Source organism: Alsobacter sp. P4_H11, assembly GCF_056400925.1.
In genome coordinates this window covers 110,502-165,747 of sequence record NZ_JBFUKI010000008.1, presented here as the reverse complement: position 1 = coordinate 165,747, position 55,246 = coordinate 110,502, and the positions used below count along the sequence as shown (strand labels likewise).

54 protein-coding genes (2 of these 54 only partly in view) are annotated in these 55,246 nt (G+C 67.6%); 29 read left to right on the top strand and 25 right to left on the bottom strand.

Annotated features, from left to right (window positions below):
* Window positions 1–469, top strand: partial view of a glycosyltransferase gene (locus AC1DSZ_RS15915; RefSeq protein WP_476839319.1) — the 3' portion only. The gene continues 644 nt to the left of window position 1, outside the view; 469 of the gene's 1,113 nt are visible here — the last part of the coding sequence; the start codon falls outside the window, past its left edge; the stop codon is at window positions 467–469.
* A 171-nt stretch (window positions 470–640) separates the two neighbouring features.
* Here AC1DSZ_RS15915 and AC1DSZ_RS15910 read toward each other — a convergent pair whose 3' ends face one another.
* Window positions 641–2,092: a porin gene (locus AC1DSZ_RS15910; protein ID WP_476839318.1), complete on the bottom strand. Its 1,452-nt coding sequence runs from the start codon at window positions 2,090–2,092 to the stop codon at window positions 641–643.
* A 536-nt stretch (window positions 2,093–2,628) separates the two neighbouring features.
* Here AC1DSZ_RS15910 and AC1DSZ_RS15905 point away from each other — a divergent pair.
* Both AC1DSZ_RS15905 and AC1DSZ_RS15900 read left to right on the top strand, forming a co-directional pair.
* Window positions 2,629–3,321 carry a cyclic nucleotide-binding domain-containing protein gene (locus tag AC1DSZ_RS15905; RefSeq protein WP_476839317.1) on the top strand — a complete coding sequence of 231 codons (693 nt, stop codon included), beginning with the start codon at window positions 2,629–2,631 and terminating at the stop codon, window positions 3,319–3,321.
* Window positions 3,322–3,467: 146 nt separating this feature from the next.
* The gene (locus AC1DSZ_RS15900) at window positions 3,468–3,746 is read left to right on the top strand and encodes a hypothetical protein (protein WP_476839316.1); all 279 of its coding nucleotides are present in this window, start codon (window positions 3,468–3,470) and stop codon (window positions 3,744–3,746) included.
* 18 nt (window positions 3,747–3,764) lie between these two features.
* Here the strand turns inward: AC1DSZ_RS15900 and AC1DSZ_RS15895 are convergent, their stop codons facing one another.
* Complete coding sequence (locus AC1DSZ_RS15895) at window positions 3,765–4,472, bottom strand: metallophosphoesterase family protein (RefSeq protein WP_476839315.1); 708 nt, start codon at window positions 4,470–4,472, stop codon at window positions 3,765–3,767.
* Between the two features lie 214 nt (window positions 4,473–4,686).
* Here AC1DSZ_RS15895 and glgX point away from each other — a divergent pair, with 214 nt between their 5' ends.
* Window positions 4,687–6,870 carry a glycogen debranching protein GlgX gene (gene glgX, locus AC1DSZ_RS15890; RefSeq protein ID WP_476839446.1) on the top strand — a complete coding sequence of 728 codons (2,184 nt, stop codon included), beginning with the start codon at window positions 4,687–4,689 and terminating at the stop codon, window positions 6,868–6,870.
* 58 nt (window positions 6,871–6,928) lie between these two features.
* Here glgX and AC1DSZ_RS15885 read toward each other — a convergent pair whose 3' ends face one another.
* Together AC1DSZ_RS15885 and AC1DSZ_RS15880 are read right to left on the bottom strand one after the other, a co-directional pair.
* Complete coding sequence (locus AC1DSZ_RS15885) at window positions 6,929–7,078, bottom strand: hypothetical protein (RefSeq protein ID WP_476839314.1); 150 nt, start codon at window positions 7,076–7,078, stop codon at window positions 6,929–6,931.
* A 9-nt stretch (window positions 7,079–7,087) separates the two neighbouring features.
* Window positions 7,088–8,026 (bottom strand): ring-cleaving dioxygenase, encoded by a 939-nt coding sequence (locus AC1DSZ_RS15880; protein WP_476839445.1) that lies wholly within the window; start codon window positions 8,024–8,026, stop codon window positions 7,088–7,090.
* A 183-nt stretch (window positions 8,027–8,209) separates the two neighbouring features.
* Between AC1DSZ_RS15880 and AC1DSZ_RS15875 the strand changes: the two genes are divergently transcribed.
* The 5 genes from AC1DSZ_RS15875 (at window position 8,210) to AC1DSZ_RS15855 (ending at window position 11,610) form a co-directional block, all read left to right on the top strand.
* Window positions 8,210–8,908, top strand: coding sequence for a phosphatidylserine decarboxylase (locus AC1DSZ_RS15875; protein ID WP_476839313.1), 699 nt, complete (start codon window positions 8,210–8,212; stop codon window positions 8,906–8,908).
* Window positions 8,909–8,974: 66 nt separating this feature from the next.
* Entirely contained in the window at window positions 8,975–9,820 is an 846-nt protein-coding gene (gene pssA, locus AC1DSZ_RS15870) for a CDP-diacylglycerol--serine O-phosphatidyltransferase (protein WP_476839312.1), read from the top strand.
* A 46-nt stretch (window positions 9,821–9,866) separates the two neighbouring features.
* Complete coding sequence (locus AC1DSZ_RS15865; protein ID WP_476839311.1) at window positions 9,867–10,565, top strand: Maf-like protein; 699 nt, start codon at window positions 9,867–9,869, stop codon at window positions 10,563–10,565.
* 15 nt (window positions 10,566–10,580) lie between these two features.
* The gene (locus AC1DSZ_RS15860) at window positions 10,581–11,384 is read left to right on the top strand and encodes an SDR family NAD(P)-dependent oxidoreductase (RefSeq protein WP_476839444.1); all 804 of its coding nucleotides are present in this window, start codon (window positions 10,581–10,583) and stop codon (window positions 11,382–11,384) included.
* A complete protein-coding gene (locus tag AC1DSZ_RS15855; protein ID WP_476839310.1) occupies window positions 11,377–11,610 on the top strand; it encodes a DNA gyrase inhibitor YacG in 234 nt (77 codons plus the stop codon). The genes AC1DSZ_RS15860 and AC1DSZ_RS15855 overlap by 8 nt, the downstream gene beginning before the upstream one ends.
* Window positions 11,611–11,622: 12 nt before the next feature.
* Here AC1DSZ_RS15855 and AC1DSZ_RS15850 read toward each other — a convergent pair whose 3' ends face one another.
* The 4 genes from AC1DSZ_RS15850 to AC1DSZ_RS15835 form a co-directional block, all read right to left on the bottom strand.
* Complete coding sequence (locus tag AC1DSZ_RS15850) at window positions 11,623–12,000, bottom strand: HEPN domain-containing protein (protein ID WP_476839309.1); 378 nt, start codon at window positions 11,998–12,000, stop codon at window positions 11,623–11,625.
* Between the two features lie 14 nt (window positions 12,001–12,014).
* The gene (locus tag AC1DSZ_RS15845) at window positions 12,015–12,353 is read right to left on the bottom strand and encodes a nucleotidyltransferase domain-containing protein (protein ID WP_476839308.1); all 339 of its coding nucleotides are present in this window, start codon (window positions 12,351–12,353) and stop codon (window positions 12,015–12,017) included.
* Between the two features lie 62 nt (window positions 12,354–12,415).
* Window positions 12,416–14,347 (bottom strand): ABCB family ABC transporter ATP-binding protein/permease, encoded by a 1,932-nt coding sequence (locus tag AC1DSZ_RS15840; RefSeq protein WP_476839443.1) that lies wholly within the window; start codon window positions 14,345–14,347, stop codon window positions 12,416–12,418.
* Window positions 14,348–14,470: 123 nt separating this feature from the next.
* Complete coding sequence (locus AC1DSZ_RS15835) at window positions 14,471–15,826, bottom strand: LysM peptidoglycan-binding domain-containing protein (RefSeq protein ID WP_476839307.1); 1,356 nt, start codon at window positions 15,824–15,826, stop codon at window positions 14,471–14,473.
* 134 nt (window positions 15,827–15,960) lie between these two features.
* Here AC1DSZ_RS15835 and AC1DSZ_RS15830 point away from each other — a divergent pair, with 134 nt between their 5' ends.
* Entirely contained in the window at window positions 15,961–16,563 is a 603-nt protein-coding gene (locus AC1DSZ_RS15830; RefSeq protein WP_476839306.1) for an LOG family protein, read from the top strand.
* Between the two features lie 90 nt (window positions 16,564–16,653).
* Here AC1DSZ_RS15830 and AC1DSZ_RS15825 read toward each other — a convergent pair whose 3' ends face one another.
* On the bottom strand, window positions 16,654–16,950 hold the full coding sequence (locus AC1DSZ_RS15825; RefSeq protein ID WP_476839305.1) for a hypothetical protein: 297 nt from the start codon (window positions 16,948–16,950) through the stop codon (window positions 16,654–16,656).
* A gap of 210 nt (window positions 16,951–17,160) precedes the next feature.
* Between AC1DSZ_RS15825 and AC1DSZ_RS15820 the strand changes: the two genes are divergently transcribed.
* Window positions 17,161–17,508 (top strand): hypothetical protein, encoded by a 348-nt coding sequence (locus AC1DSZ_RS15820; RefSeq protein WP_476839304.1) that lies wholly within the window; start codon window positions 17,161–17,163, stop codon window positions 17,506–17,508.
* A 16-nt stretch (window positions 17,509–17,524) separates the two neighbouring features.
* Here the strand turns inward: AC1DSZ_RS15820 and cimA are convergent, their stop codons facing one another.
* Both cimA and cysS read right to left on the bottom strand, forming a co-directional pair.
* On the bottom strand, window positions 17,525–19,126 hold the full coding sequence (gene cimA / locus AC1DSZ_RS15815) for a citramalate synthase (protein ID WP_476839303.1): 1,602 nt from the start codon (window positions 19,124–19,126) through the stop codon (window positions 17,525–17,527).
* Window positions 19,127–19,749: 623 nt separating this feature from the next.
* Window positions 19,750–21,222 (bottom strand): cysteine--tRNA ligase, encoded by a 1,473-nt coding sequence (gene cysS / locus AC1DSZ_RS15810; RefSeq protein WP_476839302.1) that lies wholly within the window; start codon window positions 21,220–21,222, stop codon window positions 19,750–19,752.
* A gap of 463 nt (window positions 21,223–21,685) precedes the next feature.
* On the opposite strand from cysS, the gene AC1DSZ_RS15805 reads away from it, so the two are divergent.
* A complete protein-coding gene (locus tag AC1DSZ_RS15805) occupies window positions 21,686–22,015 on the top strand; it encodes a hypothetical protein (RefSeq protein ID WP_476839301.1) in 330 nt (109 codons plus the stop codon).
* Window positions 22,016–22,058: 43 nt separating this feature from the next.
* Here the strand turns inward: AC1DSZ_RS15805 and AC1DSZ_RS15800 are convergent, their stop codons facing one another.
* Window positions 22,059–22,244: a DapH/DapD/GlmU-related protein gene (locus AC1DSZ_RS15800; protein ID WP_476839442.1), complete on the bottom strand. Its 186-nt coding sequence runs from the start codon at window positions 22,242–22,244 to the stop codon at window positions 22,059–22,061.
* Window positions 22,245–22,740: 496 nt separating this feature from the next.
* Window positions 22,741–23,319, bottom strand: a complete 579-nt coding sequence (locus tag AC1DSZ_RS15795) for a CreA family protein (protein WP_476839300.1) — start codon at window positions 23,317–23,319, stop codon at window positions 22,741–22,743.
* 190 nt (window positions 23,320–23,509) lie between these two features.
* Here AC1DSZ_RS15795 and AC1DSZ_RS15790 point away from each other — a divergent pair, with 190 nt between their 5' ends.
* The 3 genes from AC1DSZ_RS15790 (at window position 23,510) to AC1DSZ_RS15780 (ending at window position 29,034) form a co-directional block, all read left to right on the top strand.
* Entirely contained in the window at window positions 23,510–26,455 is a 2,946-nt protein-coding gene (locus tag AC1DSZ_RS15790) for an ATP-binding protein (protein WP_476839299.1), read from the top strand.
* A gap of 6 nt (window positions 26,456–26,461) precedes the next feature.
* The gene (locus AC1DSZ_RS15785; RefSeq protein WP_476839298.1) at window positions 26,462–27,712 is read left to right on the top strand and encodes an EAL domain-containing response regulator; all 1,251 of its coding nucleotides are present in this window, start codon (window positions 26,462–26,464) and stop codon (window positions 27,710–27,712) included.
* A 74-nt stretch (window positions 27,713–27,786) separates the two neighbouring features.
* Window positions 27,787–29,034 carry a DUF2865 domain-containing protein gene (locus AC1DSZ_RS15780; protein WP_476839297.1) on the top strand — a complete coding sequence of 416 codons (1,248 nt, stop codon included), beginning with the start codon at window positions 27,787–27,789 and terminating at the stop codon, window positions 29,032–29,034.
* A gap of 351 nt (window positions 29,035–29,385) precedes the next feature.
* On the opposite strand, the gene gltX is transcribed toward AC1DSZ_RS15780, so the two are convergent.
* Window positions 29,386–30,732, bottom strand: a complete 1,347-nt coding sequence (gene gltX, locus AC1DSZ_RS15775; protein WP_476839296.1) for a glutamate--tRNA ligase — start codon at window positions 30,730–30,732, stop codon at window positions 29,386–29,388.
* Between the two features lie 208 nt (window positions 30,733–30,940).
* On the opposite strand from gltX, the gene AC1DSZ_RS15770 reads away from it, so the two are divergent.
* Entirely contained in the window at window positions 30,941–31,708 is a 768-nt protein-coding gene (locus tag AC1DSZ_RS15770; RefSeq protein ID WP_476839295.1) for an outer membrane protein, read from the top strand.
* Window positions 31,709–31,775: 67 nt separating this feature from the next.
* Here AC1DSZ_RS15770 and AC1DSZ_RS15765 read toward each other — a convergent pair whose 3' ends face one another.
* Entirely contained in the window at window positions 31,776–33,161 is a 1,386-nt protein-coding gene (locus AC1DSZ_RS15765) for a class II 3-deoxy-7-phosphoheptulonate synthase (RefSeq protein ID WP_188517045.1), read from the bottom strand.
* 245 nt (window positions 33,162–33,406) lie between these two features.
* On the opposite strand from AC1DSZ_RS15765, the gene AC1DSZ_RS15760 reads away from it, so the two are divergent.
* On the top strand, window positions 33,407–34,210 hold the full coding sequence (locus AC1DSZ_RS15760) for a L,D-transpeptidase (RefSeq protein ID WP_476839294.1): 804 nt from the start codon (window positions 33,407–33,409) through the stop codon (window positions 34,208–34,210).
* An 89-nt stretch (window positions 34,211–34,299) separates the two neighbouring features.
* Here the strand turns inward: AC1DSZ_RS15760 and AC1DSZ_RS15755 are convergent, their stop codons facing one another.
* The 5 genes from AC1DSZ_RS15755 to AC1DSZ_RS15735 form a co-directional block, all read right to left on the bottom strand.
* Window positions 34,300–35,721: a pilus assembly protein TadG-related protein gene (locus AC1DSZ_RS15755; RefSeq protein ID WP_476839293.1), complete on the bottom strand. Its 1,422-nt coding sequence runs from the start codon at window positions 35,719–35,721 to the stop codon at window positions 34,300–34,302.
* A gap of 117 nt (window positions 35,722–35,838) precedes the next feature.
* Window positions 35,839–37,212, bottom strand: coding sequence for a glutathione-disulfide reductase (gorA, locus tag AC1DSZ_RS15750; protein ID WP_476839292.1), 1,374 nt, complete (start codon window positions 37,210–37,212; stop codon window positions 35,839–35,841).
* A 58-nt stretch (window positions 37,213–37,270) separates the two neighbouring features.
* Window positions 37,271–37,783: a DUF2059 domain-containing protein gene (locus AC1DSZ_RS15745; protein WP_476839291.1), complete on the bottom strand. Its 513-nt coding sequence runs from the start codon at window positions 37,781–37,783 to the stop codon at window positions 37,271–37,273.
* A 59-nt stretch (window positions 37,784–37,842) separates the two neighbouring features.
* Entirely contained in the window at window positions 37,843–38,544 is a 702-nt protein-coding gene (gene rpiA / locus AC1DSZ_RS15740; protein WP_476839290.1) for a ribose-5-phosphate isomerase RpiA, read from the bottom strand.
* Window positions 38,545–38,776: 232 nt separating this feature from the next.
* Complete coding sequence (locus AC1DSZ_RS15735; protein ID WP_476839289.1) at window positions 38,777–39,214, bottom strand: hypothetical protein; 438 nt, start codon at window positions 39,212–39,214, stop codon at window positions 38,777–38,779.
* 166 nt (window positions 39,215–39,380) lie between these two features.
* Here AC1DSZ_RS15735 and gph point away from each other — a divergent pair, with 166 nt between their 5' ends.
* Window positions 39,381–40,088: a phosphoglycolate phosphatase gene (gene gph / locus AC1DSZ_RS15730; protein WP_476839288.1), complete on the top strand. Its 708-nt coding sequence runs from the start codon at window positions 39,381–39,383 to the stop codon at window positions 40,086–40,088.
* Between the two features lie 44 nt (window positions 40,089–40,132).
* Here gph and AC1DSZ_RS15725 read toward each other — a convergent pair whose 3' ends face one another.
* Entirely contained in the window at window positions 40,133–40,630 is a 498-nt protein-coding gene (locus AC1DSZ_RS15725) for a copper chaperone PCu(A)C (RefSeq protein ID WP_476839287.1), read from the bottom strand.
* 1,065 nt (window positions 40,631–41,695) lie between these two features.
* Here AC1DSZ_RS15725 and AC1DSZ_RS15720 point away from each other — a divergent pair.
* Window positions 41,696–42,046, top strand: coding sequence for a hypothetical protein (locus tag AC1DSZ_RS15720; RefSeq protein WP_476839286.1), 351 nt, complete (start codon window positions 41,696–41,698; stop codon window positions 42,044–42,046).
* Between the two features lie 11 nt (window positions 42,047–42,057).
* On the opposite strand, the gene AC1DSZ_RS15715 is transcribed toward AC1DSZ_RS15720, so the two are convergent.
* Both AC1DSZ_RS15715 and AC1DSZ_RS15710 read right to left on the bottom strand, forming a co-directional pair.
* Window positions 42,058–42,303, bottom strand: coding sequence for a hypothetical protein (locus AC1DSZ_RS15715; RefSeq protein ID WP_476839285.1), 246 nt, complete (start codon window positions 42,301–42,303; stop codon window positions 42,058–42,060).
* A gap of 130 nt (window positions 42,304–42,433) precedes the next feature.
* Complete coding sequence (locus AC1DSZ_RS15710; protein ID WP_476839284.1) at window positions 42,434–42,919, bottom strand: DUF2147 domain-containing protein; 486 nt, start codon at window positions 42,917–42,919, stop codon at window positions 42,434–42,436.
* A gap of 374 nt (window positions 42,920–43,293) precedes the next feature.
* Between AC1DSZ_RS15710 and AC1DSZ_RS15705 the strand changes: the two genes are divergently transcribed.
* Window positions 43,294–44,637: an aspartate aminotransferase family protein gene (locus AC1DSZ_RS15705; protein ID WP_476839283.1), complete on the top strand. Its 1,344-nt coding sequence runs from the start codon at window positions 43,294–43,296 to the stop codon at window positions 44,635–44,637.
* A 12-nt stretch (window positions 44,638–44,649) separates the two neighbouring features.
* On the opposite strand, the gene AC1DSZ_RS15700 is transcribed toward AC1DSZ_RS15705, so the two are convergent.
* The gene (locus AC1DSZ_RS15700; RefSeq protein ID WP_476839282.1) at window positions 44,650–45,468 is read right to left on the bottom strand and encodes a MipA/OmpV family protein; all 819 of its coding nucleotides are present in this window, start codon (window positions 45,466–45,468) and stop codon (window positions 44,650–44,652) included.
* Between the two features lie 154 nt (window positions 45,469–45,622).
* On the opposite strand from AC1DSZ_RS15700, the gene AC1DSZ_RS15695 reads away from it, so the two are divergent.
* Genes AC1DSZ_RS15695 through AC1DSZ_RS15655 form a run of 9 tightly spaced genes read left to right on the top strand, consistent with a single transcriptional unit; the run spans window position 45,623 to window position 54,449 of the window.
* Window positions 45,623–46,402 carry an HAD-IB family phosphatase gene (locus tag AC1DSZ_RS15695; RefSeq protein ID WP_476839281.1) on the top strand — a complete coding sequence of 260 codons (780 nt, stop codon included), beginning with the start codon at window positions 45,623–45,625 and terminating at the stop codon, window positions 46,400–46,402.
* On the top strand, window positions 46,399–47,340 hold the full coding sequence (locus tag AC1DSZ_RS15690) for an arginase family protein (RefSeq protein WP_476839280.1): 942 nt from the start codon (window positions 46,399–46,401) through the stop codon (window positions 47,338–47,340). Before AC1DSZ_RS15695 ends, AC1DSZ_RS15690 begins: the two co-directional genes overlap by 4 nt.
* Window positions 47,337–47,693, top strand: coding sequence for a hypothetical protein (locus AC1DSZ_RS15685; protein WP_476839279.1), 357 nt, complete (start codon window positions 47,337–47,339; stop codon window positions 47,691–47,693). Before AC1DSZ_RS15690 ends, AC1DSZ_RS15685 begins: the two co-directional genes overlap by 4 nt.
* 4 nt (window positions 47,694–47,697) lie before the next feature.
* Window positions 47,698–48,546, top strand: a complete 849-nt coding sequence (locus tag AC1DSZ_RS15680; protein ID WP_476839278.1) for an alpha/beta hydrolase — start codon at window positions 47,698–47,700, stop codon at window positions 48,544–48,546.
* Window positions 48,543–49,685: a GNAT family N-acetyltransferase gene (locus AC1DSZ_RS15675; protein ID WP_476839277.1), complete on the top strand. Its 1,143-nt coding sequence runs from the start codon at window positions 48,543–48,545 to the stop codon at window positions 49,683–49,685. Before AC1DSZ_RS15680 ends, AC1DSZ_RS15675 begins: the two co-directional genes overlap by 4 nt.
* Window positions 49,682–50,077: a DMT family transporter gene (locus AC1DSZ_RS15670; RefSeq protein WP_476839276.1), complete on the top strand. Its 396-nt coding sequence runs from the start codon at window positions 49,682–49,684 to the stop codon at window positions 50,075–50,077. The genes AC1DSZ_RS15675 and AC1DSZ_RS15670 overlap by 4 nt, the downstream gene beginning before the upstream one ends.
* 1 nt (window position 50,078) lies before the next feature.
* The gene (locus AC1DSZ_RS15665; protein ID WP_476839275.1) at window positions 50,079–51,821 is read left to right on the top strand and encodes a sensor histidine kinase; all 1,743 of its coding nucleotides are present in this window, start codon (window positions 50,079–50,081) and stop codon (window positions 51,819–51,821) included.
* Window positions 51,818–53,206 carry a sigma-54-dependent transcriptional regulator gene (locus AC1DSZ_RS15660; RefSeq protein WP_476839274.1) on the top strand — a complete coding sequence of 463 codons (1,389 nt, stop codon included), beginning with the start codon at window positions 51,818–51,820 and terminating at the stop codon, window positions 53,204–53,206. Before AC1DSZ_RS15665 ends, AC1DSZ_RS15660 begins: the two co-directional genes overlap by 4 nt.
* A 43-nt stretch (window positions 53,207–53,249) precedes the next feature.
* Window positions 53,250–54,449, top strand: coding sequence for a class I SAM-dependent methyltransferase (locus tag AC1DSZ_RS15655; protein WP_476839273.1), 1,200 nt, complete (start codon window positions 53,250–53,252; stop codon window positions 54,447–54,449).
* Window positions 54,450–54,626: 177 nt separating this feature from the next.
* Here AC1DSZ_RS15655 and AC1DSZ_RS15650 read toward each other — a convergent pair whose 3' ends face one another.
* Window positions 54,627–55,246, bottom strand: the 3' end of a protein-coding gene (locus tag AC1DSZ_RS15650) for an MgtC/SapB family protein (RefSeq protein WP_476839272.1). The gene runs 625 nt beyond the window's last position; 620 of the gene's 1,245 nt are visible here — the last part of the coding sequence; its start codon lies off the right edge, out of view; the stop codon is at window positions 54,627–54,629.

Sequence of the window (55,246 nt, the reverse complement as noted above, 5' to 3'; positions counted from 1 at the left end):
CGCCATCGAGGCGCTGCGGCGTCGCGGCATGGCGGTGGAGTTCGGCGTCTTTGGCGAGGGTCCGCTCGGCCCGGAGGTGGAGCGCATCGGGCGGCTTGGCGGCGAACTGGTGAACCGCTGGCTCGGCGACGACGAGATAGCCGCCATCCTGCCGCGCTTCGACGCCGTGATGCTGTCGCATACCGAAGCGAGCCAATCCGGCGTGGCCGCCGTGGCGTTCGGGGCCGGATTGCCGATCGTCACGACCCCTGTCGGGGGGCTCTCCGAGCAGGTGCAGGACGGGCTCACCGGCATGGTCGCCGCGCGGGTCGACGCCGAGGCTCTCGCGGACGCGACCCAGCGCCTGTGTTTCGAAGGCTCTTACGACGCGATCGCGGCGTGCATCCGCAACCGCGCGGCCGAACGATCGGTGGAGCGCTTTCTGCGCGAGATCGCCGCCCTGGCGCTGAGCGAGCCCGTCGCTTCCTGATCGGACCTGCGGGTCCAAACCAGCTCCGTTCCAACCGACAAAGCCGCAGCCGGCGTGATCATACACGCCCGGCCGGCGCCGCCGCTTCGTATGCGGCGCGCCCATCGCTTCCTCCAAACGAAAAGACCCCGGCGCGAACGCCGGGGTCCCAGACCAGTCCTAAAGGACGGATCAGAAGTCGCGCTGGATCTTCAGGCGGGTGTTCCACACCGAGTCGTTCTTCACAGAACGGGCCAGCGGGTCCGTGCCGACGAAGGTCTGGCTCAGGCCGTTGCTGACGTTGGCGTGGATGTAGTTGACCTCGGCGCCGATGTCGAGATCCTTGATCGGCGACCAGGTCACGTTGGTGCCCAGGGTCCAGTAGGTCAGGTCGCGAGCGCGGTTCGAGAACGCGGTGCCGGCGCCGACGCCAGGAGCAGTGCCGAACGCGGCGAAAGCCGAGCCAGGAGCATCGCTCTTGATGTACGAAGCAAGGAACGCCTGACGGATGGTCGGGGTCCAGTAGTGCAGCATGGCGGCCGTCAGGCCCCAAACCGCGGGCTTCTCGATGTCGTAGGTAGCGACGCCGCCGATGGCGCCGGTGCCGACGAGGTACGCGTCAGGAATGATCGCGCCCGTGCCACCGAAGTTCCACGCCGTCTTGCCGAGACCGAAGGGGTTCGACAGGATGTAGGACGGAGCGCCCTTGGTGTACGTGCCCTGCAGGTACAGGGTGTCGCCGGGGGCGAGCATCGGCAGGTTGATCTTCGTGCCGAGGTTCACCGCGAAGCCGTACTCGGAGTCAGGCGAGTTGGCGTTGGTGCCGACAGAAGCGCCAGTCGTGGCGATGTTGCCGACGCGGATCTGGTGCAGAGCGCCAGAGAGCTGCACCGAGCCCCAAGCCTGGTCGAGGCGAAGGTTGGCAACCACGTCCGGGATCGAGTCGCCGGTGTAGCCGTAGGTGCCGACGACCGTGCCGCCCGGGAGCAGGAAGTTGCCGGCGTTCAGGCCGGAGCGACGCTCCTGCGCGTCTTCGAGCGACAGGGTGGCCGAGAAGCCGCCGCCGAACGAAGCCGTGTAGGCGAGGAGGTTGGTGGTCAGCGACGAACCAGCGGTCGTGCCGACGTATTCCAGATCGCCGCCGTAGAAGTCGAAGAACGACTGCGTACGACCAGCGGTCAGGCCGCCGAACTGAACGAAGGCGCGGTTGAGGTCGACCTGGGTCTGAGCCTGGCCGGCGTAATCAACGCCCGTGCCCGTGAAGGCGGTGCCGACGCGGATGGCCGAACCGGAGTAGATCTGGCCGATACGACGCGAGATGTCGTAGCGAACGTAGGCGCGGAGCAGGCCGTACTCGGTGGCCGTGCGGGCGTCGACGTAGATACGGCCGGTCGTGCGCGAGCCGGTCGTGGCGTCGTTGCGGGCGAAGGGCTCGCCGTACTGGTACTCGAAGCGAGCGCGGCCACCGATGCGAATGCAGGTGTCGGTGCCCGGGATGTAGAAGAAGCCAGCTCCGAAGGTCGAGCAAACGCGAACGTACTCGACCGGCGCGGCCTTCTTGGACGGCAGATCGGCAGCCTGAGCGCCGGACACGGTGGCGATGCCCGCCGCCGTGGCCATCAGCAGCCTCGTCTTGATGTTCATTTTCAGCTCCTTGGCTTCCACCCTGTACGGGTACGCCGTGATCGAAGGTCTATCGGCGAAACCACACGCAGAGCGGAGGTCTCGATTTTTTTGGCCAGCATTTGGCAAGATCTAGACTTGCCGAGCGCCGCTCCAGGTTCGTGCTCAGAGAGGAAGCCCCCCTCTCGGTCGAGCGAGTCGGAAAGTAGCACGACCTATGGTTGCAACAACTCCAAACCCAATCTAACGCGGGTTTCTCCCTGCGATTGGAAGTCGTTGTTGCATTTCTGCATCGAACGCAGCATGCCCCGAAAGCGCCACTCAGGGCTGCGGGAACGGCTCGCGTTACTGGTGATCGGGGCTGAAACGACTTGCTGGACCCCATTATCGCCGCCTTTCGGCTGCAATCCGCCGTGGGCTTACGCCGTTTGATCAGCAGCGCGATCGCAGGGCGACCGACGACGGCGAGGGATCATTGCCTATCAAAGTCTTGTTTGTTTCTTGATATATGTTTGCTATCGTTTTCCGTGCGCGAACGACTCGTGGGGACCACAGCATTGAGCGACGAATCGTCAGTGGCCGAAATGGTCGACTTCCTTTTCCCCATGTCCGGCTCAGCGGCCGTGTCGGCCTTCGCGGGCGCGTTTCCGCAGCGGTTTCCGCCCGGTGTTGTGGTGAGCGAACAGGGATCGACGCCTCGCTTCGTGTATGGCGTGCTGGAAGGACGGGTCGAGACCGTCGTGACGACCGGCCAGCGCGAGAGCACGGTCGAGTTGCATGGCCCTTGCTCCCTGCTCGAGTTGTGGTCGGCGCTAGGTGACGAGCCCTCCCCGCACGCGATCCGGACCTGTGCAAGGTCGCGGCTGCTGGTGATCCCGGTCGATACGCTCCGAGCGCTCTACGACCGCGAGCCTTCGTTTGCGCGGGAAGTCACCAGCATGATCGTTCGGCAGGTCGGCCGGGCGCAGGCTGCACTCGCCGATCAGAAGCTGCGCAGCGCGGCCGAACGGCTGGCGCGATGGCTTGCCGAAACCGCACAGCCCGAGCGGCTCGGGTGCTGGGTGAAGCTGCCCATCTCCAAGCAGCTCCTCGCGAGCTATATCGGCACCACGCCCGAGCACCTCGCCAAGGGCTTCGTCCAACTCAAGGACTATGGCGTCGAAATTCGCCGCAAGGAGGTGCTGGTGCGCGACATCGCCTCGCTGCGCTCCTTCGCGCAGCTCGATCACGCAACCCGCAACGCCGCCTGAGCGCGGCCGCGCGCATGCGGCTTCGTTAGTTTCCGTTCACCACTTCGGCAGCTTGCCGGGCGCCCGGCTGAGACTTTCATTCCGCTCTCACGTTCCCGCACGCATGATCGACGCAGGTTTGGTCGATACTGCGAGGGGAGATCGCCATGAGGTTGGGTGTCGGAGTGGGTATCTGTGCGACCGCGATCGTCGCCTTTGGCGGAGCGGCCCAGGCGGGCGACCCCTTCTATGGGCGCGTGCCGGTCACCGGGCCGGATGAGGCGCTCGTGCTGTATGAGCCCGCGCCGCCGGTCTATCCCGATTACCGCATCCGCGCGCGCTACGTCGCGATCCCGGTGATCAACCACGCGGGCGTGCTCTACAACCATCCCCTGCCGGTCGCCCGGCCGCATTACTATCCAGCGGTGATTTCGGCGCGGTACTGAGCCCTCACGCAGCGCCGGTCAGGTGCTGCGGAACACGACGCCATCGCCCTCCAGCACGGCGCAGGAGAGCCGATTCGAGAAATACGCGCCGGTGTCGACGTTGATGCGGTTGCGACGGCGCTCCGGCGCCGGCGCGGGCGAATGGCCGTGGACCACGATCTTCCCGAAATCCTCATCCGAATAAAGAAACGTGTCGCGGATCCAGAGAAGGTCGCGACTGTGCTGTGACGCCAGCGGTATTCCCGGCGCCACGCCCGCATGGGCGAAGAAATAGCCGCCCACGGAGGTAGAAGTCCTCAGCGAGGCCAGGAAGTCGAGATGCTCGCCCGGAACCGCCTGGGCGAAGTGCCGCTGCCCGCGGTCTCGGCCCCGGCCGGCGGGCGCCCCATAGGACCTCGTGGTCTCGAGTCCGCCGACCCCGAGCCAGAACGCGAAGGCTTCCGCGTCGACGAGCGCCCTTTCCATCATCTGTTCGTGGTTGCCCTTGAGGCAGACGGCTCCTTTGCCGACCACCCTTTGGATCACGCGATCGATAACGCCCCGGCTGTCGGCCCCGCGGTCCACATAGTCGCCGAGGAAGATCTCGATCGCCTGCCCGATGGGACGGCGTCGGCGGTCGTCGTCGATGAAGGCCAGCATCAGGTCCAGGAGATCGGACCGGCCATGGATGTCGCCCACGGCGTAGATCCGAACATCCGGCGGCAGTCTCGGCGATGCATGGTTCATTGTGGCGCAGCAGTCTCTGTATTTTGGCCATCGGCGCGGAGGCGAATCCGCCCGCCAGGTTGCGACGCGGCACCAGCGCTACCACGGCCGTAAACGGCGGGCCACAGGCCTGCGCAAACGGGCGCCGAAACGTGGCCGAAGCCGTGGAGCTTCTCGCCTTCTGGCGCGTTGAGCGACACGATTTTCCCCTCCCCCGATCGAGGCCACGATGAACATGGAAAGCCCGAAGCCGGCGACGGCGCAGTCGCAGGCTGCGCCGCAGGTGATGAAGAAGTCCCGCGTGAGGGAGGGGCAGCCGTTCCCGCTGGGCGCGAACTGGGATGGCCTGGGCGTGAACTTCGCCCTGTTCTCGGCCAACGCCACCAAGGTCGAGCTCTGCCTGTTCGACATCTCGGGCGAGACCGAACTCGAGCGCATCGAGCTGCCCGAGTACACGGACGAGGTGTGGCACGGCTACCTGCCGGACGCCCGGCCCGGCACCGTCTACGCCTTCAGGGTGCACGGCCCGTACGAGCCGACGGCCGGCCACCGGTTCAACCCCAACAAGCTTTTGCTGGACCCCTACGCCAAGCAGATCGACGGCGAGCTGACCTGGAACCCGGCTCTGTTCGGCTACACGCTGGACCACCCGGACAAGGACCTCTCCTTCGACGAGCGCGACAGCGCCAAGTTCATGCCGAAGTGCCGGGTGATCGACCCCGCCTTCACGTGGGGATCGCAGCGTCGGCCGCAGTCGCCCTGGGACCGCGCCATCATCTACGAGGCGCATCTGCGCGGCTTCACGATGCGCCACCCCGCCGTGCCGGACGACCTGCGGGGCACCTTCTCGGGTATGATGCAGCACGAGGTCATCGAATATATCCGCGGGCTGGGCGTCACCGCCGTCGAGCTGCTGCCCATCCACGCCTTCGTGGACGACAGCTACCTCGTCGAAAAAGGCATGCGGAACTACTGGGGCTACAACTCCATCGGCTTCTTCGCGCCGCACCCGCGCTATCTCGCTTCGCCCTTCGTGAACGAGATCAAGGAGATGGTGGCGCACTTCCATGACGCCGGCGTCGAGGTGATCCTCGACGTGGTCTACAACCACACGGCGGAAGGCAATGAGCTCGGGCCGACGCTGTCGTTCAAGGGCATCGACAACGCTTCGTACTACCGGCTCGCGCCGGACAAGCGCTACTACATCAATGACACCGGCACCGGAAACACCGTCAATCTCTCCAACTCGCGGGTGTTGCAGCTCGTCACCGACAGCCTGCGCTACTGGGCCGAGGAGATGCACATCGACGGCTTCCGCTTCGACCTCGCCACCATCCTTGGGCGTGAGCCGCACGGGTTCGAAGAGGACGGCCGGTTCCTGGACGCATGCCGGCAGGACCCGACGCTCGCCAAGGTCAAGCTGATCGCCGAGCCGTGGGACTGCGGTCCCGGCGGCTACCAGGTGGGGCGGTTCTCGCCCGGCTGGGCGGAGTGGAACGACCGCTACCGCGACACCGTGCGGGCCTACTGGAAGGGCGACGAAGGCAAGCTGCCCGAGCTCGCCGCGCGCATGACGGGCTCGGCCGACTTCTTCAACAAGCGGGGCCGCAAGCCCTGGGCTTCGGTGAACTTCATCACCGCCCATGACGGCTTCACGCTGAACGATCTCGTCTCGTACAACGAGAAGCACAACGAGGCGAACGGCGAGGACAACCGCGACGGCCACTCGGACAACCTGTCCTGGAACCATGGCGTCGAGGGGCCGACCGACGACGCCGAGATCAAGGACCTTCGCTTCCGCCAGATGCGCAACATGCTGGCTACGCTCATCTTCTCGCAGGGCACCCCGATGCTGCTGGCCGGCGACGAGTTCGCCCGCACGCAGAACGGCAACAACAACGCCTACTGCCAGGACAACGAGATCGGCTGGATCGACTGGGACAAGATCACCCCGGAAGGCAAGGCGCTGACCGAGTTCGTGCGCCAGATCATCGCCATCCGGCAGTCGCAGCCCATGCTGCGGCGCGGACGGTTCCTGAGCGGCGCCTACAACGCCGAGATGGACATCAAGGAGGTGACCTGGCTCACCCCCACGGCCGACGAGATGACGCCCGAGAACTGGAACGACGGCAACGCCCGCTGTTTCGGCGTTGTTCTGGACGGCCGGGCGCAGCCCTCCGGCATCCGCAAGCGCGGCAGCGACCGCACGCTGATGCTGATCCTCAACGCCCACCACGACGTGGTGGAGTTCGTGTTGCCGGAGGTGGCGGGCGGCCGCGACTGGCGGCGTCTGGTCGACACCAACGTCACCGAGTTCGAGGACGAGGAGGAGCGCCTGCCGCTCGGCCACGCCTACCAGGTGACCGGCCGCTCGCTGCTGGTGCTGGAGCTCCGGCCGGCGAAGAAGCGGCCGGCTTAGGCCGAACGGCGCGGCGCGTCCCGTTTCTCGTCAGCGGAAACGGGATGCGCCGCCAGGTTCAGAAAACCCCTGCCCTTTCGAGGCCCACTACGGCGACCACCAGGATGAGCCCCGCCGCCGCGGCGAGCAGCATGGGGCGCATCCCCATGCCGCGGCCCACGAGGGCCAGACAGGCCACCATCGCGACGGCGGCGACGATCTTGTCCATCGCGGGCTCCTAGAGCGGCTTCAGGCCAGCCTCGATCTGGGCGCGGCGCGGCTCCAGGAAGGGCGGCAAGGCAAGCTTCTCGCCCAGGGTCTCCTTGGGCTCGTCGGAGTCGAAGCCCGGCCCATCGGTTGCGATCTCGAACAGCACGCCGTTCGGCTCCCGGAAATAGAGGCTCTGGAAATAAAAGCGATCCACCGGGCCGCTTGACGGGATCCGAAGTTCGCGAAGCCGCGCCGCCCAGGCCTGGTACTGCTCGGCGTCCGGCGTGCGAAACGCGACGTGGTGGACGCCGCCTGCGCCCTGGCGCGCTTCCGGCAGGTCGGGCTGCTCGGCGACGTGCAGCTCAGCCGCGGGGCCGCCCTCGCCCATCTCGAACACGTGCACGGCGTGCGGGCCGCGCTTGTAGATGCGGGCATGGCGCATGTTCATGACGTGCTCCAGCACCAGCTTGGTGGGCTCGACGTCCGGCACGCTGAGCGTGATCGGGCCGAGGCCGCGGATCTGATGCGCGGCCGGGACCGGGCTGCGATCCCACGGATGCGCCAGGCCGGCGCCGCCGTCGTCTACCAAGGCGAGGCGCTGGCCCTCGGGGTCCTCGAATTCGAGCGTGAGCCGCCCGTCCTGCTGCTCCAGCGGGCCATGCGCAACGCCGTGCTGGTCGAAGCGCGCCAGCCACCAGCGCAGGCTCTCCTCGCCGCCGACCCGGAACGCGGTGCGCGACACGCTGTGCGCGCCCCGGCGCTCGGGCCCGACCGGCCAATCGAAGAAGGTGATGTCCGTGCCGGGCGACGCCTCGGCGTCTGCATAGAAGAGATGGTAGGCGCTGGTGTCGTCCTGGTTCACGGTCTTCTTCACGAGCCGCAGGCCGAGCACGCGGGTGTAGAAATCGTGGTTGCCCTCGGCGTCGGCCGTGACGGCCGTGAGATGGTGGATGCCGGTGAGCTGCATGGCGGGGGTCCTCGCGGCGCGGGTGGTCCGCGCATCGTTGAGGCTCAAGATAAGCGCTCCGGCGCAAGACGACAGGGGCGCGGCATTGCGCGGGTGCAAAGCGCAGCGTGCGTCGTCCCTCCGACTTGACCGCGCGCGCCCGCGCGTGACAACTGCCGGCGCATCACAGGGAAGCCGTTTCGCATGTCGATCGTGAACTCCATCCGCGCCCAGGCCACGCCGATCCATCGGGAGGGCTGGCCGTTCATCGCCGGCTTCGCCGTGCTGGCGCTCATCCTGGGCTGGATCTGGGGACCGCTGGGCTGGATCGGCTGGATCCTCACCGCCTGGTGCACCTATTTCTTCCGGGATCCGGTTCGGACGGTGCCGGTGCGCGAGGGGCTGGTGATCTCGCCGGCCGACGGTCACGTTTCGCAGATCGTGGCCTGCGTGCCGCCGTCCGAGCTTGGCCTTTCCGACACGCCGCTGACGCGCGTCTCCATCTTCATGAACGTGTTCGACTGCCACGTGAACCGCGCGCCGGTGTCGGGTCGCATCTCCAAGATGGTCTACCGCCCCGGCCTGTTCCTGAACGCGGAACTGCACAAGGCCAGCGACGACAACGAGCGCAGCGGCATGGTGATCGACAGCATGGGCGGGCGCTATGGCGTGGTGCAGATCGCCGGGCTGATCGCGCGGCGCATCGTGCCCTTCGTCAAGGAAGGCGAGACGCTGGCGGTGGGCGAGCGCTTCGGCCTGATCCGCTTCGGCTCGCGCGTCGACGTGTACCTGCCCGAAGGCGTGCGCCCGCTCGTGGGCGAGGGCCAGAAGGCGGTGGCGGGCGAGACCGTGCTGGCGGACGCCCGCGCGGCCGATCCGGCCCGCAGCTTCGCGGCCATCTGAACCGGCGGTGCGGAACCGGGAAAGCCGTTTCCCCTTCCCGCGCCGGTTCTCTATGCTGCGCCGCGCATGACCGACCTGTTTCCTCCCTATGAGCCCGGCGACGAGCCGCGACGCCGCCGGTTCCAGCCGGTGCCGCTGCGCGTTCTCCTGCCGAACCTTGTGACGCTTCTGTCGCTGTGCGCCGGCCTCACGGCCATGCGGCTCGCGATCGAAGGCGACGACAAGCTCGACCGGGCCGTGGTGTTCATTCTGATCGCAGCCGTGCTGGACGGGCTGGACGGGCGCCTGGCGCGCCTGCTGAAGGGCACCTCCCGCTTTGGGGCGGAGCTCGATTCGCTGGCCGATTTCGTCAGCTTCGGCGTCGCGCCGGCGATGATCCTCTACACCTACAGCCTGCACAACATCCCGTCGCTCGGGTGGCTGGTGGCGCTCGCCTTCGCGATGGCGGCGGCGCTCAGGCTGGCGCGCTTCAACGTCATGATCGACGACCCGATGCGGCCGGACTGGCAGAAGAACTTCTTTGTCGGCATCCCGGCCCCGGCCGGCGCGCTGGCGGGCCTGCTGCCGATCTACATCCACCTCGTCGGCATCGACCGGCCCGCCGGCTTCGTGGTTCTCGAGGCCGTCTACGCGCTGTTCATCGCGCTGATGATGGTGAGCCGCATCCCGACCTACGCGGGCAAGACGCTGGGCAGCCGCGTGCCACGGGAGTGGGCCATCCCGCTGCTGCTCGCGGTGGCGCTGTTCATTACGCTTCTGGTGATCCACACCTTCCTGTTGCTGCTCGTGATCACGTTGGTCTACCTCGCGTTGATCCCGCTCGGCGTGTCGCGCTACCGGGCGCGCGAGCGGGCCGAGGCGCGCGGCAAGGCGCCAGAGCCGACGCCGGCGCCGGAAGCCGGCGAGATCTGAATGCCGGCGCCCCGACCGCGCGCCGGGGCTCGGTTCACAACCCATCATGATTGCCCTACGGTCCCGGCCCGAAGCGGCCGGAGCCGCACAACGACCGGAGATCTCCTTGGCTGGTGAGGCGAAAGACTGGCGGCCCAAGCTCGTGCTGGCGTCCGCCTCGCCGCGCCGTCTGGCGCTGCTGCAGCAGATCGGCGTCGAGCCCGACGCGCTGCTGCCCAGCGATCTCGACGAGAGCCCGCTGAAGGGCGAGCGTCCCAAGGCGCTGGCGCGGAGGTTGGCGCGCGAGAAGGCGGAGCGCGCCCTGACGGTGCTGAAGAGCCGCGACGACATCAAGGGCGCGTTCATCGTGGCGGCCGACACCGTGGTGGCGCGCGGCAACCGCATCCTGCCCAAGCCTGAGCACGTGGAGGAGGGCGCACAGTGCCTGCGGCTCCTCTCCGGGCGAGGGCATCGCGTCTACACGGGCCTGTGCGTCGTCACCCCGAAGGAAGGCTTTCGCGAACGGCTCGTCGAGACGCGCGTCTCGTTCAAGCACCTGTCGCGACAGGACATCGAAGCCTATCTGGCCTCCGGCGAATGGCGCGGCAAAGCCGGCGGCTACGCCGTGCAGGGCCGCGCCGGCGCCTTCGTGACCAAGCTTGTCGGCTCCTATTCGAGCGTAGTGGGGCTGCCGCTCTATGAAACGGTGGCGCTACTCACCGGCGAGGGCTATCCGGTGCAAATGTCCTGGCTGAACGCCGTCTAGGGAGCATCATCCATGGTGGATCGTCTGAAGGGCAAGGCCGCGCTGGTGGTGGGCGCAGGCTCCATCGGCCCCGGCTGGGGCAACGGCAAGGCGACGGCCGTGACCTTCTCGCGCGAGGGCGCCCGGGTGGTGTGCGCCGACATCAACCTTGCGGCCGCCGAGGAAACGGCCGAGCTCATCCGCGCCGAAGGCGGCGAGGCGATCGCCCTGCAGGCCAACGTCACCAAGCTGGCCGACATCGACGCCATGGTGGAAGCCACGCTGGCGGCCTATGGGCGGATCGACGTGCTCGACAACAATGTCGGCATCGCGGAGGTCGGCGGCGTCGTGGAGCTCGAGGAAGCCGAGTGGGACCGCGTTTTCGACGTGAACCTGAAGAGCGCCTTCCTGACCATGAAGCGCGTGATCCCGGTGATGGAGCGCCAGGGCGGCGGCTCCATCGTGAACATCTCGTCGGTGGCGTCGCTGCGCTGGACGGGCGTGCCTTATGCGTCCTACTACGCCTCCAAAGCGGCGCTGAACCACCTCACCAAGACCACTGCGGTGCAGTACGCCGCCCAAAACATCCGGGTGAACGCGGTTCTGCCCGGCTTGATGAAGACTCCCATGGTGGCGCATTCGGCCGGGCTCGCGGCGACTTATTCGGGCGGCGACGTCGAGGAGATGTGGCGCAAGCGCGCGTCGCAGGTGCCGATGGGCCGCCAGGGCGAAGCCTGGGACGTCGCCAACGCGGCGCTGTTCCTGGCCAGCGACGAGAGTCGGTACGTCACCGGCCTCGAACTCATCGTAGATGGCGGATTGACCCTGAAATATGCCTGACGACACCAGAAATCCCGACGACAAAGTTCCCGGCGGCCTGCCCGAGCCCGCCAACGACCCCGCTCCGCAGACCATGGGCGCCTGCCCGATGTGCGGCAAGCCGGCGGAGCTGAAATACCGCCCCTTCTGCTCGAAGCGCTGCGCGGACCTCGACCTGTCGCGCTGGCTCAACGGCGTCTACGCCGTGCCGGTGGACCCGAAGGACGAGGAAGACGAGGAGGTTTAAGGTGGCCGAGCCTTATGGCTGGAGGGACCTGCCCAGCCATGCGGTGACTTCGCTCACGAAGCTCTCCGCATCGACAAGCGCTTGGCGGGCGGTTGGGACATCGATGTAAATCTCGCGGTAGTCCGCGACCATCCGGAGTTCATGGAGCCGGTTCAGAATGCGGCCGGCTGCCACGGTCATCATTCCAGGCTTTACGAGACGCAGTCCGAAGGACGCGATTAGTGCGCTATGGGTTTTTGCGTGAGTAGCGCCATTCACGTCGTCGAGCGCAAGCATGGCGGCTCTCGCGGCGTCGTACGCAGCATAGTAGCTGCGATTCAGACAGCCTTCCACATCGTCAGCATCGAGCAAGAGCCGCGCGGAGGAGAGCGCAACGCTAGCTTTTTGCATCAGGCCATCGCGCGTCACAGGGGGACGCCGTCCCGCCGTATGTTTTGCAGGAGCTGAGGATTGGGATAGCGGGCCGGGTGATCCCACTCCTCTTCCCAGATCGGTAAGGGCTGGATCAGCACCCCAGTCTCGAGAAGGACATCGAACGCGATGTCCGCCAAAGCGAGCTTCGTTCGCAGGAATTCGGCTGGCGGGCCCGTCATGATGACGGCGACGTCTGCGTCGCTCGACGCAGCGTGCTGGCCCCTGGCGCGGCTGCCAAAGAGCACAGCCCGGCTCACTGAAAAGCGTTTCTGCGCTTGGTCCAGAAATCTGTCCGTCGCTGAACGCGTGACGCGGTCGATCACATTCATTGCAAGCGCCTAATCTCCGGATCGAAATGTAGCATGATCCGAGCCGTCGCGCCCGATGCGCGCTAAACGACCTCCCCAACCTTCCCGACAAGCCCCTCCGCTGCCCGAGTGCGCTCCAACTTCTCGCGAGCCTCGTCCGCCTCCCGCTGGCGGTTCCAGAGAGCGGCGTAGAGGCCGTCCTTGGCGAGGAGTTCGGCATGGGGGCCGCGCTCGGCGATCACGCCCTTGTCGAGCACGATGATCTCGTCGGCGTTGATGACCGTGGAGAGGCGGTGCGCGATCACCAGCGTGGTGCGGCCGCGGGAGATGCGCTCCAGCGCGTCCTGGATGTCCTTTTCGGTGAAGCTGTCGAGCGCCGACGTGGCCTCGTCCAGCACCAGGATGGGCGGCCCCTTCAGGATGGTGCGCGCGATCGCGACGCGCTGCTTCTCGCCGCCCGAGAGCTTCAGGCCGCGCTCGCCGACGCTTGTCTCGTAACCCTCCGGCAGCGACTTGATGAAGCCGTCGATCTGGGCCAGCGCGGCGGCCTTGTGGACCTCCTCCTCGCTGGCTTCCCAGCGCCCGTAGCGGACGTTGTACCCGATGGTGTCGTTGAACAGCACCGTATCCTGCGGAACCATGCCGATGGCGGCGCGCAAGCTCTTCTGGGTGACGTCGGCGATGTCCTGGCCGTCGATGGTGATGCGGCCCGATTGCGGCTCGTAGAACCGGAACAGCAACCGCGACAGCGTGGACTTGCCAGCGCCGGACGGGCCGACGATCGCCACCGTCTTGCCGGACGGCACCTCGAAGGTGACGCCGCGCAGGATCGGCCGCTCGGGCACATAGGCGAAGTGGACATCCTCGAAGCGCAGGTCGCCGGACGGCACGGCCAACGGCTTGGCGCCGGGCCGGTCGGCGATCTCGGGCGAGCGGTCGAGGATGTCGAACAGGGCCTCGATGTCGATCACGGCCTGCTTGATCTCGCGATACACCATGCCCATGAAGTTGAGCGGCTGGTAGAGCTGGATCAGCATGGCGTTGATCATCACGAGATCGCCCACCGTGTGGCGGCCCGTGCGGATGCCCGACACCACCATCACCATGCAGACCGTGAGGCCGATCGTAAAGATCACCGCCTGGCCGGCGTTGAGGATGGCGAGCGAGATGTAGGCCTTCACGCTGGCGCGCTCGTAGCGCTCCATGGACTTGTCATAGCGGCTGGCTTCGCGCTCTTCCGAGCCGAAATACTTCACCGTCTCGTAGTTGAGCAGGCTGTCGATCGCCTTGGTGTTCGCGTCCGTGTCGCTCTCGTTCATGGTGCGACGGATGGCGATGCGCCACTCGGTGGCCTTCGTGGTGTAGAACATGTAGGCGGCGATCATCGCCACCGTGACGGCCGCGTAGCGCCAGTCGAACTGGTAGAGCAGGATGCCGAGGATCAGCGCGAACTCGACCACGGTCGGGAAGCCGGTCAGCATCACCATGCGGACGATGGTCTCGATACCGTTGCGCCCGCGCTCCAGCACGCGGGTGAGCCCGCCGGTCTTGCGCTCCAGGTGGAAGCGCAGCGACAGCCGGTGCATGTGCTCGAACACCTCGAAGGCGAGCCGCCGCACGGCGTGCATCGAGACGGTGGCGAACATGGCGTCGCGCCATTGGGTCAGCAGCGCCATCAGCGAGCGCGCCACGCCGTAGATCAGCGTCAGGATGATGGGGGCGGCCGCCAGCGAGGCGATCGGGATGCTGGTGGGCGGGCCATTGGGGCCGGGCGGCACGAGCGCGTCGGTGACCCATTTGAACGTGAACGGCACGCCGACGGTGACGAGCTTGGCGACGAACAGCAGCACCGTCGCCCAGACGATCCGGCGCCGCAGGTCCGCCCTGTCGGACGGCCAGATATAGGGCCAGAGGCCGCGGATCGTTTCGGTGAGCTTGCCTTTGCCGGCAGACACGCGGCCCTGCATGCCCGGACGGGATGCGGAGGCCGCGCCTTGCGCCGGCGGCGGCGACATGACGTTCATTGCAGCAATTCCAAACTGGGTCGCCGCTTATATAGGCCCGTTCGCGCCCGCGTGCACCCTATGCGGGACGGCCCCGGCGGGCGCGGAATTTCGTGCGGACGGGTCGGCGGCGGTTCAGGGCTTCTTGTCGCCCGGGATCACGAACATCTGGCCCGGATAGATCAGGTCAGCGTCGCGGATCTGTGTCTGGTTGGCGTCGTAAATCACGGTGTAGCGCATGCCGCTGCCGTAGCTCTTCTTGCTGATCCGCCACAGGCTGTCGCCGCGCGCCACCAGGGTGGTGCGGATTTCGGGCACGACCACGTTGGCGCTATCCGCGGAGGCAACCTGGGCGGGCTTGCCGCCCTGGGCGGAGGCATCCGTCGCGGTGGATGAGGCGCCCGCTCCGGGAGCGCCGGCCGTCGCCGCAGCGGGCGCCGAAACCGCCGCAACCGCGCCGGCGTTGCCGAGAGACGCCATGCGGGCCGTGTAGTCGAACGGGGCCTCGGCGCGCGACAGAACCTTGGCGTCCACGTCCACGTCGTCGACGCGGACCCGGTAGGCGCCCGGCTCCAGCCCCTTGTTGATGGTGAAGGACCAGCGGCCGTCCGGGCCGGCCTTCGCGGTCGCCAGGAAGGTCTCGTTCAGGTAGAGCCGCACGGCCGCGCCGGGCGCGGCCTGGCCGGTGGCGAAGAGCTTGCCGCCCTCCTCCGCCTCTACGGTGGACAGAAGCACGCGCGACCGCGGGCCGCTCGGCGTCGCGCCTGCGGCGGGCCCGGCCGGCGCGCTCGCGAGTTTGGCGGGCGGGTTTGCGCCGGGCGGGGCGTTGGGGGCCGGGTTGGCGGCCGGCGTGCGTGACAGGATTTCGGTCGGCTTGTCGGGCGCGGTGAGCGCGACCACGACTTCGCCGTTGGGGTTGGTCGGCACCGACACGGTGACGCTCTGCGCCGAGACCTGGCGCTTGCCGTCGGGCGTCGTGATCGCGAGCGTGAGCTCATGCGCGCCGGACTGGAGCTTCGGCGGCGTCATCGCGAACTGGCCGGTGGCGTCGACCTTGACGCGGTCATGCGGCTGGCCGTTGCGCAGCAGCTCGACGGTGGAGCCCGGAACGGCGCGGCCGGCGATCACGGCGTCTCCGCCGGGCTCGACGCGGACGATGTCGAAGGTCGGCGGGGCCGGGATCGCCTGCATGCCGGGTGCCGCGGGCATCGGCGCCTTAATGGGCTCGGACGCCGGGGCAGCGCCAGGAAGCGCTGCGACCTGGCCGGCGGCGGCCGGGGCTTGAGGGGCGGCGGCGCTGGGAGCAGGCGCGGGCTGAGCTGGCGTCACCGGCGTGTTGGCGGTCGGCGCCTGGCCCGCCGGCGGGGCCGGAACGGCGGCCGGCGCATCGGCGTTGCGGGTGAGGTTGGTGGGCAATCCGAACAGCGCGAGCGCTCCCCCCAGGGCTCCGAGCCCGAGGACAAGCGCCACAACCTTGATCCAAACCGCCATCATACCCGTCCTGAACGCACGTCACGCCATAAACCCTAGCAATTCAAAGGCGCTGCGCATAGCGCACAGATGGAGAAGGCGGGTCCGTCGATTGCTCGCATTGACCCTGGGAAAGTGCGGTGCAACATAACCCGATGACCGAGATTACATCGATTTGCGTCTATTGCGGCTCCGGCCACGGCGCCGACCCGGCCTTCTCGCAGGCCGCCACGGATCTGGGCCGCGCCATGGCGGAGGCCGGGATCCGGCTCGTCTACGGCGGCGGCAATGTCGGGCTGATGGGCACGGTGGCGCGCGCGGTGCTGGACCATGGCGGGCATGTCACCGGCATCATCCCGGAATTCCTGCGGGCGCGCGAACTCATGATCGCCGACGCGCAGGAGCTCGTGGTGGTGCCGGACATGCACACTCGCAAGCAGATGATGTTCGACCGCGCGAACGCCTTCGTGGCGCTGCCTGGCGGCGTCGGGACGCTGGAGGAGCTCGTCGAGCAGATGACATGGTCGCAGCTCGGCCAGCATCGCAAGCCGATCCTGGTGGCCGACATCGCGGGCTTCTGGCGGCCGTTCCTGTCGCTGCTGGATCACATGCGCGAGCAAGGCTTCGTGCGCGCCGGGTTCGAGGTGAATTACCTGGTGGCCGAGCGCACGGCCGACATACTGCCCATGCTCCAGGCGGCCGCCGCTGCGGCCCATCCAGACCAGAGCGCCGAGAAGCTCGTCGTCGAGCGCTTCTGAGCCATGGAAAAGGCGGCCGACCTTTCGGCCGACCGCCCTTCTCCCGCCCTCGAAGCGGATGCGAAGCGCTTGTGAGCGGACGCGACGCCGTTACGGCGTGCGGGGTGCGCCGGGCGCGGCCGGGGCGGCGGGAGCCGCCGGGGCGGGCGCAGGCGAGGTCGTGCTGGTGGCCGCGCCGCGATTGGCCGGGGCCGTGTTGTTCATGTCGCCGCCCTCATAGCCGCGCCAAACGAAGAACACGACCGCCACCACGGCGAGGACGCCGATGATCGCGCCGATGACGCCCGTATTGCTCGGCGGACGGCTGTAGGCGCCGGGCGCATCGGTGCGCGGGGCCAGAGTATCGTCCGTCAGCGGGCGGTTGACGTTGTTGGGATCGTAGGTCATTGTTGTCCTCCTAGACACCGTTCGACTTGTTCGATCGTGCCAAGTGAACGCACCCCCCTCGCAATTGTTCCTTATTTTGAGTCACAGCCCGCCCTTCAACTTAGGCGCGCAATTCCCTAAGCTTGAGCTTCACGGCAGGTTGACGGGGCTCTGCTTTGCGGTTGAAGCTGGAGCCGGGCTGAAGGCGCGATAGACGCCACGGGGGACACCATGAAGCATTGGCTGGGGCTGCTGGGCGCAGCCGCACTATCGATCGCAACGCTTTCGGCCGCTGAGGCCGCGCCCAAGGCGAAGGCCGGCGGCGCTCTCAAGATCACGGTCACGAACAAGCGCACGGTCGCGATCACGAGCCTCGGTTTTCTGGCGCCCGGCGCCGAAACGGGCGGCAAGAACCTGCTCAAGAAGCCCCTGCCCTCCGGCAAGAGCATCGTCCTCACGGTGCCGGCCAAGAAGGGCGAATGTGTCTTCGACATCCTGGGCAGCTACGCGGACGAGATCGAGATCTCGGGCTCCGGCATGGACGTCTGCAAGGACAAGACGCTGACGCTGGTGGATTGAGGCGCCGGCAGGCCCACTACGCCGCCTGCCCGGCCCCGCATTTCACGAGGCGGTAGGTGATGCTGTCCACCAGCGCCTGGAACGAGGCGTCGATGATGTTGGCGGACACGCCGACCGTGGTCCAGCGATCGCCCTGGCTGTCGCCGCTCTCGATCAGCACGCGCGTCACCGCGTCCGAGCCGCCCTGGAAGATGCGGACCTTGTAATCCAGGAGCTCCATGTCGGCGATGAAGCGCTGGTATTTGCCGAGATCCTTGCGCAACGCGACGTCGAGCGCGTTCACGGGGCCGTTGCCCTCGGCGGCCGAGATCAGGCTCTCGCCTTCCACGCGCACCTTCACGGTGGCTTCCGAGAAGGTGGTGAGGTCGCCCAGCGCGTTGTAGCGGCGCTCGACGTTCACCTTGAACCGCTCGACGGTGAAGAACTCCGGCACCTCGCCGAGCACGCGCTTGGCCAGCAGGAAGAACGAGGCGTCCGCGCCCTCATAGGCATAGCCCATGGCCTCGCGCTCCTTCACCTCGTCGAGGAGGCGCGACACGCGCGGGTCGTCGCGCTGCACAGCGATGCCAAGCCGCTCCAGCTCGGCCAGCACGTTGGATTTCCCGGCCTGGGTGGAGACGAGCACCAGCCGATGATTGCCCACCGTCTCGGGCGGCACGTGCTCATAGGTGCGCGGGTCCTTCAGCACCGCCGAGGCGTGGATGCCTGCCTTGGTGGCGAAGGCCGAGGCGCCGACATAAGGCGCGTGGCGGTTCGGCGCGCGGTTCAGCAGCTCGTCCAGCGCACGGGACGCCTGGGTGAGCGTCGCCAGGCCCGCATCGTCGACGCCGATCTCGAAACGGTCCGCATAGCCGGGCTTCAGCTTCAGCGTCGGTATCAGCGTCACCAGGTTGGCGTTGCCGCAGCGCTCGCCGAGCCCGTTCAGCGTGCCCTGGATCTGGCGCGCGCCGGCGCGAACGGCCGCGAGCGAGTTCGCCACCGCGTTGCCGGTGTCGTCATGCGCGTGGATGCCGAGATGGTCGCCCGGGATGTGCGCCGCCACCTCGGCGACGATGCGCTCCACCTCGTGCGGCAACGTCCCGCCATTGGTGTCGCACAGCACCACCCAGCGCGCGCCGGCCTCATGGGCCGCCTTGGCGCAGGCGAGCGCGTATTCCGGGTTCGCCTTGTAGCCGTCGAAGAAATGCTCGCAATCCAGCATGGCCTCGCGCCCGGCGGCCCGCGCCGCCGCGATGCTGTCGCGCACGCCCTCGAGGTTCTCGTCCAGCGTGCAGCCGAGCGCGACGTGGACATGGTAATCCCAGCTCTTGGCGACGAAGCAGATCGTGTCGCAGGCGGCGTCCAGCAGCGCCGCGACGCCTGGGTCGTTGGCGGCCGAGCGCCCTGCCCGCTTGGTCATGCCGAAGGCCGTGAACCGGGCGCGCTGCGTGCGCTTCTTGGCGAAGAAGTCCGTATCGAGCGGGTTCGCGCCGGGGTAGCCGCCCTCCACGTAGTCGATCCCGAGCCGGTCCAGCAGCGCGGCGATGTGGATCTTGTCCTCCAGCGAGAAATCAACCCCCGTCGTCTGCGCGCCGTCGCGCAGCGTGGTGTCGAACAACGTGAGTCTCTCGCGGGACATGGGACGGGTCTTTCCGAATTCAGACGAGGTTGTACGCGCGCAAGGTGAAGTAGATCGCAGCGGCGAGAAGCACGATCTTGAGGGCCATTAGCCACCAGAGGCGGCGGAGTGCGAATGGGCTCTTGGCAGGCTCCGTCATGGCCGCGATACCTGGGCCGTCATTGCGAGCGGAGCGAAGCAATCCAGAGAGGGCAAGACGCGAACGCCGCCGGGCATGCGCCCGGAGACCCCTGGATTGCTTCGCTGCGCTCGCGATGACGGGCGGGTCGTCAAACGCGCGCCCTTCTCAACCCCGGAGAAGGGCGCGCGCTGAACGGGACTCACAAGGGCGGCGCAGCGCCCAACGCCACGCCGAAATCCCTCCACCGTCATCCCCGGGCTTGACCCGGGGATCCACGCGCTGGGCTCACGCGTGGATGGCCGGGACAAGCCCGGCCATGACGGCTGAGGATGTTGCAGAGCAAGGCCGCAGCCGGTCCCCTCTCCCGCGAAGCGGGGGAGGGTCAGGGAGGGGGCGTTTGGGCCAGCACGACGCTTTGTCGAGAGCCCGGCGCGCGGCCGCCCCCTCTGTCCACGTTGTGGACATCTCCCCCGCTGCGCGGGAGAGAGTTGGCGCACGGTCGTCACCGCTTGACTTCCCAGGTGGTAGTGGGTTCGCCGGTGGCCGGGTCCTTGCCGTCCTTGAGCTGGATGCCCATGGCGCCGAGTTCGTCGCGGATACGGTCGGACTCGGCGAAGTTCTTGGCGCGGCGGGCTTCGAGGCGGGCGGTGACAAGAGATACAACCCGTTCGTCGAAAACCCGATCGCGCACGTCCTGTACGAGCAGATCGCCAGGATCACCCTCGTGGAAAAGGCCCAGAAGGTCGAGCGATGCGCGGAGTGTCAGCATGAGCGCAGCCCGGGCTTCGTAGGTATCGACCTTCCGAATAGACCGGTGAATGGCATGGAGTGCGGCAATTGCCGCCGGCGTGTTCAGGTCATCTTGAAGAGCGACGACGATGTCGGCGGACGCGCGCCCGCTACTCGGAACGCCCGAGCAATCGCGGCACCACTCGTAGAGCGTGTTCCTCGCGTCAACGAGCCGATCCACGGTCCAGTCGATGGGCTGCCGATAATGGGATCCCAACATAGCCAGCTTCATCACAAGACCGTGCCATCTCTGGCCACCGAAGGTCTTAGTCTCGAGCAGCTCATTGATCGTCACGAAGTTGCCGAGGCTCTTCGACATCTTCTCGCCTTCGACCTGCAGGAAGCCGTTGTGCATCCAGACATTGGCCATGACGCCGTGTCCGAACGCGCAGGTGCTCTGGGCGATCTCGTTTTCGTGGTGCGGGAACACGAGGTCGATGCCGCCGCCGTGGATGTCGAAGACTTCGCCCAGGAAGGCCTGGCTCATGGCCGAGCACTCGATGTGCCAGCCGGGGCGGCCGAGGCCCGGGATGCCGGCGGGCGACGGCCAGCCGGGCTCGCCGGGCGCGGAGGGCTTCCACAAGACGAAGTCGGTCGAGTCGCGCTTGTAAGGCGCCACGTCCACGCGAGCGCCGGCGATCATCTCGTCCAGCGTGCGGTTGGCGAGCGCGCCATAGCGCGGCAGCGGCGAGCCTTGCGCCGCGCCGGCGGCGTCCATGGCGGCGGGCGAGAACAGCACGTGCCCTTCGGCCACATACGCGAAGCCGCCCGCGACGAGGCGCTCGATGATCGCCTTCATGCCGTCGATGTGCTCGGTGGCGCGCGGCTCGTGGGTGGGCTCCAGCACGCCCAGCGCCTTGATGTCGACGTGGAACTGCGCGGCGGTCGCCTCCGTGACCTTGCGGATCGCCTCGTTGAGCGGCAGGTCCGGATAGTCGCGCGCGGCGCGGTCGTTGATCTTGTCGTCCACGTCCGTGATGTTGCGAACATAGGTGACGTGATCCGCCCCGTAGACGTGCCGCAGCAGCCGGAACAGCACGTCGAACACGATCACCGGGCGGGCGTTGCCGATATGCGCGTAGTCGTAGACGGTTGGGCCGCAGACATACATCCGCACATTCGCCGGATCGATCGGGGCGAACTCTTCCTTGCGGCGGGTCAGCGTGTTGTAGAGCTTGAGCGACATGCGGTTCCACCCTCGCCAGTCCGGCTGGGGCATCCGCTCCGAGTTGTCACACAAAGACGGCTCCAGCCAGCGATGACGCTAGCTGCAAATGTTCACGAACGGGATAACGGTCGTCTGAGCCATGATGGCCGCACCATGATGTGCCGCCCCGGTTCCGTCAAGCCGACTTTGGCGGGGTAAACGGCCAAGCAACGTCCCAGGTCAAGAAGCTCCTCAAGGAAAGAAACTGTGCGTCTTTCGCCACACCTCCCGCCGGGTTTGCGGCCAAAGCATGAATGGCGCTCGCCCGCATTGCCCGGCCGGGCGCGGATCAGCTAAGTCCCGCCTCGTTCGGTTTCGGTAACCACCTTCTTTGTGCGCCCGCACACAGCCAGGAACCCGGGGCCCGTTAACGTGATTGATACCGGCGAAGAGGCACTCTCAAAACCTCGTTAGCCCCCCAGCTTTCCCCGAGACCACGCACATGTCGTTCCGCGGTACCCTCTCGCTCGCCCTTGTCGCCGCCACCCTCGCGGGCTCAGGCCTGACCGGCTTTTCGATGATGACGCGCCCGGCTGCAGCGCAGGGCGAGAAGTCGTTCCTGATTCCGGCGAACGACGGCTACGGGGTGGCCGACTGCCTGGCATCCGGCGGATCGTGCGGCAACATCGTCGCGAATGCGTGGTGCGAGGCGCATGGGCTGGGCAAGGCCGCGCAGTTCGGGCCGGTCGACCCGTCCGACGTGACGGCTTCAATCGAAACCACCAAGGTGGGCGCCTCCGCCAAGGCCTACTCGGTCACCTGCGCGGAGTAACGCGGTCTAAAAGCCTGGAGACCCGTCGAAGAGCAGGCTGCGTTCAAGACCAGCTCACTTGGCGGATCTCCCGCGCCGGCACGCCGGCGGCGAGCATCCCGGGCGCAATATCCTTGACGACAACGGAGCCTGCCGCGATCACGGCTCCCTGCCCGATGGTGACTCCCTTCAGGATCGTCACGTTCATTCCAATCCAGACGTGATCCTCGACGACGATCGGCTTCGTCATCGTTGGCCGGTCGTGGATCTGATGATTGTCGGAATCGCGAATAGTGACGTTCTCGGCGATGAACACGCCGTCGCCAATCGACACCGATTCAAACACGTGCAGCATCAGCCCCGCATTTGCGTAGCCGTCCGCCAGGCGAAGCGTGGCGCCGTCATTCACGGTTACGACGCTGTTCTCAAAAATCCTGAAGGCGCCGTTCAGTTCGAGCACCCCGTTCTTCGCCACGTAGCAAAGGCTGGGACGTCGCAACGTTTCCGGCCACGTATAACCGACGAGCAGGAGGCCTCTGCCACTGAGCCTGCCGCGCAGGCGGACCTTCGCGTTCCAGCACCCCAGCAGGCGCAGCGAACGCGTCCGCAGAATCAGGAACGGCGCGGAGAACCACGATATCTGCCGCAGGGTTTCGAGCGTGATCTTCACGTCGATGCTTTCGGCGCTGGCACGATCGACTCCGGCTCACAGAGTTGGCGACCCGGCCAAGGTCCACGGTCGGAGCTTACTTGTCGACCCAGTCCGCGCATTTCGGCGCATCCGTGGACGCGCCCCACGGCATGATCGGAACCGCCGAGGTGGAATTCTGCGGCGATCCTTCGATCAGGCGGTCCGTGTAAACCAAGTAGACCAGCGTGTTGCGCTTGGCGTCGCAACCGCGGACGATCTGCATCTTCTTGAAGATCAGCGAGCGCGACTGGCGAAACACGACGCTGCCCTGCTCGAATTTCTCCTTGAACGAGATCGGCCCAACCTGCCTGCACGCGAGGGACACTTCGGACCGCTCCTCGGCGACGCCGAACATGCCCTTCACGCCGCCGCGCTCCGGCACCGTGTAGAAACACGCCACGCCCGCGACGCCCGGGTCGTCGAGCGCATAAGTGGCGAGCTTGTCGTCCGGCGTCAGCATCTTCCAGACGGTCGATTTTTTCATCACGACTTCGGGCTCCTGCGCGTGTGCGCCGGTCGCGCCCAACAGGGCCGCACAGGCCAGAACGGGCGCAACGCGTCCCAGCGCTGCGCCGCAAGCCTGCGCTGCGCGCCCAAAACCCGTTGCGTGTCGCCGTAGCCGTGTGGTGATCATCGATCGTCGTCCTCCTGAGCCCCTCATATGGGGTCGATCCGCGGAGTTTGAAGGATCCCGGCCCGAACCGCGCTGCGGGTCCGCGGCTTTGGCAATGCACGCCTCCCGAAACAAATACAATCTGTGATTGCTTTAAGTCTTTTGGAACTTGAAAGTTGTAGGTCTGAGCATCCCGCTGGTTTGCTCCTTCATGAAAAAACGCGCCAAGCAGTTCTTCGACATCCGGTTCGCCCTGAGTTCAGGCTTCGTGCTGGGACTCGTGATGATCGGGCTGATCTGGGCCGGGTTGTCGTTTCACTTGAGCGAGGCGCGCGACCACGCGCTGAAAGGCGCCGAGCAGAACCTGTCCAACCTGGCGAGGACCTTCGAGGAGCATACCGTCCGCTCCATCCAGGAGGTCGACAAGACGCTGCTGCTGCTGCGCACCGCGTATGAGCTGGATCCGGACGGCTTCGATCTCGGCTCCTTCACGTCCAACCCGTATTTCCTCGACAATTTGACCCTGCAGGTCGCGATGATCGGGCGGGACGGCATGATGCTGGCCACCAATCTCGGCAAGACCGCCACGCCGGTCGACCTTCGCGACCGGGAGCATTTCCGGGTTCATCAGCAGCGCGCCGAGGACGAACTGTTCATCAGCAAGCCGGTGCTGGGGCGCGCGTCGGGCAAGTGGTCCGTGCAGCTCACGCGCCGGCTCAGCGGGCCGGGCGGCGAGTTTGCGGGCGTTCTCGTGGCCTCGCTGGATCCACGGCATTTTTCGCGCTTTTACGAGGCGATCGACCTTGGCCCGGGCGGCGGCATCACGCTGGTCGGAACGGACGGCGTCGTGCGGGCGCTTGGCGGCGACATCGGCGAGCCGGTCGGCCGCTCCGTGTTGGCCGGCCCGCTGTTTGCGGCGCTCGCGAAGAATGGAAACGGCGGCTACCAGGCCGAAGGACCGGCGGACGGCGCGGCGCGCCTGACCGCCTACCGCACCGTGCGCGGCTATCCGCTGGTGGTCGCGGTGTCGATGGCGGCCCGGCGCGTCTTCGCGCAGCCCGATCACGACCGGGCGCGCTACACCGCCATCGCGGCGCTGATGACGATGTTCGTGCTGGCCGGCATGCTGCTGGGCGTCCGGCATCACCGCCGGCTCGCCGGCTCCCAGGCCGCGCGGCAGGAGAGCGAGGCGCTCGCGATCCGCAAGTCGCGCGAGCTCGAGGCCACGCTCGAGCACATGAGCCAGGGCATCATGATGATCGACGCCGGCCGCGAGGTGGCGGTGCTCAACCGCAAGGCCGTGGATCTGCTGGGCCTGCCCGAAGACCTGGCTCTCGGCCGGCCGCGCTTCGACGACATCCTGCGCTGGCAGGAGGCCGCCGGCGAGTTCAACAGCGACCCCGAAGTCCGCGATTTCGTCGCCAACGGCGGCATCGGGGATGTGGGGCGGTTTTACCAGCGCACGCGCCCGAACGGGACCGTGCTCGAGGTGCGCAGCGTGGCGCTCGCGGACGGGCGCGTCGTGCGCACGTACACGGACGTGAGCGCGCGCGCCCGCGCGGAGGCCGAGCTCGCGGCCGCGCTGGACCGCGCGGAGGCGGCCTCCCGCGCCCGCGGCATGTTCCTCGCCATGATGAGCCACGAGATGCGGACGCCGTTGAACGGGGTGATCGGGATGGCGAGCCTGCTTGGCGGGACGCGGCTCGACGCCGAGCAGCGGCGCTATGCGGCGACGCTGCGGGAATCGGCCGAGCACCTGCTGCAGATCATCAACGACGTGCTCGACCTCTCCAAGCTGGAGGCCGACAGGCTGGAGCTGCGCAACGAGCGCTTCGATCTGCGCAGGCTCGCGGACGGGGTGCTCGAAATCCTGGCGCCGGCCGCCAACGAGAAGGGCCTGCGGCTGGAAACCGACCTGGACCCGGCCGCGCCGCGCTGGGTCGAGGGCGATCCCTCGGTGCTGCGCCAGATCCTGCTCAACCTTGCCGGGAACGCCGTGAAGTTCACCGACAAGGGCTCGGTGACGATCCGCATTGCGCTGGACGACGCCACCGGGGACGACGCTCCCGGCGAGGGCGACGCCGTCGAGCGCCCCGTGCGCCTCTCATTCGCGGTGGAGGACACCGGGATCGGCATCGCGGAAGAAAACCTGCCGCTGCTGTTTCGCGAATTCTCGCAAGTGGACGGAGGATCGGCGCGGCGTTTCGGAGGAACCGGGCTCGGGCTCGCGATCTGCCGCAAGCTCGTGGCGCGCATGGGCGGTTCGATCGACGTGCAGAGCCGCCACGGGGTGGGCAGCCGCTTCCACTTCACGGCCCGGTTCGGGGCCGCCGAACAGGAGATGGGCGCGCCCGACGCGCCAGAGGACGACGGGCGCTTTGGTGAGACGGAGGCCGCGGCGGCCGGCCCGCCCCTGCGCATTCTCCTGGCCGAGGACAACCGCACGAACCGGCTGGTGATCGGGACCCTGCTGGAGAAGCTCGGCCACCACGTCCGCGCGGTGGAGGACGGGGCGTTGGCCGTGGAGGCCGTCCAGACGGCGCCTTACGACCTCGTGCTCATGGACGTGATGATGCCCGAAATGGACGGGCTGGAGGCGACCCGCGCCATCCGAGCTTTGCCGAGCCCCTGCGCGTCGGTGCCGATCGTCGGCCTCACCGCCAACGCCCTGCCGGAGAACGCCGCCGCCGGACGGGCCGCCGGGATGAACGCCTTTGCGACCAAGCCGATCACCGGCCGACGTCTCGGCGAACTCATCCGCGAGTTCGGCGCCATCCACGGCAAGCCGGCCGAAGCTGAGGCGCAAGCCGTCCAGGAGGGCGCGGTCCTCGACCAGGGCACGCTGGACCGTTTCATCGCCGACATCGGGGCCACGACCGCGGACGACATCGTCCGGGTGTTTCTGCACGACACGCAGGAGCGGATCGCCGCAATGCCGGCGCATGCGGCGGATCGCGCGCCGCTGGTGCGTGACGCGCACTCCATCAAAAGCGCCGCCGCAACGCTCGGGCTTATGGCGATGTGCGACGCGGCGGCCCGGCTGGAGGCGCAGGCGTCGTCCATGAGCCCCGACGCGCTGGCCTCCTCCATCGACGATCTCGGCCGCGCTTTCCTGGACGCGAAGCGCGCCCTCCCCGAAACCTTGAAGGCGGCCTGATCCCGCATGACACACAGCTCTCCTTCCCGCGCAAACGGTCGCGGCGCCGCCCTGGTGATCGACGACGACGCGATGCAGCGCATGCTGATCAGCTCGGTCGCGAAAGCCGCGCATTACCGCACTGATGCGGTCGGCTCGGTGGCCGACGCGCTCGACGCCCTGAACGAAGCGGACTACGCGGTGGTGATCGTGGACCTGTCGCTGGGCGAGCGCGACGGCGTGGAGGCGATCCGCCACATCGCCGGAACGGGAAAGCGCCCTGCCCTGCTCGTCGTGTCGGGGCTCGACGCCCGCATCCGCGATTCAGCAATCAGGCTTGGGCAGACCTTGGGATTGGCGACGCTCGGCAACCTCGAAAAGCCCATCGACATCGCGCGGCTACGTGCTTGCCTCGACGCCGAGCTGCCGGACCCGCTGGAGCCCGGCTTTTCGCCGCGTGAAGCCACGATCGAGCCGGCGCACCTGGCGGAGGCGATCAGGCGAGGCGAGATCCGGCCGTACTACCAGCCGAAGATCGATCTCGCGACCGGCCTCATCTCGGGCGTGGAAGCTTTGGCGAGATGGTCCGGCCCGATCTACGGGTCGGTGTCGCCGGTGGTGTTCATCCCGCTGATCGAGCGCTACGGCCTCGCCCCCGCCCTGACCCGCAGCATTCTTCGCCAGAGCGTCGATGACGCAGCCAACTGGACGCGGCGCTTCGGCCGGGTCGGCGTTGCGGTGAACGTTCCGGCCGCGGCGCTGACCGACCTCGCCTTCCCGGATCTGGTGGAGGAAACGCTCGCGACCGCCGGGCTTTCGCCGACTTATCTGACCCTGGAGGTGACAGAATCGGTGGCGCTTAGCGACGATCGGACCGTGGGCGACGTGCTGACCCGGCTGCGCATTAAGGGCGTCCAGCTCTCGCTGGATGATTTCGGCACCGGCTATGCGTCGCTTTCATCGCTGCTGCGGATGCCGTTCGGGGAACTGAAGATCGACAGGTCCTTCGTCCAGGCGGCCGACGCGGACTCGCACGCCTGGAAGATCGTGCGCGCCACGCTGTCGCTCGCCCGGGAATTCGAGATGACCACCGTCGCGGAGGGCATCGAGACTGAGCCGGTCGCCACCATGCTCCGGCAGGCGCGCTGCGACACCGCGCAGGGATTCCTGTTCGCCAGGCCCAAGCCGTTGAACCGCCTGCTGGAACGGATCGCGCTCGAACGCCCGGCCGGCTCCGTGGAACCCGTTCCGGTGGATCCATATTTTCGGCGTCATTGACCTTCTTATGCTGGTCGTCCAACCATCGGGGCGTGAGTCCGCGGGGCGGTGTGGCGCCCGCGGGGACAGGAAACATGGCCTTCTTCTCCAGATTGGGCGGGCTCGCGGGCGCGCTATTCGGATTGGCGCTGGCGACCGGGCCAACCCTCGCGCAGCAGCAGGGCTATTGTGACCGCCTTCGGGCCGATCTCGCGGCGCTCGACCGCGCCGGCCCCGCCGGGCAGCGACAGCAGATCCTGGACCAGATGCAGCGCCAGCGGAACGAGGTGAACCGCACGGTCGCGTATGCGCGTTCGATCGGCTGCCAGCGGCAACGGTTCTTCATCTTCGGCGACGCGCCGCCGGCCGAATGCCCGTCGCTGGAAAGCCGGATCAACGGCCTGGAAGCCGGGCTTGCGCAGCTCGATTCGCAACTGCAGCGCGCCGGCGGCTCGGTGGAGGCGCAGCGCGCGTCGCTGTCCGCTGCGTTCGACGCCAACTGTCGCGGCGTCGCCCCCGGCCCCGCCTCCGCGCGTCAGCCCGGGCTGTTCGAGCAATTGTTCGGCTCGCCGGGCGGCGAAACGCCGACGATCCCGGACGAATTGCAGCAGCAGCCGCAGGTGGACGGACCGCCGGGCGTGGCCAGCGCCGGCAAGACGCTGTGCGTCCGCAAGTGCGACGGGTTCTATTTTCCGGTCAGCCAATACGCCAGTCGCGGGCGGTTCGAGCTCGACGCCAGCCTGTGCCAGGCCTCCTGCCCGAATGCCGAGGTGGAGCTCTTCGTGCAGCCGGCCGGCCGCGAGGCGGATGCGGCGGTTTCCCTTGCGGGCACGCCCTACACGTCGCTGCCGAACGCCTTCAAGTACCGCAAGAGCTTCGACTCCACCTGCACGTGCCGCAAGGACGGCCAAAGCTGGGTCCAGGCGCTCGCGGAAGCCGAGAAGCTGGTCGGCGGCCGCGCCGGCGACGTGACGGTGACCGAGCAGCAATCGCAGGAGATGGCCCGGCCCAAGGAGGCGGCGCCGACGGGCGGAGCTGCTCCGGCCCAGCCGAAGACGGCTGTCTCACCGCCCGTCGGAGCCGCTCCGCGGACGCCTGCGCCCCCGTCTGGCGCGGCGACTGTTCCGCCGGCGTCGGCGACCGCGCCGCGCGGAACGCCGCCCGGAACGGCGGGCGTGGACCCGTCGACGCTCAATCCCGGCGCCGCTCCGGCCGCGCCCTCACGCCCGCGCACAAACCCGGCGACTGCGCCCGGGGCGGTGCGCTCCGATCCCTTGCCACCGCTGGCGCCTCCCATCGTCCTGCCGCCCGCAGGCGTGCCGCGAGGCGCGTTGGGGAACTGATCCGGGTAAGGCTGGAGCCTCCCTCCCCTCGAGGGTGGGGTGGGGCGGTGCAGGTCTTCGCTGGCGCCCGGCGTCCCGTGTCGTCATTGCGAGCCGGAGACGAAGCTATCCAGACTAGAAGCCGGGCTGTTAGACTGGATTGCTTCGCCTCCGGCTCGCAATGACGTGAAGAGAACCGGGACTTATCGAGCTGCTCCCGACGTTTCTATAACCGCGACCGTCATCCCCGGCGACCTGCGCAGCAGGTCGGGAAGGGGATCCAGAGCAAAGGCGCTCACCTCTGGATCCCCTTCCCTGCGCTGCGCGCCGCCGGGGATGACGGAGAATGTTAGAACGTGCGGCTGCGGCTGGTCAGGCCGTTTCGCCGTTCAGGCGCGCGAGCGCCCGGGGTCGGCCGATCAGCGGCAGCAAGGCCTTCAGCTCCGGGCCGTGGTCCAGTCCCGTGAGGGCGAGGCGCAGGGGCATGAACAGGGCCTTGCCCTTTCGTCCGGCATCCTGCGCGACGGCCTTGGTCCAGGCGCCCCACGTGTCCGCGTCCCAGGGCTCGGGCGGCAGCAGTGCGGCCGCGGAGGCGCAGAAGGCGGGGTCTTCGATCGCGGGAGCCATGGGTCCTGTCACGACAATCGACCAGCCGCCGACATCCGAGAACACCGCGCAGTTGCCGCGAACCGCAAGCCAGAAGGCTTCCCCGTCCGGCGCGCCCATGGCGGCCAGACGGTCGCGAACGTCGGCGTATTCCAGGTGATGCAGCACCTTGGCGTTGAGCGCATGCAGCTCCGCCTCGTCGAAGCGCGCCGGGGCGCGTGACAGGCGGGCGATGTCGACCAGCTGGGCCAGTTCGTCGAGGCTGCGGACAGGGCGCACGGCCTCGGCGGAGCCCACCAGCACGGCGAGAGCGGCGACGGCCAGCGGCTCCACGCCCTGCTCGCGGAGGGAGCCGAGCGACAGGTGGCCGAGGCGCTTGGAGAGCCCCTCCCCGCTCGCGGTGGTGAGCAGGTTGTGGTGCCCGAAGGACGGGACCTTCGCGGCTCCGGCCAGCGCCTCGATGATCTGGATCTGCACGGCCGTGTTGGTGACGTGGTCCTCGCCGCGGATCACGTGCGTGACGCCCAGGTCAATGTCATCAACCACCGAGGGCAGCGTGTAGAGATAGGACCCGTCTGCGCGGACCAGCACGGGGTCCGACAGGGACGCGCCGTCGATGTGACAGGGACCGCGCACGAGGTCGTCCCATTCCACCGTGCGGTGGTCCAGCAGGAAGCGCCAATGCGGCCGGCGGCCCTCGGCCTCGAAGGCCTGGCGCTCCTCGTCCGTAAGCTTCAGGGCGGCGCGATCGTAGATCGGCGGTAAGCCGCGCGCGGCCTGGCGCTTGCGGCGGCGGTCGAGTTCGTCCTCGGTCTCGTAGCAGGCGTAGAGGCGGCCCTGCGCGCGCAACCGGTCCGCGGCTTCGTCATAGAGCGGAATGCGGTCCGACTGGCGCACCGTGAGGTCGGGCTCGACGCCCAGCCAGGCGAGGTCCGTCACGATTGCGTCGGCGTATTCGGCGCGCGAACGCTCCTTGTCGGTGTCGTCGAAGCGCAGGATGAACCGGCCGCCGTTGCGGCGGGCGAAGAGCGCGTTCAGCAAGGCCGGACGGGCGTTGCCGATATGCAGGCGCCCGGTGGGCGACGGCGCGAAGCGGACGACGGGCGTGTTCATGGACCGCTTATGACGGACGCGGGAGGCGTGCGCAACGGCGTGGGAGCGCCGCCTTAACCGGGCAGTAAGGTTACCTGTCTATCAATTGTTTGCAGGTTCTTCGGGCGCATGCGCCCTCATTGAGGCAAGGGTTAATCCCATGCGGTTTGCGTCGCTCGTCGCTCTTTTGATCGCTGCTCCCACGCTTGCATCGGCGGCGGACTACATGATGCCGCCGCCCCCGGCGGGACGGCTGCCGGGTCCGGCGGAGGACTTCAACTGGGGCGGCCTCTATGGCGGCATCCATGCCGGCGCGACGACGGCCGACTTCAAGACGACCGGGCTCGGCAGCACGCTCGTCAACGACGCCTACTACAACAAAACTGCCCTGCCGCTGGCCGAAAGCATGGTGCGGCTCGGCGAGAACCCCTCCGACCAGCAGATGCATCTCGGCGGCTTCGTCGGCTACAACATGCTGTTCGACGATGCCGTTGTGGGCTTCGAGCTGGACTACACGCACCTCAAAGACAAGCTGGTCGGCGCGAGCGTGCAAAGCGACTCCGCACGCCGCGCGAGTTCGTCGACATTGGCCGATGCGATCGACTACACGGCGTCGGCGCGGTCGCAACTCGGCGACTACGCGATCCTGAAGCTGCGCGGCGGCTACGCGTTCGGCCGTTTCCTGCCCTACGCCACGGTAGGCGCGGTAGTCGCGAAGCAGCGCCTTTCCGCCCAATACAACAGCGTCTACAACGAGCTGACGCTCGACCCCGTGACGGGCGCGATCACGGGTGTGAATGTCGGACCGCTGAACCGCAATGCGTCGGTGGTGAAGTCCGGCTACAACTACGGCGGCGCGATCGGCGTCGGCCTGGATTGGGCGGTGCTGGACAACGTGCTGCTGCGCGCCGAGTACCAGCACATCGCAATGGCGTCCTACAAGGGCGCGACGACGTCGGCCAACTCGTTCCGGCTGGGCGCGGGCGTCAAATACTGACCCCACTCTCCACGGAAACGAAAACGGCGCCTCAGGGGCGCCGTTTTGCATTGGGAGATCGCGGCTCTCACTCGGCCGCTTCGACCATCGGCCGGCCGCGCGCGATGCGCTCGCGCTTGAGCTGCTCGGCCACCAGGAAGGCGAGTTCGAGCGCCTGCTCGGCATTGAGGCGCGGGTCGCAATAGGTGTGGTAGCGATCGTGCAGGTCCGTGTCCGAGATGGCGCGGGCGCCGCCCGTGCATTCGGTGACGTTCTTGCCCGTCATTTCCAGGTGGATACCGCCCGCATGCGTGCCCTCGGCCTGGTGCACGGCGAAGAAGTCGCGCACCTCGGCGAGGATCAGGTCGAACGGGCGCGTCTTGTAGCCGGTCGCGGCTTTCACGGTGTTGCCGTGCATGGGATCGCAGGACCAAACGACGGTGCGGCCTTCCCGCTTCACGGCGCGCACCAGCGCGGGCAGGTGCTCGGCGGCTTTCTCCGCGCCGAAGCGGCAGATCAGCGTGAGCCGGCCGGCCTCGTCCTGCGGGTTGAGCAGGTCGATGAGCTTGATGAGCTCGTCCGGCTTCAGCGACGGGCCGCATTTCAGGCCGATGGGGTTGCGGACGCCGCGGCAATACTCGACATGGGCGTGATCGGGCTGGCGGGTGCGGTCGCCGATCCAGATCATGTGGCCGGAGGTCGCGTACCAGTCGCCCGTGGTGGAATCCACGCGCGTCATGGCCTGCTCGAAGCCGAGCAGCAGGGCCTCGTGCGAGGTGTAGAAATCCGTGGTTCGCATCTCGGGATGCGCCTCGGGATCGAGGCCGATCGCCCGCATGAAGTCGATGGTCTCGGTGATGCGGCCCGAAAGCTCCTCGTAGCGGCCCGACTGGGGGCTGTCCTTGACGAAGCCGAGCATCCAGCGATGCGCGTTCTCGAGATTGGCGTAGCCGCCTGTTGCGAAGGCGCGCAGCAGGTTCAGCGTGGCGGCGGACTGGCGGTAGGCCTCCATCTGCCGGCGCGGATCGGGGACGCGGGCCTCGGGCGTGAACTCGATGCCGTTGACGATGTCGCCGCGGTAGCTCGGCAGCTCGACGCCGCCCACGGTCTCGTTCGGGGCCGAGCGCGGCTTGGCGAACTGGCCAGCGATGCGGCCGACCTTCACGACCGGGGACGATCCCGCGAAGGTGAGCACCACCGCCATCTGGAGGAACAGCCGGAAGAAGTCGCGGATGTTGTCGGCCGAGTGCTCGCCGAAGGATTCGGCGCAGTCGCCACCCTGCAGCAGGAACGCCTCGCCGGCCGCGACCTTGCCCAACGCCCGCTTGAGCTTGCGCGCCTCGCCTGCAAAAACGAGCGGCGGAAAGCCGGCGAGCTGCGCCTCGACGGCCTTCAGCTCATCCATGTTCGGATAGGCCGGGACCTGCTGGATGGGCTTGTCTCTCCAGCTCGACGGCGTCCAACGCTCGCTCATCACCCTCTCCTCCCCCATCCATGGCCTCTTGACCAGGGTGGGCATACACCTTCAGGAAGCGGGCCTTATACAGAAGAGGCGGAGCTTGCGCCACCCGGACAGGCGGCGGATGCTTCGAAATGAGACGACCATGGCGCCGCCGCCAAGATTCAGCCGCTCGCGGGATGCACATTCCGCAACGGAAAAGCCTCGCGGCGCGTTGTGGCGTCACAACATCGGTTCAGAACGAGCGTAAGGGGGCCAGCATGGCCGGATTGGATCGCAGGGCTGTGGTGCTGGGGGCTCTCGCGGCCGCCGCGACAGGGACGCAGGCCGCCGCGCAGGCCGTGTGGGGGCCGAGCGCGCGGCCGGGCTCGGGCGACCTCTACGGGCTCTACCCCGCGCCGCGGCAGCGGCCGCGGCCGCCGTCGGACGCCGGCGTCGACAGCGGGATGTACGGCCCCGTGCCGGGCGAGCCCTTCCCGGTGCCGGGCCTGCGTTCGGACATCGTGCCGGCGGCCTTTCACCGGCGGACGGTGGCGTATGACAGCGCGGAGGCGCCGGGCACCATCATCGTGGATCCGCGCAGCCACTACCTCTACCTGGTCAACGGCGACGGCACCGCGATCCGCTACGGCGTTGGGGTCGGCCGCAGCGGATTCGGCTGGGCGGGCGTGGCGGACATCCGCAACAAGCAGGCCTGGCCGGACTGGTATCCGCCCAAGGAGATGCTGGAGCGCCAGCCCGACCTCGCGGCCAAGATGTCGGACCTGCAGAGCGGCGTCGGCATGCATGGCGGCCCCGGCAACCCGCTCGGCGCGCGGGCGCTCTACCTGTGGCAGGGCAACAAGGACACGCTGTACCGGATCCACGGCACCGTGGAGCCCTGGACGATCGGCAAGAGCGTGTCGTCGGGCTGCATCCGAATGATCAACCAGGACGTGATCGACCTCTATGACCGGGTGTCGGTGGGAGCGCGCGTGGTGGTGACCGGCACGCCGACGCAGACGCCCACCGTGAAGGCGAAGCCGCGGCGCCGCGCGCCCGAGACGGACGACGCCTGGCTGTGATGGGCCACGCGCCACGGTTCTGAACGCAGAATGGCCGGGGGTGACCCGGCCATTGTCGTTTCGAGCCCCGGCAGGTTGTCCGGGCGGGATTACTTGCCGAGATAGGTCGTCTGCAGCGACACGGCGATCTGCGAGAACACAGACGTCAGCATGGCGGAGTTCGTGGCGTCGAAGTAGTGGTCGGCGCCGGAGGCGCAGTTCTGCAGCATGGTCTTGGCGGCGGCGTCGTCCACCATCAGGGCGATGCTGTAGATCTCGATGCCCTTGTTCTTGATGTTGGTGCACAGCGCCTTGGTGTAGGTGTCGGCCTGGGTGCGGTTGGAGCCGTCGTGCTTCAGCGAGGACGTGTTCATCGACTTGGTGTTGACGCCGTCGGTCATGAACACCATCACCTTGCGGGGCAGCTTGTTGGCGGGGTCGTAGGCGCCGGCTTCGCTGAGGGGTTCGGACGGCGACAGGACGTTCAGGCCCCAAACCAGGCCGGCCGGGATATAAGTCTCACCCGTCGCCGTCAGGTTGCTGATCGTCGACTTGATCTGCCCGTAATTCTTGGTCAAGGGCTGCAACTCGGTCGCGCACTTGCCGGGCGTGCCGCCGGTTTGCGTCATGAAAGCCTTGTAGGGCGTAACCGAGATGTCGTCCGTCAGATTCAGCGGGTATGGGCGGGATAGAACGCAGCCATTCCATTTGTAGGGATAGTTAGTGCACTTGGCGGGCGTGCACTGCTGGTACGGCGTGCCGTACTCATACTTGCAGGACGTCGAGTTATACGTGTACGGGATGCCGTCGTTATACCCGATCTTGGGCGTCGTGACGCAGTCGTAGGTCCTGGTCACGGGCGTGACCATGTTGCAGCTCTCGGGCGTGCAGATATTGGTCGTGTAGTCGGAAGCGCCGGTGACCCACGGCTGATTGCGGTTCCACAGGCCGACATTGACGTAGTTGGCGAAGGGGACGACGCCGATCTTCACGTCGGCCTTGGTATCGGCCGTGAGCGTGTCGACCATCGTGTTGGCGGCCGTCTTCAGCGTCGACAGCTTGTTCTTGCCGGGATCGTTCATCGAGTTGGTCGTGTCGAGCACCAGCACGAGTTCGACGCTGCCGGTGACGGCGCGGAACGCCTGGGCGACGGCCGAGATCCCGGTGACGTCGTTGCCGAAGCGGGACATGAAGTTGTTCTTCACGACCGTGCTGGCCGAAACCGTGACGGACCGGCCATCGCCGGACAGGCTGGCCTTGATCACCACGCCGCCCAGGAAGGCGTAGCGGTCCTGCACCTCGGCGTTCAGGATCTGCTCCGCCTGAGACTGGATGACGTCGGCCGTGTATCGCGGATTGGTCAGCGCCAGGGCGGTGGAGTCCGTGATGGCCTGCAGCGCCGTCCGGGATGCGTTGGCGCGCGAGTAATCGACGGCGGCGCCCAGCGCCATCATCAACGGCACGATCAGAATGGCGAAAATGACCGCAGCCGCACCACTGGGGTCGCGAGCAAAACGAGCCGGCGTACTCAAGGTCGATACTCCTGGACCTGACTACAACCCAGGGTAGGTATAACCACTCGCCTTTCTGTTAATTTGTTCGATGAATATATCTTAAAACGAGTATTTTCTGGTGAGCGGTTGCTATTTTCAGGCCCCGACGGGCGGCTCCCAGGGCGTCCGCATGGTCACGAGCTCCTCGGCGGCCGTGGGGTGAACCGCCATCGTCATATCGAAATCGCGCTTCGTGGCGCCCATTCGCACCGCGATGCCGACGCACTGGATCATCTCGCCCGCCCCCTCCCCCATGATGTGCACGCCGAGCACGCGATCCGTCGCTTTCTCGACGATGATCTTCATGAAGGTTCGCTCCTGCGACCCCGACAGCGTGGCCTTGATCTGCCGGAACGAGGTCTTGAACAGGGTGATCTCGCAACGCGCTCGCGCCTGCGCCTCGGTGAGCCCCACGGAGCCGATCTCGGGCGTGGTGAACACGGCCGAGGGCACGAGTGCGTGGTCGACCTCGGTCGGACGGCCGCCATACACCGTGTCCGCGAAGGCGTGGCCTTCGCGGATCGCGACCGGCGTGAGGTTTACCCGGTTGGTGACATCGCCGACCGCGTAAATCGAGGGCGCCGTGCTTTGCGAGTGGCGATCGACCCGGATGGCTCCCGCCACGTCCAGCTCGACGCCGGCGGCTTCCAGGCCGAGCCCGGCCGTGTTGGGCACCCGCCCCGTAGCGTAGACGACGCGCTCGCAGGCGATCGACTGGTCGTTGGTGAGATTCACCGCCAGGTTGCCGATGCGCCCGTCGATGCTGGCGATCTCGGCCTGTGTGACGACGCGCACGCCCGAGAACGGCAGCTGCGCCATCAGGGCATCCCTCAGGTCCTCGTCGAAGCCCCGCAGGACCTTGTCGGCGCGCAGGACGAGCGTGACCTCCGAGCCCAGACGAGCCAGCAGGCACGCGAACTCCACCGCTATATAGCCCCCGCCCGCGATCACGACGGATTTCGGCAGGCTGTCCCATTCGAAGATGTCGTTGGACGTCTCGATGACGTCGCAGCCCTTCATGGCCTCGGGGACGAACGGATGCGCCCCTACCGCCACCAGGATGCGCTCCGCCGTGATGCGGCGGCCATCGGCGAGCAGGCGCACCGTATGCGCGTCCTCGATCACGGCGCGGCTCGCGATCGCCTGCGCGCCGGAGCGCTCGAGGTTGGCGCGGTAGGCAGCCTCGAGCCGCAGGATCTCACGGTCCTTCGCGGCTTTCAGCTTGCCGAAATCGAAGCTTGGCTCCGGCACGTTCCAGCCAAAGCCGGCGGCTTCCTCGAACTCGGCCGCATAGCGGCTCGCATAAACGTAGAGCTTTTTGGGCACGCAGCCCCGGATGACGCATGTGCCGCCGATGCGATGCTCTTCGGCGACCATGACCTTCGCGCCGTAGCCGGCCGCGATCCGGCTGGCGCGGACGCCTCCGGATCCGGCCCCGATGACGAAAAGGTCGACATCATAGCCCGCCATCGAGGATCTCCACCCTGCCCTACGCCACTCGCCCAAGCCGATCCCGCAAACGTCAGCTTTACAGCTGGACGCCCCGGGTCTTCATCTCGGCGCGGACGCGGCCGATCATGAATTCGGACAGGCGCTGGCTCCAGGCCTGCATCTGGCCGAACAGGTCATCCATCACCTGGGGCTGGACGGAGACGTATTTCTGGCCCGATGCGGACTTGTAGAAGGCCGCGACGTCCTTGAGCTCCGGCTCGCTCATGCGCCCCGCGAAGGTGCGCGCGGCCGCGTTGAGGATGTCCTCGCGCTGCGACTCGAATTCGGGTTTCAGCTTCGCGAGCACCTCGTTGAGATCCTTGGTGATCTCCGGCCGCGTCGTGAGCAGGCTCGACTTCATCTGTTCCATGAACTGGGGAACCATCGCCTCGAACGAGCGCGACAGGCCGGACGCGACGACCACTTCGCGCGCCACCGCGAGATGGGTGGCGGCAGGCTGCTGGGCCAGGGCCGGAGCCGTCGAAAGCGCCAGGGCGAGAGCCGCGGCCGCGAGGGCGGAGCGGGGATTGAAAGCTGCTGTGAACGACACGATGCGTCTCCTGTCTGACGGCCGCGACGGGCGCGACGAGGGAAGGCCGGGATCTCGGATCAGCCGAGATCCCCGATGATTTCGATGCCGGAAGCGGTCGCCAGAATGGCGGCGCTCGCCAGGCCGATGAAGAGACCGTGCTCGACGAGCCCCGGGATGGCGTCCAGCCGGGCCGCCAGATCTTCCGGATCGGGAATGCGCCCCAGCGCGGCGTCGAGCACGAGATTGCCACTGTCGGTGAGGACGACCGAGCCATCCTGCCGCTTGCGGATGGTGAGCTCGCCGGCGCACCCGGACGCCTCCAAGGCCTTGCCGATGGCGACGCGCGTGGCGCCCAGGCCGAAGGTGACGACCTCCAGCGGCAGCGGGAAACGCCCGAGCGTCTCCACGCGCTTGGTTTCGTCCGCGATCACGATCATCCGGCGCGACGCGTTGGCGACGATCTTCTCACGCAGATGCGCGGCGCCGCCGCCCTTGATCAGCCGCAGCCGACCATCCAGTTCGTCCGCGCCGTCCACCGTAAGGTCGAGCTGCGGGGTTTCGTCCAGCGTCGTGAGCGGCACGCCGAGGGCCTGCGCCTGGACGCGGGTCGCCTCAGAGGTCGGCACGCCCACGATCGACAGGCCGTCGCGAACGCGCTCGGCCAGCAGATCGACGAAGTGCTTGGCCGTGGAGCCGGTGCCAAGGCCAAGGCGCATGCCGGGCTGGACGACGGCGACCGCCCTGGCGGCGGCTTCACGCTTCAGGGCGTCGAGGCTCACCGTGATCTCTCCGGACGGGCCGGGAGACGGATCTCGATGCGCCGTCCAGAGACGGGCGCGGTGTGCGCGATCATGCCGTGTTCCGCTTTTCGGACGAGCGGGTCAGCCCGCCCGCGACAGAGGGCGCCCGCGTGGCCTCAAGCCAACGGGACGGCATCCCCTAGCACGTCAGCGGTGCGCCGGAAAAGCAGCGAGATCAAGGCCTGCCACGTACGACAGGCCCTTCGGGGGCTCAGGGCTTGCGAACCGCTCCCGTCGTGTCGGCCGCGCCGGTGCGGCCGCCGAGGTCGGCGACGGCGCCCTTCTCGGGCGGCGTGCAGACGACCTTCTCGTCGAAGACGTAGCAGACGCTCATCGCGCCGTTGCGGGCGTCGACCCGGAACACGCCGCCCTCGCGCTCGTGCCGGGAGGGAACGAGGCTGTATTCGGACGGCTCCTGCTTGCCCGCGCCCTCGCCGGCCGGGAAGCACAGGGTGACGCCGAAGGTGCCTTCCTTCTGGCCGTACTGGCAGGCGCCGACCTCACCCGTCACGCGGTCGATCCGGTAGATCCGGTTCAGATCGGTCTGCGGGGCCGGAATGAACTCGAATTGCCCCGCCAGGGCCGGGGCGGCTGCGCCGAGCAGCGCCAGCGCGGGCATCGCCGGCAGAATGGAAAGAAACCGCTTCATCGTCGCCTCGTATGATCTTCGCGTTGCGCCGCGCCCCGCAGCCGATTCGGCCCGCGGCGGCGGATGCACGCCTCGGCGGAACTCTGGGTCGGCATGGTTAATGAATGGTAACCGACACTTAAGGCCGCCGATTGACGCGTCCGGCGTGATCCTTCAAATCTCCACGATGGCGAGACACATCCTAAACGACCGCGCGACCGTTGTTTTCGATCTCGACGGAACGCTGGCCGACACGGCCGCCGACCTGATCGAGACCATGAACGTGCTGATGGTTCGGGAAGGCGTCGCCACCGTGCCTGTCGAACGCGCCCGGGACGTGGTGGGCGCCGGCGCGCGGGCGATGATTCAGCGTGGCTTCGCGCTGGGCGGGCGGGATCTCGCGACGGACAAGCTCGACAGGCTCTTCGTCGATTTTCTCGACCACTACGCCGAACATCTCGCCGTGAAGACGCGGCTGTTTCCGGGGGTGCTGGAGTCGCTGGATCGGCTCGAGGCGGCGGGGCACCGGCTCGCGGTGTGCACCAACAAGGTCGAGTTGCACTCGGTGGCGCTGCTGCGCGCGCTCGGCGTGGCCGACCGGTTCGCGGCCATTTGCGGGCGCGACAGCTTCGCGTACGCCAAGCCCGATCCCAGGCACCTGACTCTGACGGTGGAGCGCGCCGGCGGCGACCCGCGGCGCGCCATCATGGTGGGCGACTCACGCACCGACATCGACACCGCCCGGGCTGCGGGACTTCCCGCCGTGGCGGTGACGTTCGGATACACCGACACGCCGGTTTCGGAGTTGGGCCCGGACGTGATCATCGACCACTTCGACGCGCTTTTCGACGCGATCGCGGCGCTCGACCATGGGGTGACGAGCGCCGTCGCGTAAGGGGCTCGAGCCCCGGAAGCTGGGTCCGACCGCCGGGCCGGCGCTCAATGCGTCGCGTGTTCGCCTGCAGCCGGCGCGGGCGCAGGCTTGGCCCCGACAGCCTCGACCTTGAATTCAACCGGGATGCTGCCCGCCTTCTCGAAGGTCAGGACGGCTTTCACGGTTTCGCCGGCGGCGAGACCCTTCCCGAGCTTCATGAACATGACGTGGTAGCCGCCGGGCTTCAGCTCGACCTTGCCTCCCGGCGGGATCACGAGGCCGCCCTCGACCGGGCGCATCGTCATCACGCCGTCCTGATGGCTCATCTGGTGGACTTCCGCGCGAGGCGACGCGTCGCTGCTGATCGAGACCAGGCGATCGGGGGTCTGGCCGGTGTTCTCGATCGTCAGGTAGCCGCCGCCGACGGGAGCGCCGGCCGGCGTGGCGCGGGCCCAGGGGTGGCCGATCACGAGGTCGCCCAGCTTGTAGCCATGCGCGAAGGCGGGCGCGGCGACGATGCAGCCGGCGATGAACGCGGCTGCGAGAATGCGATAGCGGATCATGGATGCGAACTCCGGGGCGCGAGCGCCCACCTTTGGGAAGGATCGTCGAAACGGTTCAGCTGAAGCGCGTCGACGCCGGAGGAGCGCGAGGGTGGGATTGGGACGCGGGCGGGAAAGCGTCGCGCCGTGAGGGCGCGGATGGGGGGCCCGCAAAGGCCAGGGCGACGGCGCCGTCTGGCTGAATGGCCGCTGGAAGAGACCGCAGAGCGGGCGCCCAGCCCGCGTGGCAGGGGCCCGCGAGGCAGTGATCGTGGGCCGGGTCGGCCGGATGCGGCGAGCTCGTGTCGACAGGCGCAGAGAGGCACAGGAAGGCCTGCGCCCGCGTGGGATCAAGGCGTCCGCCCGCCCACGCCGAGACCAGGGCGCTGAGAACGAGGCCGTACGCGATGACGAGCACAGCCGCCACGCGGGCTGCGCTCTTGATCGCTCCGTCTCGACGCCTTGCGCTCACCACTGGTCCCCGATGCCCGCGCACTGCTGGTGAGCGGCCTGTACCATGTGACGGGCAACCGGCCAATCGGACAGCGGAGCGATACGGCGTCGTGATTGCCGCAGCGCAAAGATCAGCGCGACATTGCGGGGATCTCGGTATTTTCGACGGGCCGGAGCGGCCCGCCAAGGCCCGAGACACTGTGTCGGGCTCCCTCCGTTGCGAGGGGCAGCGCGGCCGGCTGCGAGCGGATTTTTCTAAGCTAGCGTCGCCGCTCCGGATGCAACTCCGGAGAAGATCGAACCGACAATTCTGCCGCCGATCAGGCTTCTTCGATCAGCGGAGCACGAGCTGCGAGCTCGAGCAGTATAGCCAAACAACCGAGCGCAAAAATGAGCACCCACATCGAACATCCCTCCCCAATGGCCCCACGGTCCTTTTCATCTCCGTGGGTGGCCTTTTTTGCTATTCGACCATACGCCATTATAAAGTCAACGAGGTTAACCGGCTTTGAACCGGCGAATTTGTGGATGTCGGGGATGCAGCCGAACGGAACCGTGATTGGCGTCACGACAGGTCTGCAACGCTCGCGCGCTTTGTTTTTACCTGAGAGTACGAGCGAAGGCGCATTTTGAATGGCTCGAGATTACCGCAAAGCATGCGCCCGGCTGTGGGTGGCCCTCGCGATTGCGAGCGGCCCGGCGGGAGATGCTTGGGCGGCCAACCCGCAGCGCGACCTCCTGAAGCGCCTCAACGGGCGCTGGACGGGAGGCGAGATCTACCTGCTGATCGATTTCGAGCGCATGCAGGGCAACATGGACAAGGAGCGCCCGTTTTCGCGGGCGCCCCTGCAGATCCGCAGCGTGGCCGGGAACATGGTCGTGTTCGCGATCGGCCCGGAGCAGCTCGTCGGCTATCTCGAGCGCGACAAGCTCAGCGTGAGCCGGCCGGGCTATCCGCCCGTGGAGCTACGCCGCCTTAAATAATAGCCGACGCGTCAGAGCGGCGCGCGCTTGGAGGCGCCGCGCGGCGAGCGCTTCGAACCGAAGCTGTTGAACATCCGCTTCAGCCCGCGCGTGTTGCCGACGGTGGGATTGGTGGCGCGCGGCGTTTCCGTGCGCATCGTGCTCTCGCCGCTGATGGCGGGGCCGGCCGGCGCGCGCCGCTGCGCCTGCGCGGCCAGCGGCGTCAGCGCTACGAGCGTGAATGTAAGGGCGATGGTCGCAAGGCTCTTGTTCTGCATCGTTTCTCTCCCGACGGGTGTGTGGAGATCAACAGTGCAGACGGCCGGTCTGTTCCGGAGGATGCGCGTGACCACCGGCCGGCGCGCAGGAAGCCAGCGGTTGCGGCGAAAGGCGGCAGCGTCGTCGCCTTCACGGCCGCGGTTGCTGGGCTGCGCGCCGCCATTGCTGGGTTCGGCCCAGCAGCGAAACGCCCTTGTAGGCATGGACCTGCAGTGAGCGGTTTCCCGCCGCGAGCACGGCGGTGAGTTGGTAGGTTTCGCCGGTATCCGGATCCAGGATGGAGCCGCCCTCGTAGCGCTCCTTGATGCGACGGAGACCCTCGACGACCGTCAGGCCAAGGAGCGGGGCGTCGTGCAGGGCGCCCGAACAGGCGGAGCAGACCGGATTCGGAGGCTCCCCCGGCGCCGGGAAGAGCTTCACGATCACGCCCTCGATGGCGCCGCCACGCTCCTTCAGGGCGATGAGGGCGCCGACGTCGCCATCCTCGTCGACCTGCTCCCACACGCCGACGATCGGGTCCGGGGGCGCGGCGCGAGTTGGGGCCGCCGAAAGCGCCGCGGCCAGCAGGCAGGCGCAGAACAACGCGCGGTGCAGGGTTCGAGCCGTATTTTGCAAAGGCGGGGTCCTTGGAGGGAGCTCGGCGGAAAGCGCGCGGACTAATTCGTGTGAGTCATGAGCCCAACGGCCACCAAGCTCGCAAAGCGATGCACCCGCGTAAACAGTATTCGCACCGACACAATGTTGGGAATTTGTATATAGACCCGCTGAACCGGAATACTCCGTGCTTTGATGGCGGCTCCAAATTTTGTTGTTCCGGGTGAAGCTGCGATCACACGTAAAGTAAATATGCCGTTCAATCAGCGAAGGAATTTCTAATCAACGCCGCGTGGCATGGGGATTGCCAAGTCGTCCCGTAACCCGATGGCCTGCTGCGCTGGATACTTCTGCGCCTTGGCCATCCCGGATTGGTCGACTGCTGAGAGACGCTCATGAACTTCGTACCCAAGCACCCCCGCACGGCCGTCAGCGGTGCGCTCTTCGACACCGCCGCCAAGGTCATCCCCGGCGGGGTGAACAGCACCGCGCGGGCCACCTGGTCGGGGTGGACGCCCTACCCGCTGTTTGTCGCGAAAGGCTCGGGATCTCAGCTCGAAGACGTCGATGGCAACGTCTACACCGACTACCTGCTGGGGCTCGGCCCGATGATCCTCGGCCACCGGCCGCCGGAGGTCACGCGGGCGGTGGTCGACTTCATTGAAACGCGCGGAACCGTGTTTGCGCTGCCGACCGCCGACGAGGCCACCCTGGCCGACAAGATCGTGGCGGCGGTTCCCTCCGTGGAGCAGGTGCGGCTGTGCAACACCGGCACCGAGGCGGTGCTCTACGCCACCCGGCTGGCGCGCGCCTTCACGGGGCGGCGCAAGATCGTGCGATTCGAGGGCATGTATCACGGGTTTTCCGACGGCGTGTACTGGAGCAAGCATCCCAGCATCGCGGCCGCCGGGCCGGATTCGAGCCCGCGTCCCGTCGCCCAAGGGCCCGGGTTGCCGGCAGGCGTCGAACAGAACCTCATCATACTCCCCTGGAACGATCCCGAGGTTCTGCGGGCGGTGTTGAAGACCCAGGGACACGAGATCGCGGCGGTGCTCACCGAACCGGTGATGTGCAACACGGGGTGCATCCTTCCCGAGCCCGGCTACCTCGAAGCCATGCGGGAGGCGACCCGCGAGGCCGGCGCGCTCCTGATCTTCGACGAGGTCATCACCGGCTTTCGGCTGGCGCTGGGGGGAGCACAGGAGCGCTTGCGCGTCACGCCGGACCTGTCCGTATTCGCCAAGGGGCTCGGCGGCGGGTTTCCGGTTGCCGCGCTGGGCGGTCGACGCGAGATCATGGCGCTCGTCAGCGACGGCCGGGTCTCCATGGCGGGCACCTACACGGCCAACGGCATCGCGGTCGCGGCCGCGAACGCGACGCTCGCCATTCTCGCGCGGCCCCGGTTCTACGGCGACCTCGACGCCGTGTCGGATCAACTGCGCCACGGCCTCCAGGCAGTGTTCGACGCCGCGGCCCTTCCGGCCCGGGTCGTCGGGATCGGTCCATTGATGCAGGTGTGGTTCACCACGCATGCGATCCGGAATTATCGCGACGCCGAGCGCTTCGCCGATCAGGGTCTCTTCGACCTGTGGTGGCGCGGCATGCTGGCTCGCGGCGTCCTGTTTCACCCGGGCGCCTACGAAAACCTGTTCGTCTCGTCCGCGCACACGACCGCGGACATCGAGGCGACGCTCGACGCGGCTCGCGACGTCGCCGCGGAGCTCAGCCGGCGCGTGTGAGGCTGCGCCGGCTCACCGGCCGACCGCGAAGGAAAACGTCAGCTCGGTTCCAATCGTGAACTGATCGCGCGACCCGAAGCGTCGCACGATCGGGCTCGCGGCTGCGTCGCGTACGAGGCGGTCGTAGCGGGCGTATGCCGTCGTGGTCCACGTATCGGACCACGCGTAGCTCAAGGCGGCCGCGAGCCCCAGCGACTTGACGCCCGGGCCGGGATCGAACGCCCGAACGCGCATGTTCGCGGCCGCCTCCGTGGGGAACACGCCGAAATTGGCGTCCATGTAGTCGGCGTCCGCGAACGACATCCGCGGCCCTCCCGACAACGTGAACCTCCCGAACTTCTCCACCCAGTCGACCGACAGGTCGCCGACGAAACCGTCAGCCCGGCCGCGGAACCCGTGCCGGATCTCGAGACGCGTCCGCAGCCGGTTCTGGATCGGCCAGACTTCGGCGAAGACGCCGGCCTCGACCGTCCAGGGCACGTCGCGCAGGCCATAAAGCCGCCGATCCGAGGCAAGGTAGCGTCCACCTCTGAGGTTCAGGACCGGGCCGATCGCCCAGCGGTCGCCGCTCAGAAGCGTGTAGTCGAACCCGTCGTCCGGAGCCGAGAAGCCCGCGGCCTCATCGGATCGCCGGATGCTGAACGAGGGCAGCGCATAGGGGCCGTACAAGGAGGCGCCATCGTAGCGCGGGGCGACTGCGGCCGAGACGCCCAGCGTGACGATCCACTCCGCCGCCGGCTGCGGACTTGTCACCGCGGGCGTATCAGCCGCCCAGGCAGGCGCGCTCATCATCCAGCAGGCGAGCAACGGCAGGAGGCGATGGTGACGCACGGGCATCTCGAAACGCACAGGTTATCAGGCGCTCGCGCAAAGGAGCGGTCGTCGGCATTCTAGTTCGTTACGCCTCGCGATCCGAGCACGGTTATTGGGAGTGACCTCCAAAATTTGGAGGTCCACCACGTGCCCTGCTGCAAATCCAATTAGTTTGTTCAGCAATAACAGCCACTTGCGGGTTTGGGTCAGTTGGCACGTGGGTTGCCATAGAGCCTGCATGGTCATTAACCAACCTTCCGCATCGGCCTGCCCCGGCGTCCGCGTGCTCTGCGATTTCGACGGCACCATCACGGCGCAAGACGTCACCGACCTGGTTCTGTCGGAACTTGCCGCCCCGGAATGGCTGCACGTCGAGGAGCTATGGCGCTCGGGCGCGATCGGCTCGGGCGAGTGCATGCGCCGGCAGGTCGCGCTGATGCGCGGCGGTTGGAGCGAGCTGGACGGTCTGCTCGACCGGGTCGACGTGGAGCCCGGCTTCGTCGCGTTCGCCCGAGGCTGCGCCCGCATGGGGCTTCGGCTGGAGATCGTCAGCGACGGGCTGGACTACGCCATCCGGCGCATCCTGGGCAGAAGCCGCCTTGACCTTCCCATCCGGGCCAACCGGCTGTTGCGCGGCGAGGACGGCGCGTGGTCGCTCGCGACGCCGTTCGCCGACGCCCGATGCCTGAATGGCGCGGCGCACTGCAAATGCTGGTCGGGCGGCTCGGCGCCGGTGCGCTACACGGTGGTGATCGGCGACGGGCGGTCGGACATTTGCGTGGCCAAGCGTGCGGACATCGTCTTCGCCAAGCAAGGCGCCGAGGGGCCGTCGCCGCTGCTGCGCCATTGCGGCGATCTCGGCCTGCCGCACGTCGCCTTCGCCAGCTTCGACGATCTCGGATGCGCCTTGGAAGCGCATCTCGCGCAGTTGCGGATGAGGGCGGCGTCGTGACCCGCGCGCAACTGGCCCGCCGCGCCGCGCCGGCGCCGACCGTGACGGTTCTGGACCTCGACGGGTCCGCGCTGGAGCAGGCGCCCGTATGCGCACGTCGGGACGCTGGACTGGCCGCGACGATCGACATGCGCGACCTGGGGCGAGCGCTGCGGCTGTGGGCTTGGCGGCCCGCCTTCGAAGCCTTCAAGGCGAGATTGCCTGCGCCCGGAGACGCGCCGGAGATCTTCCTGCTCGGCTCGGGCGATTACCACCACCTCACGGCGGCGTTGCTCGAGCGCCGCGGCGAGCCGCTCACGGTCGTGCACTTCGACAACCACCCCGACTGGGCCTGGACGTTTCCCCGCCGCCATTGCGGCTCGTGGGTGAATGCGGCCCTCGGCATGCCGCAGGTCGTTCGTGTGGTCACCATCGGCTGCTGCAGCGACGATCTCGAGAGGCCAGACCGGGCCGGCGCGAACATGCGCGCGCTCGCATCAGGGCGGCTCGAAATCCACCCCTGGCGTCGCTCGCCGACCCGCCTTCCGCATCAGGCGCCTCCGCTTCCCGGCCATAGGATCGAAGGCGGCCGTCTCGTCTGGCGCAACCTGGCCGAGGAAGACTGGGACGTCGCCATGGCCCGGATCATCGCGACGATCCCGACGGGATGCGTCTGGCTCACCATCGACAAGGACGTGCTCGGGCCCGAAGAGGCCGCCACGAACTGGGATCAGGGCTCGCTGCCGCTCGGCTTGCTGGAAAGCGCCATCACCCGACTGGCGAACGAGCGACGGATCGTCGGCGTCGACCTGTGCGGGGACTATTCACCGCCGCGCCATCTCCAGCCGATGAAGTGGGCCGAGGCGCTGCTCGATCAGCCGCGGCGTCCGCCCGCTTCCACGGCCATCAACGCCGTCGTCAACGCGCGGCTGCTCGACCTGCTGGAGCACGTGTTGTGAGCCCCATCCTCGCGCTTCTGCTGTGTCTGACGATCATCCTCGATGTGGCGGGCCAAACGGCGTTCAAGCTGGGGCTCGTCAGCGCCGAGGGACCGCTTTGGCGCAGGGTCGTCACCAGTCCGGCGACGCTCGCCGGCGTGGCCGCATACGGGGTCGAACTCCTGCTGTGGCTCGCGGTGCTCTCCATGGCGCCGCTCAGCGTGGCCTTTCCGGTGGCCGCGCTGGCCTATTGCGGGGTGCTGGCCACCAGCCGCCTCGTCCTGGGCGAGCGCGTCTCCGGCAGGCGCTGGCTTGGGGCCGCCATCATCACCTTGGGCGTCGCGCTGGTGTGCATCAGCGCCGGAACGGATTGACCACATGAACGACAACAGCTTCACCCTCGAGGGCGGGCCCACCGCCGTGCTGCTGATCCATGGGCTCACCGGCACACCCTCCGAAATGCGCGGCGTCGCCAAGGCGATCGCGCGGCGGGGCTACACGGTGCATGTCGTGCAGCTTGCGGGCCATTGCGGATCCGAGGACGACCTTCTGCGCACCGGCTGGCGCGACTGGAGCCGGAGCGTCGAGCGCGCGTTCGACCAGCTGCGCGAGCGCCATCAGACGGTGTTCGTCGGTGGGCTCTCGATGGGAGCGCTGCTGTCGCTCAATCTCGCGCACAACCGGCCCGGCGAGGTCGCCGGGTTGCTGCTGTACTCGACCACGCTGTTTTACGACGGCTGGGCGATCCCGCGCACGCGTGTTTTTCTGAAGCCGGCGCTTGCCTTGGGGTTCTCGCGGTGGATCCGCTTCGTCGAGAGCGCGCCCTACGGCATCAAGGACGACCGTCTGCGCGGGCGCCTGATGCGTTCCATGCAGCAGGGCGACAGCGCGGCTGCGGGGAACGCCGCCACCCCGGGCGGCAGCCTCGTGCAATTGCACCGGTTGATCGCGCGCGTGAAGAAGGCTTTGCCTTCCATCCGGACGCCCGCGCTGGTGGTCCACGCGCGCGAAGACGACATGACGAGCCTGCGCAACGCCGACTACCTGGCGAGCCGCCTGGGCGGCGACGTGGACAAGGTCATCCTGGATGACAGCTACCACATGGTGACGCTGGATCTGGACAAGGCCCGGCTGATCGACCACTCGGTGGAATTCCTGGGTCGCCATGCGCCGCAGCAAACCGTCCGGCAGAGCCCCATCCCGCTGCGTCGGGTGCAAGGCCGATGAGGCGCCCCTCCGCGACCACCACGATAGAACGGTCCATCGCGGCGGTCGCTCGCGAAGACTGGGACCGCTGCTTCCCGGGCGAAGCCGAGACCTGGGCCTTCTATCGCGCCGTGGAGGAGGCCGGGCCGCCGGGCTTCGACTGGCGATACGTCGTCCTGCGCGACCAGGGCGAGGTGCTGGCCGTGGTTCCGGCGTTTCTGACGCGCTACGAGCTGGACACCACCGTCCAGGGCGGGCTGAAACGCGTTACCCGCATGCTCAGCCGCGCGCTGCCTTGGCTGATGACGTTGCGGCTCGCGGCCCTGGGGTCACCGGTCGCGGAGCGCTGCCATATCGGCTTCGCGCCGACAGTTCAGCCCGAGCGCGAGCCGGAGTTGCTGGCGCTGATGCTGGACGCCTTCGAGGCCATGGCGGACGCCGAGGGGTGCGGGCTGATGGCCGTCAAGGACGCCGGCGAGCGCGCCATGCCGCTCTGGCGACGGGTTACGGACGAACGCGGCTACCAGCCGATCCCTGGCCTGCCCACCGGCATGCTGGACATGCCGGCCGGCGGCCTCGACGGATATCTGGCGACGCTGAGCCGCGCGACCCGCAAGGACCTTCGCCGCAAGATGCGCGTACGCGAAGACCTCCGGGTGGAACGGCGCCAATGCGTCGACGACGTGGTCGAGGCTGTCGGCGCGCTTTACGCCGAGACGGTCGCACATAGCGACCTGCAATTCGAGCACCTGCCGCCGAACTACTTCGCGGCGGTGCTGCGTCACATGCCCAACGCCACGATCGTACTGTATTGGGCCGGAGACGCGCTGGTCGCGTTCAACTTGTTGATCGAAACGCCGACCCACCTCGTCGACAAGTACATCGGCATGCACTACCCGGCGGTGCGCCGCTATAACCTCTATTATCTCAGCTGGATCGAGAACGTTGAATATTGCGCGAAGCGCGGCATTGCGACTTATCAAAGCGGACAGGCGTTCTATGCCTCCAAATTGAGGCTGGGTTGCCGGCTGTCGCCGAACTGGCTGCTGTTCCGGCACCGCAATCGCGTCATCAACGCCTGCCTTCGCGTGGTGGCGCGGATCGTGAGGCTCGACCGTTTCGATCCGGCCATCGCGAGCCTCATGGAGCGCCAGACATGACCCAGCGCATCGAGGCTGGCGGCCGTATGGCGACGATCCTGGCTGGCGTCGCCTGGACGTTTCTGGTGCTGTGCGAAACCCTCGCGCAGGTCGCCCTCAAGGCGGCCGGCTCGGCCATGGAGGGCGTTCCGCCGGAAGCCTGGCTTTGGGCCGCCGCGACCAATGGCTGGGCATGGATCGGCGTCATCGGCTATCTTGGGTCCTTCGCCGCCTGGATGACGATCCTGGATCGCATGCCGCTCAGCCTCGGCTTCCCGCTCACCTCGATCGTGTATGTCAGCGTGACGGCCGCATCGGCCGTGCTGTTTGGCGAGCATGTGGGCGCGCTCCGCTGGGCCGGCGTCGCCATCATCATCGCTGGCATCGTCCTGCTCGGCACGGAGGACGATTGAGGTGCGCAGCTTCGGGCGCTTTCGATCCATCCGGCTGAAGATGATCATCGCCTTCATGCTGGTCAGCGTCGCGCCCATGCTGGTCGCCACGGAGCTGGCCACCCAGCTCGTGGTCAACACCTTCGAGTCGAGCTTGCAGGTCTGGCTCTATGAAACGTCCCGCTTCTTCTTCGGCAATGTGCTGGACGAACGCCGGGAGGCGATCGGCATCGCCGACAGCATGATCGAACAGGGCAGCATCGATTCCGTCGCGGACGGCTCCGCCACGGCCCTGCCGTCCAGCGTCCAGAAGCTGATGGACGCACTCGGCTACGACGTCCTGGTGGTCTACGACGCCGACAAAAAGGCGATCTACGCCTCGCGCCAGGTTTCCGGCCTGGAGGAGGCCCCGATCGGCGCGGAGGCGACCCTCTACACGGTGCGGATCAACGGCAAGCCGATGCTGATGGCGGGGGCGCTGCGGCCGTTCGAACGCGGCGGAAACCGCATTTACCTGCTGGTCGGGATCTTCATCGACGAGAACTACATCGGCAACATCAACGCGCTGAAGTCCTTCGAAATGCGGCTGTACTACCGCCAGGGGGACAGCCTGGTGCAGTTCTATTCGTCGGCTCTCGGCGCACAGGTCGACAGGCCCTTGCGGCCGGCGGTGGCCGAGGCGCTCGTGAAGGGCGAGCCCTATGTGTTCAGGCGCGCGGCCGAGGGCGGCCATTTCATGGGCGTCTACACGCCCTTGCTCGACAGCAAGCAGCAGTTGCTGGGCGTGATCTTCTGCGGGCTTCGGTCCGACATCGGCATCGCCGGCTGGGTGAACCGGACCAACATCTTCGTCGCCATCTTCATCGTCGGCTCGGCGCTGGCTGTGCTGGGCGCCCTCGTTTTGTCACGCCAGCTCGTGCGCCCGCTGCTGAAGCTGGCGAACGGCGTGCGCGCCGTTTCGGCCGGCGATTTCGAGCAGCAGGTCACGGTGGCGGGCCGCGACGAGGTCGCGGAGCTGTCGGACGCGTTCAACAAGATGACGCGCGAGCTCTCGCGCCTACGCGACGTCGAGGCGCGGTTGCGCCGCCAGGAGCGCCTGTCGACGCTGGGCGAGGTCGCGGCCGGGCTCGCGCATGAAGTGCGCAATCCGCTCGGCATCATCAAGACCACGGCCGAGCTCCTGCAGCGCTCGACGAGCCTGAACGAGGCGGAGGTTCGCCGCCTCGGCTATGTGGTTGAGGAAGTGCGCCGCATCGATGCGCTCATCCGCGACTTCCTGTCCTTCGCCAAGACGCCCCAGGCCGCCGTTCTGCTGAAGCCGGCCGACGTCGTCGAGCGCGCGATCGCGTTCGTGCAGCAGGAGGCCGAGCGCCGCGGAGTGGCGATCTCGTTGATCGACGACGCGCCCGACGCTGTGGTGCGCGGCGACCCGGGGCAGATCTACGACGCCGTGCTGAACCTCGTCCTCAACGCCCTGGACGCGCTTTCGGGCGGCGGCAAGCTCTCGATCCGCCAGAGCCAGGATAGCGCCTCGGTGAGGCTGGTGTTCACCGACAACGGCCCCGGCGTGCCGGCCGACATCACGCCGCGACTGTTCGACCCCTTCGTCACGTCGAAAGCCACCGGAACGGGGCTGGGCCTCGCCAAGGTCTTCGCCGTGATGGAGACGCATGGCGGAGCCGTCGCCTACAAGGGCGGCCCCACAGGCGCGGTGTTCGAGCTGAATTTTCCCACCGCAACCGAACATGAAGCGGCGCCCGCATGACCCACTCCATCCTCATCGTCGATGACGAGCCGAAGCTTCTCGACGTGTTGGCGGGAATGCTGGAGCAGATGGGCTACCGCGCCCTGACGGCCTCGAGCGGGGCGGCGGCGCTGCAGACGCTGGACCGCGATCCTGTCGACCTGGTGCTGTGCGACCTGCGCATGCCCGGGATGGGCGGGCGCGAGCTCCTCGCCGAAATGTCGCGGCGCGGCCACAAGATCCCGCTCGTGATCATGACGGCCTATAGCAGCGTGCGCGACGCCGTCGCGGTGATCAAGGAAGGCGCGTTCGACTACATCGACAAGCCCATCGAACTGGACGACCTGACGGCGACGCTCTCCAACGCGCTCCGCCTGCAGGACGCCCTGCGCGACAACGCCCGCTTGCGCGAGGAACTGGAGGGGCGGCATCGGTTCGACACCCTGGTCGGCGTGTCGCCCGCCTTCCAGACGGTTCTCCGATCTATCAGCGAAGTCTGCGCCGCCAAGACCACCGTCCTGCTGACGGGCGAGAGCGGCACCGGCAAGGAAGTCGTGGCGCGCGCCATCCACTTCAACAGTCCGCGCAGCGCCGGCCCGTTCGTGGCCGTCAACTGCGCGGCGGTTCCCGAGGCGTTGCTGGAAAGCGAGTTCTTCGGCCACGTGAAGGGCAGCTTCACGGGCGCGGTCGCGAACCGGGTCGGCCGCTTCGGGCAGGCGGACAACGGGACGCTGTTTCTGGACGAAATCGGCGACATGCCGCTCGCCCTGCAGGCCAAGATTCTGCGGGTATTGCAGGACCACGTCTACGAGCCTGTCGGATCAACCCTGAGCAAGACCACCGACGTGCGCATCATCGCGGCGACGAACCGCGATCTCGAGAAGATGGTGGCCGCGGGCCAATTCCGAGGCGATCTCTTCTACCGCCTGAACGTCTTCGCCATTCCGCTGCCGGCGCTGCGCGATCGGCGGGAGGACATCCCTCTGTTTCTCGACCGCTTCGTCGCCGAGTTCGGCCCGGCGCTCGGGAAAAAGGGGCTCAGCTTCTCGCCGGACGCCGTCCGCGCGTTGTGCGCCTATCCCTGGCCGGGCAACATCCGCGAGCTGCAGAACTGCGTCGAGCGATCGGTGCTTTCGGCGAGGCGCGACGTGATCGAGGCGTCGGATCTGCCGCCCTATATCGGGCAAACCCAGGGCCCCAGCGGCTCGCGCGGCGACATCGTCTTTCCGATGGACCTCGACGACGAATGCGCCCGGTTCGAGCGCCAGCGCATCATCGCCGCCCTGAAGCAGACCAACGGCGTGCAGGTCCGCGCGGCCGAGATCCTGGGCATCACCGAACGCAGCCTTTGGCATCGCGTCAAGAAGCTCGGCATCAGCGTCACCCGCGCGGTGGCGGGAGACTGACGCCGGCGCGCCTCCGCCGTCGAATTCGGCTTGGACCCCCGCCATGGAAACCATCCTCGCATCCGCGCTTCGCAAATCCATACGCTCCGGCGCCCTTACCGTGACCTTCGCGTCGGGACGCAGCGAGCGTTTTGGCGATGGTTCGGGGCCAGCGGTCGCTTTTCGCTTCGCGGACGCGGGGGCGCAATGGGCCTTCCTGATTGATCCCGATCTGCGCTTCGGCGAACTCTACATGTCCGAACGGCTCGTTCTGGAAGAGGGGTCGATCCGGGACCTTCTGGGCGTAATCTACGCCAACGCGGAATCCGGCTCGCCCCCATTGTTGATGCGGGCGGTCGACTCCGCTCGCTTTCGGCTGCGCCGCCTGGCGCGGAACAACGTTCGCCGGCGCTCCCGCAGCAACGTCGCCCATCACTACGACCTCGACGCACGGCTCTTTCGCCTCTTCCTCGATGACGATCTGCAATACAGCTGCGCCTATTTTCCCCATCCTTCCGCCACCCTCGAGGAGGCGCAGGCCGAAAAGAAGCGCCGCATCGTCGCCAAGCTCGATCTCGGCCCCGGCATGCGCGTGCTCGACATCGGCTCAGGTTGGGGAGGCTTGGCCCTGGCGCTGGCGCAGGACGCCAAAAAGCCGGATGTGCTCGGCGTCACCCTGTCCAGCGAGCAACTAGCTGTCGCGCGAGCGCGCGCTGCGCAACTCGGCCTCGGCGACCGGGCGCAGTTTCGGCTGGAAGACTATCGCGATTTGAAGGAGCGCTTCGACCGCATCACGTCGGTCGGCATGTTCGAGCATGTCGGCGTCGGGTTCTACGGAGTGTTCTTTCGGCAGGTCGCCGAGCTGTTGGCGCCAGACGGCGTGATGCTGCTGCACACCATCGGCTCGTCGGATGCTCCGGGCTTCGTCACGCCCTGGCTCGACAAGTACATCTTTCCGGGCGGCGACATTCCTTCACTATCCGAGATCATTCCGCACATCGAGAAAGCCGGACTGGTCGTCACCGATGTCGAGGTTCTGCGCAAGCACTACGCGTTGACGCTGCGGGAATGGGCCAGACGCTTCCAGGCTCGACGCGCCGACGCGGCGGCGCTGTACGACGAACGGTTTTGCCGCATGTGGGAATTCTATCTCGCGGCGGCCGAGTGCGCCTTCCTGTACGAAGGGCTGGTGGTCTTCCAGATCCAGATCGCCAAGACGGCGGGATCGTTGCCGCTGACGCGTGATTACATGAAGCCGTCTTGAGCTCGCAGGCGCAGGGCCCCGCGATGACGGGCTAGCGCGACGTCGGGACCATCTGGTCGGGGACCTTGGCCGCATGCGCCAGCGAAGGATGAGCCGGGACGCGGAAGGGGGAAACCGGCGAGGTCTCGTCGATGCTGAAGCATAATCGAGGCGCGTACAGCGCGGCTCCGTTGCCGGCTATCGCAAGTTCAGGACCGGCCAGGCCGCCAGCCAGGCCGCCGCGAGGGAGAGCGCGATGCCGGGCGCCACGCGGGCCACGAAGGCCCGCTCCCCGGTCCCCACGGCCATGATGGTCTTTGCGAACGCGTTGGTGGTCATGGCGGCGAGGACAGGCAGGACCGTGTCGACGGGCGCCAAGCCGCCCGACGCCGCCAGTGAGGCCACGGACAGCGCGGCCGAATGGGTATCGATTAGGCCGCCGATGGCTGCTCCGACAACCATTCCGGTTTCCCCGAACCGAGCCTTCAGCCAAGCCGACGCCACTATCATCAGGGCGAGCGTGGACGCGAGAAGCAGCGCAACGCTCACGCTGAAGGCGCGGCCGCCAGCTGGCGCTTCGACGTCCTGCGAGGTCACGGCCCGCAAGGTGAAGATGGCGCCATAGCCGAGCGCCACGGCGCCCCCGGCCAGGAGCGGCAGCGCCATGGCGTCGAGCGTCGGGCGGCTCGCGACGGCCAGCAGCAGCATAAGCTGCGCGAAGGTGGCGACCGTCGAAAGGGAGGCGCCCGCGACGGCCGCGCCGAGGGTCTTGGGATTCCGGGCGGCAAGACCGCCCATGGACCCGATCGTCGCGGTGC

What these genes read in the sequence shown, in the direction of transcription:
- AC1DSZ_RS15725 (WP_476839287.1), bottom strand. Translation starts at nt 40,630, where the DNA reads ATGATCCGCTATCGCATTCTCGCAGCCGCGTTCATCGCCGGCTGCATC.
- AC1DSZ_RS15790 (WP_476839299.1), top strand. Translation starts at nt 23,510, where the DNA reads ATGAAAAAACGCGCCAAGCAGTTCTTCGACATCCGGTTCGCCCTGAGT.
- AC1DSZ_RS15795 (WP_476839300.1), bottom strand. Translation starts at nt 23,319, where the DNA reads ATGATCACCACACGGCTACGGCGACACGCAACGGGTTTTGGGCGCGCA.
- AC1DSZ_RS15770 (WP_476839295.1), top strand. Translation starts at nt 30,941, where the DNA reads ATGCCGCCGCCCCCGGCGGGACGGCTGCCGGGTCCGGCGGAGGACTTC.
- gorA (WP_476839292.1), bottom strand. Translation starts at nt 37,212, where the DNA reads ATGGCGGGCTATGATGTCGACCTTTTCGTCATCGGGGCCGGATCCGGA.
- AC1DSZ_RS15720 (WP_476839286.1), top strand. Translation starts at nt 41,696, where the DNA reads ATGGCTCGAGATTACCGCAAAGCATGCGCCCGGCTGTGGGTGGCCCTC.
- AC1DSZ_RS15715 (WP_476839285.1), bottom strand. Translation starts at nt 42,303, where the DNA reads ATGCAGAACAAGAGCCTTGCGACCATCGCCCTTACATTCACGCTCGTA.
- AC1DSZ_RS15840 (WP_476839443.1), bottom strand. Translation starts at nt 14,347, where the DNA reads ATGTCGCCGCCGCCGGCGCAAGGCGCGGCCTCCGCATCCCGTCCGGGC.
- AC1DSZ_RS15835 (WP_476839307.1), bottom strand. Translation starts at nt 15,826, where the DNA reads ATGGCGGTTTGGATCAAGGTTGTGGCGCTTGTCCTCGGGCTCGGAGCC.
- AC1DSZ_RS15735 (WP_476839289.1), bottom strand. Translation starts at nt 39,214, where the DNA reads ATGAAGCGGTTTCTTTCCATTCTGCCGGCGATGCCCGCGCTGGCGCTG.
- AC1DSZ_RS15785 (WP_476839298.1), top strand. Translation starts at nt 26,462, where the DNA reads ATGACACACAGCTCTCCTTCCCGCGCAAACGGTCGCGGCGCCGCCCTG.
- AC1DSZ_RS15800 (WP_476839442.1), bottom strand. Translation starts at nt 22,244, where the DNA reads ATGACGAAGCCGATCGTCGTCGAGGATCACGTCTGGATTGGAATGAAC.
- AC1DSZ_RS15910 (WP_476839318.1), bottom strand. Translation starts at nt 2,092, where the DNA reads ATGAACATCAAGACGAGGCTGCTGATGGCCACGGCGGCGGGCATCGCC.
- cimA (WP_476839303.1), bottom strand. Translation starts at nt 19,126, where the DNA reads ATGTCCCGCGAGAGACTCACGTTGTTCGACACCACGCTGCGCGACGGC.
- glgX (WP_476839446.1), top strand. Translation starts at nt 4,687, where the DNA reads ATGGAAAGCCCGAAGCCGGCGACGGCGCAGTCGCAGGCTGCGCCGCAG.
- AC1DSZ_RS15660 (WP_476839274.1), top strand. Translation starts at nt 51,818, where the DNA reads ATGACCCACTCCATCCTCATCGTCGATGACGAGCCGAAGCTTCTCGAC.
- AC1DSZ_RS15865 (WP_476839311.1), top strand. Translation starts at nt 9,867, where the DNA reads ATGATTGCCCTACGGTCCCGGCCCGAAGCGGCCGGAGCCGCACAACGA.
- AC1DSZ_RS15880 (WP_476839445.1), bottom strand. Translation starts at nt 8,026, where the DNA reads ATGCAGCTCACCGGCATCCACCATCTCACGGCCGTCACGGCCGACGCC.
- AC1DSZ_RS15895 (WP_476839315.1), bottom strand. Translation starts at nt 4,472, where the DNA reads ATGAACCATGCATCGCCGAGACTGCCGCCGGATGTTCGGATCTACGCC.
- AC1DSZ_RS15900 (WP_476839316.1), top strand. Translation starts at nt 3,468, where the DNA reads ATGAGGTTGGGTGTCGGAGTGGGTATCTGTGCGACCGCGATCGTCGCC.
- AC1DSZ_RS15760 (WP_476839294.1), top strand. Translation starts at nt 33,407, where the DNA reads ATGGCCGGATTGGATCGCAGGGCTGTGGTGCTGGGGGCTCTCGCGGCC.
- AC1DSZ_RS15875 (WP_476839313.1), top strand. Translation starts at nt 8,210, where the DNA reads ATGTCGATCGTGAACTCCATCCGCGCCCAGGCCACGCCGATCCATCGG.
- AC1DSZ_RS15825 (WP_476839305.1), bottom strand. Translation starts at nt 16,950, where the DNA reads ATGACCTACGATCCCAACAACGTCAACCGCCCGCTGACGGACGATACT.
- AC1DSZ_RS15830 (WP_476839306.1), top strand. Translation starts at nt 15,961, where the DNA reads ATGACCGAGATTACATCGATTTGCGTCTATTGCGGCTCCGGCCACGGC.
- AC1DSZ_RS15675 (WP_476839277.1), top strand. Translation starts at nt 48,543, where the DNA reads ATGAGGCGCCCCTCCGCGACCACCACGATAGAACGGTCCATCGCGGCG.
- AC1DSZ_RS15805 (WP_476839301.1), top strand. Translation starts at nt 21,686, where the DNA reads ATGTCGTTCCGCGGTACCCTCTCGCTCGCCCTTGTCGCCGCCACCCTC.
- AC1DSZ_RS15845 (WP_476839308.1), bottom strand. Translation starts at nt 12,353, where the DNA reads ATGAATGTGATCGACCGCGTCACGCGTTCAGCGACGGACAGATTTCTG.
- AC1DSZ_RS15670 (WP_476839276.1), top strand. Translation starts at nt 49,682, where the DNA reads ATGACCCAGCGCATCGAGGCTGGCGGCCGTATGGCGACGATCCTGGCT.
- gltX (WP_476839296.1), bottom strand. Translation starts at nt 30,732, where the DNA reads ATGAACACGCCCGTCGTCCGCTTCGCGCCGTCGCCCACCGGGCGCCTG.
- AC1DSZ_RS15885 (WP_476839314.1), bottom strand. Translation starts at nt 7,078, where the DNA reads ATGGACAAGATCGTCGCCGCCGTCGCGATGGTGGCCTGTCTGGCCCTC.
- AC1DSZ_RS15655 (WP_476839273.1), top strand. Translation starts at nt 53,250, where the DNA reads ATGGAAACCATCCTCGCATCCGCGCTTCGCAAATCCATACGCTCCGGC.
- AC1DSZ_RS15780 (WP_476839297.1), top strand. Translation starts at nt 27,787, where the DNA reads ATGGCCTTCTTCTCCAGATTGGGCGGGCTCGCGGGCGCGCTATTCGGA.
- AC1DSZ_RS15680 (WP_476839278.1), top strand. Translation starts at nt 47,698, where the DNA reads ATGAACGACAACAGCTTCACCCTCGAGGGCGGGCCCACCGCCGTGCTG.
- AC1DSZ_RS15765 (WP_188517045.1), bottom strand. Translation starts at nt 33,161, where the DNA reads ATGAGCGAGCGTTGGACGCCGTCGAGCTGGAGAGACAAGCCCATCCAG.
- pssA (WP_476839312.1), top strand. Translation starts at nt 8,975, where the DNA reads ATGACCGACCTGTTTCCTCCCTATGAGCCCGGCGACGAGCCGCGACGC.
- AC1DSZ_RS15850 (WP_476839309.1), bottom strand. Translation starts at nt 12,000, where the DNA reads ATGCAAAAAGCTAGCGTTGCGCTCTCCTCCGCGCGGCTCTTGCTCGAT.
- AC1DSZ_RS15705 (WP_476839283.1), top strand. Translation starts at nt 43,294, where the DNA reads ATGAACTTCGTACCCAAGCACCCCCGCACGGCCGTCAGCGGTGCGCTC.
- gph (WP_476839288.1), top strand. Translation starts at nt 39,381, where the DNA reads ATGGCGAGACACATCCTAAACGACCGCGCGACCGTTGTTTTCGATCTC.
- cysS (WP_476839302.1), bottom strand. Translation starts at nt 21,222, where the DNA reads ATGTCGCTCAAGCTCTACAACACGCTGACCCGCCGCAAGGAAGAGTTC.
- AC1DSZ_RS15855 (WP_476839310.1), top strand. Translation starts at nt 11,377, where the DNA reads ATGCCTGACGACACCAGAAATCCCGACGACAAAGTTCCCGGCGGCCTG.
- AC1DSZ_RS15820 (WP_476839304.1), top strand. Translation starts at nt 17,161, where the DNA reads ATGAAGCATTGGCTGGGGCTGCTGGGCGCAGCCGCACTATCGATCGCA.